At 67.7% G+C, this 55,522-nt stretch carries 44 protein-coding genes, 2 pseudogenes and 1 riboswitch (1 of these 47 cut by a window edge); of the genes and pseudogenes, 31 read left to right on the forward strand and 15 right to left on the reverse strand.

Annotated features, from left to right (window positions below; genetic code table 11):
- Positions 1–623 carry the 3' portion of a PhnD/SsuA/transferrin family substrate-binding protein gene (locus Q0907_RS10780; protein ID WP_299344420.1) on the forward strand. 217 nt of this gene lie to the left of the window's left edge, so the window shows 623 of its 840 coding nt (coding positions 218–840); its start codon lies beyond the left edge, outside the window; its stop codon occupies positions 621–623.
- 36 nt (positions 624–659) lie between these two features.
- Here the strand turns inward: Q0907_RS10780 and Q0907_RS10785 are convergent, their stop codons facing one another.
- The gene (locus tag Q0907_RS10785; RefSeq protein ID WP_299344422.1) at positions 660–2,606 is read right to left on the reverse strand and encodes a S9 family peptidase; all 1,947 of its coding nucleotides are present in this window, start codon (positions 2,604–2,606) and stop codon (positions 660–662) included.
- A gap of 103 nt (positions 2,607–2,709) precedes the next feature.
- Positions 2,710–2,810, forward strand: a riboswitch (TPP riboswitch).
- 126 nt (positions 2,811–2,936) lie between these two features.
- Between Q0907_RS10785 and thiC the strand changes: the two genes are divergently transcribed.
- From thiC to Q0907_RS10805, 4 genes are all read left to right on the forward strand, one after another.
- On the forward strand, positions 2,937–4,823 hold the full coding sequence (thiC, locus tag Q0907_RS10790; RefSeq protein WP_299344425.1) for a phosphomethylpyrimidine synthase ThiC: 1,887 nt from the start codon (positions 2,937–2,939) through the stop codon (positions 4,821–4,823).
- 95 nt (positions 4,824–4,918) lie between these two features.
- Entirely contained in the window at positions 4,919–5,521 is a 603-nt protein-coding gene (locus Q0907_RS10795; RefSeq protein WP_299344427.1) for a DUF4136 domain-containing protein, read from the forward strand.
- Positions 5,518–5,685 (forward strand): hypothetical protein, encoded by a 168-nt coding sequence (locus tag Q0907_RS10800; RefSeq protein WP_296279317.1) that lies wholly within the window; start codon positions 5,518–5,520, stop codon positions 5,683–5,685. The genes Q0907_RS10795 and Q0907_RS10800 overlap by 4 nt, the downstream gene beginning before the upstream one ends.
- A 10-nt stretch (positions 5,686–5,695) precedes the next feature.
- A complete protein-coding gene (locus Q0907_RS10805) occupies positions 5,696–6,388 on the forward strand; it encodes an ion channel (protein ID WP_296279318.1) in 693 nt (230 codons plus the stop codon).
- 96 nt (positions 6,389–6,484) lie between these two features.
- On the opposite strand, the gene ppa is transcribed toward Q0907_RS10805, so the two are convergent.
- Positions 6,485–7,039 (reverse strand): inorganic diphosphatase, encoded by a 555-nt coding sequence (gene ppa / locus Q0907_RS10810; protein WP_093295280.1) that lies wholly within the window; start codon positions 7,037–7,039, stop codon positions 6,485–6,487.
- A 156-nt stretch (positions 7,040–7,195) separates the two neighbouring features.
- Between ppa and Q0907_RS10815 the strand changes: the two genes are divergently transcribed.
- The 3 genes from Q0907_RS10815 to Q0907_RS10825 all read left to right on the forward strand — a co-directional run bounded on the left by Q0907_RS10815 (position 7,196) and on the right by Q0907_RS10825 (position 9,099).
- Entirely contained in the window at positions 7,196–7,981 is a 786-nt protein-coding gene (locus tag Q0907_RS10815) for a lytic transglycosylase domain-containing protein (protein ID WP_299344432.1), read from the forward strand.
- Between the two features lie 115 nt (positions 7,982–8,096).
- Complete coding sequence (locus tag Q0907_RS10820) at positions 8,097–8,603, forward strand: hypothetical protein (protein ID WP_299344434.1); 507 nt, start codon at positions 8,097–8,099, stop codon at positions 8,601–8,603.
- A gap of 49 nt (positions 8,604–8,652) precedes the next feature.
- A complete protein-coding gene (locus tag Q0907_RS10825) occupies positions 8,653–9,099 on the forward strand; it encodes a DUF4920 domain-containing protein (RefSeq protein WP_299344437.1) in 447 nt (148 codons plus the stop codon).
- A gap of 8 nt (positions 9,100–9,107) precedes the next feature.
- On the opposite strand, the gene Q0907_RS10830 is transcribed toward Q0907_RS10825, so the two are convergent.
- Positions 9,108–9,743, reverse strand: coding sequence for an NAD-dependent dehydratase (locus Q0907_RS10830; RefSeq protein WP_299344440.1), 636 nt, complete (start codon positions 9,741–9,743; stop codon positions 9,108–9,110).
- A 152-nt stretch (positions 9,744–9,895) separates the two neighbouring features.
- On the opposite strand from Q0907_RS10830, the gene Q0907_RS10835 reads away from it, so the two are divergent.
- The 6 genes and pseudogenes from Q0907_RS10835 to Q0907_RS10860 all read left to right on the forward strand — a co-directional run bounded on the left by Q0907_RS10835 (position 9,896) and on the right by Q0907_RS10860 (position 12,983).
- Positions 9,896–10,291: a hypothetical protein gene (locus Q0907_RS10835; protein ID WP_299344443.1), complete on the forward strand. Its 396-nt coding sequence runs from the start codon at positions 9,896–9,898 to the stop codon at positions 10,289–10,291.
- Between the two features lie 204 nt (positions 10,292–10,495).
- Complete coding sequence (locus tag Q0907_RS10840; protein ID WP_299344445.1) at positions 10,496–10,867, forward strand: EF-hand domain-containing protein; 372 nt, start codon at positions 10,496–10,498, stop codon at positions 10,865–10,867.
- A gap of 228 nt (positions 10,868–11,095) precedes the next feature.
- Positions 11,096–11,254, forward strand: a pseudogene (locus Q0907_RS10845) (calcium-binding protein); the annotation flags it as partial.
- A 69-nt stretch (positions 11,255–11,323) separates the two neighbouring features.
- Positions 11,324–11,617 carry a hypothetical protein gene (locus tag Q0907_RS10850; RefSeq protein WP_296279335.1) on the forward strand — a complete coding sequence of 98 codons (294 nt, stop codon included), beginning with the start codon at positions 11,324–11,326 and terminating at the stop codon, positions 11,615–11,617.
- Between the two features lie 128 nt (positions 11,618–11,745).
- Positions 11,746–12,468, forward strand: a complete 723-nt coding sequence (locus Q0907_RS10855; protein WP_299344448.1) for an HAD family hydrolase — start codon at positions 11,746–11,748, stop codon at positions 12,466–12,468.
- 44 nt (positions 12,469–12,512) lie between these two features.
- Positions 12,513–12,983: a hypothetical protein gene (locus Q0907_RS10860; protein ID WP_299344451.1), complete on the forward strand. Its 471-nt coding sequence runs from the start codon at positions 12,513–12,515 to the stop codon at positions 12,981–12,983.
- 58 nt (positions 12,984–13,041) lie between these two features.
- Here the strand turns inward: Q0907_RS10860 and Q0907_RS10865 are convergent, their stop codons facing one another.
- The 10 genes and pseudogenes from Q0907_RS10865 to Q0907_RS10910 all read right to left on the reverse strand — a co-directional run bounded on the left by Q0907_RS10865 (position 13,042) and on the right by Q0907_RS10910 (position 23,637).
- Entirely contained in the window at positions 13,042–14,163 is a 1,122-nt protein-coding gene (locus tag Q0907_RS10865) for a cupin domain-containing protein (RefSeq protein ID WP_299344454.1), read from the reverse strand.
- Positions 14,164–14,279: 116 nt separating this feature from the next.
- Positions 14,280–15,038: a 2-dehydro-3-deoxy-D-gluconate 5-dehydrogenase KduD gene (gene kduD / locus Q0907_RS10870; protein WP_299344456.1), complete on the reverse strand. Its 759-nt coding sequence runs from the start codon at positions 15,036–15,038 to the stop codon at positions 14,280–14,282.
- A 116-nt stretch (positions 15,039–15,154) separates the two neighbouring features.
- Positions 15,155–16,003, reverse strand: coding sequence for a 5-dehydro-4-deoxy-D-glucuronate isomerase (kduI, locus tag Q0907_RS10875; protein WP_299344459.1), 849 nt, complete (start codon positions 16,001–16,003; stop codon positions 15,155–15,157).
- Between the two features lie 129 nt (positions 16,004–16,132).
- A complete protein-coding gene (locus Q0907_RS10880; RefSeq protein WP_296279341.1) occupies positions 16,133–17,188 on the reverse strand; it encodes a LacI family DNA-binding transcriptional regulator in 1,056 nt (351 codons plus the stop codon).
- 50 nt (positions 17,189–17,238) lie between these two features.
- Positions 17,239–18,744 (reverse strand): annotated as a pseudogene (locus Q0907_RS10885) (family 43 glycosylhydrolase); the annotation flags it as partial.
- Positions 18,745–18,839: 95 nt separating this feature from the next.
- Entirely contained in the window at positions 18,840–19,976 is a 1,137-nt protein-coding gene (gene pelA / locus Q0907_RS10890) for a pectate lyase (protein ID WP_299344462.1), read from the reverse strand.
- The gene (locus Q0907_RS10895) at positions 19,973–21,256 is read right to left on the reverse strand and encodes a TRAP transporter large permease (protein ID WP_299344465.1); all 1,284 of its coding nucleotides are present in this window, start codon (positions 21,254–21,256) and stop codon (positions 19,973–19,975) included. Before Q0907_RS10895 ends, pelA begins: the two co-directional genes overlap by 4 nt.
- A 3-nt stretch (positions 21,257–21,259) precedes the next feature.
- Positions 21,260–21,778 (reverse strand): TRAP transporter small permease, encoded by a 519-nt coding sequence (locus tag Q0907_RS10900; protein ID WP_296279344.1) that lies wholly within the window; start codon positions 21,776–21,778, stop codon positions 21,260–21,262.
- A gap of 9 nt (positions 21,779–21,787) precedes the next feature.
- Complete coding sequence (locus Q0907_RS10905; protein ID WP_299344468.1) at positions 21,788–22,783, reverse strand: TRAP transporter substrate-binding protein; 996 nt, start codon at positions 22,781–22,783, stop codon at positions 21,788–21,790.
- The gene (locus Q0907_RS10910) at positions 22,780–23,637 is read right to left on the reverse strand and encodes a 2-keto-4-pentenoate hydratase (RefSeq protein ID WP_299344471.1); all 858 of its coding nucleotides are present in this window, start codon (positions 23,635–23,637) and stop codon (positions 22,780–22,782) included. The genes Q0907_RS10905 and Q0907_RS10910 overlap by 4 nt, the downstream gene beginning before the upstream one ends.
- 152 nt (positions 23,638–23,789) lie before the next feature.
- Here Q0907_RS10910 and Q0907_RS10915 point away from each other — a divergent pair, with 152 nt between their 5' ends.
- A complete protein-coding gene (locus tag Q0907_RS10915) occupies positions 23,790–25,139 on the forward strand; it encodes a hypothetical protein (protein WP_299344474.1) in 1,350 nt (449 codons plus the stop codon).
- Between the two features lie 224 nt (positions 25,140–25,363).
- On the opposite strand, the gene Q0907_RS10920 is transcribed toward Q0907_RS10915, so the two are convergent.
- Positions 25,364–28,282, reverse strand: a complete 2,919-nt coding sequence (locus Q0907_RS10920) for a TonB-dependent receptor (protein ID WP_299344477.1) — start codon at positions 28,280–28,282, stop codon at positions 25,364–25,366.
- Between the two features lie 305 nt (positions 28,283–28,587).
- Positions 28,588–31,365, reverse strand: coding sequence for a TonB-dependent receptor (locus tag Q0907_RS10925; protein WP_299344480.1), 2,778 nt, complete (start codon positions 31,363–31,365; stop codon positions 28,588–28,590).
- A 239-nt stretch (positions 31,366–31,604) separates the two neighbouring features.
- Here Q0907_RS10925 and Q0907_RS10930 point away from each other — a divergent pair, with 239 nt between their 5' ends.
- The 16 genes from Q0907_RS10930 to Q0907_RS11005 all read left to right on the forward strand — a co-directional run bounded on the left by Q0907_RS10930 (position 31,605) and on the right by Q0907_RS11005 (position 55,367).
- On the forward strand, positions 31,605–32,621 hold the full coding sequence (locus Q0907_RS10930) for a sugar kinase (RefSeq protein WP_299344483.1): 1,017 nt from the start codon (positions 31,605–31,607) through the stop codon (positions 32,619–32,621).
- A gap of 133 nt (positions 32,622–32,754) precedes the next feature.
- Positions 32,755–33,603: a CoA ester lyase gene (locus Q0907_RS10935; protein WP_299344485.1), complete on the forward strand. Its 849-nt coding sequence runs from the start codon at positions 32,755–32,757 to the stop codon at positions 33,601–33,603.
- Entirely contained in the window at positions 33,600–36,047 is a 2,448-nt protein-coding gene (locus tag Q0907_RS10940; protein ID WP_299344488.1) for a sodium:solute symporter, read from the forward strand. Before Q0907_RS10935 ends, Q0907_RS10940 begins: the two co-directional genes overlap by 4 nt.
- A gap of 71 nt (positions 36,048–36,118) precedes the next feature.
- The gene (locus Q0907_RS10945) at positions 36,119–36,994 is read left to right on the forward strand and encodes a LysR family transcriptional regulator (protein ID WP_299344490.1); all 876 of its coding nucleotides are present in this window, start codon (positions 36,119–36,121) and stop codon (positions 36,992–36,994) included.
- Between the two features lie 229 nt (positions 36,995–37,223).
- A complete protein-coding gene (locus Q0907_RS10950; protein WP_299344492.1) occupies positions 37,224–39,455 on the forward strand; it encodes a TonB-dependent receptor in 2,232 nt (743 codons plus the stop codon).
- Positions 39,456–39,544: 89 nt separating this feature from the next.
- Complete coding sequence (locus Q0907_RS10955; RefSeq protein WP_299344494.1) at positions 39,545–40,753, forward strand: serine hydrolase domain-containing protein; 1,209 nt, start codon at positions 39,545–39,547, stop codon at positions 40,751–40,753.
- Positions 40,750–41,700 (forward strand): ribokinase, encoded by a 951-nt coding sequence (locus Q0907_RS10960; protein WP_299344497.1) that lies wholly within the window; start codon positions 40,750–40,752, stop codon positions 41,698–41,700. Before Q0907_RS10955 ends, Q0907_RS10960 begins: the two co-directional genes overlap by 4 nt.
- Positions 41,701–41,727: 27 nt before the next feature.
- Positions 41,728–43,914 carry an SUMF1/EgtB/PvdO family nonheme iron enzyme gene (locus Q0907_RS10965; protein WP_299344499.1) on the forward strand — a complete coding sequence of 729 codons (2,187 nt, stop codon included), beginning with the start codon at positions 41,728–41,730 and terminating at the stop codon, positions 43,912–43,914.
- Positions 43,914–46,718 carry a ThuA domain-containing protein gene (locus Q0907_RS10970; protein WP_299344502.1) on the forward strand — a complete coding sequence of 935 codons (2,805 nt, stop codon included), beginning with the start codon at positions 43,914–43,916 and terminating at the stop codon, positions 46,716–46,718. Before Q0907_RS10965 ends, Q0907_RS10970 begins: the two co-directional genes overlap by 1 nt.
- Positions 46,715–48,541, forward strand: a complete 1,827-nt coding sequence (locus tag Q0907_RS10975; RefSeq protein ID WP_299344505.1) for a beta-L-arabinofuranosidase domain-containing protein — start codon at positions 46,715–46,717, stop codon at positions 48,539–48,541. Before Q0907_RS10970 ends, Q0907_RS10975 begins: the two co-directional genes overlap by 4 nt.
- A 121-nt stretch (positions 48,542–48,662) precedes the next feature.
- On the forward strand, positions 48,663–49,850 hold the full coding sequence (locus tag Q0907_RS10980; protein ID WP_299344508.1) for a CoA transferase: 1,188 nt from the start codon (positions 48,663–48,665) through the stop codon (positions 49,848–49,850).
- Between the two features lie 120 nt (positions 49,851–49,970).
- Positions 49,971–50,693, forward strand: a complete 723-nt coding sequence (locus tag Q0907_RS10985; protein WP_299344511.1) for a TorF family putative porin — start codon at positions 49,971–49,973, stop codon at positions 50,691–50,693.
- Between the two features lie 120 nt (positions 50,694–50,813).
- Complete coding sequence (kdpA, locus tag Q0907_RS10990) at positions 50,814–52,523, forward strand: potassium-transporting ATPase subunit KdpA (RefSeq protein ID WP_299344514.1); 1,710 nt, start codon at positions 50,814–50,816, stop codon at positions 52,521–52,523.
- 10 nt (positions 52,524–52,533) lie between these two features.
- Entirely contained in the window at positions 52,534–54,594 is a 2,061-nt protein-coding gene (gene kdpB, locus Q0907_RS10995) for a potassium-transporting ATPase subunit KdpB (protein WP_299344516.1), read from the forward strand.
- Between the two features lie 9 nt (positions 54,595–54,603).
- Positions 54,604–55,206, forward strand: a complete 603-nt coding sequence (gene kdpC / locus Q0907_RS11000) for a potassium-transporting ATPase subunit KdpC (RefSeq protein WP_299344519.1) — start codon at positions 54,604–54,606, stop codon at positions 55,204–55,206.
- 5 nt (positions 55,207–55,211) lie between these two features.
- Positions 55,212–55,367, forward strand: a complete 156-nt coding sequence (locus Q0907_RS11005; protein WP_299344521.1) for a hypothetical protein — start codon at positions 55,212–55,214, stop codon at positions 55,365–55,367.
- The last annotated feature ends 155 nt before the right edge of the window (positions 55,368–55,522 follow it).

Below are 55,522 nucleotides of genomic sequence, written 5' to 3' on the forward strand. Positions count from 1 at the left end.
CACTGCGGCGTGGTGAGGTCGACGTGGCCGTCCCCAACCTGCATGGGTACCTGCAGGCGCGGCGCGCTAGCGAAACGCTGACGACCCTGCCCGTGCCGCAGGTGCCGGCGCTGCAGGCGGACCGCTACCGCGCCGTGCTGATCGCTCGGCAGGGACTCGAAGCGCCGGGCGAACTGGAGCGGCAGGCGAAGACTCTGCGACTGATACTCGTCGGCCGCGATTCGGCCTCCGGTGGTTTCGTGCCGGTGCGCGAACTGCGCCGCCGCGGTCTGGAGCCTGCAAAAGCCTTCGGTCATCTTGCCTACGCCGGTTCCCATGCGGCCGCCTTGGAGGCCGTGGCGACGGGAGGGGCAGACGTCGCTGGACTCGCAGCCGATGTCTACGACGCCGACCGGCCAGCCGGTGTGGTCGAGCTGTGGCGATCGCAGCCCATTCCGCCCGGCCCGCTGCTGTGCCGCCCCGCGGCCGACGTGTCGTGCCAGCAGTTCGCGGCGTGGTTGCTCGAGGCCCACGAGGCCGCCCCGGCAGTGATGGCCGCGCTGCGGGCGGGTGGCCGGAGTTCGGCGATGCGCAGCGATTCACGGTGCCGGATCGGCAGCCCACTGATGGATTGGAACTGCTGAGCCAACCCTAGGTACGGCTCGCGAGCCTTCCACGGATCATGGTGCGGCCGCTCCGATGTGCTGCGCCAGGAATGCCTCGAGTTTTTGATAGAAGGCGATGTTGTTGTCGTCGCTGTAGAAGCCGTGCCCTTCCTTGGGCACCGCCATCCACTGCGGGGCATTGCCGGCCTTCTCCAAGGCTGCCTTCATGGCCTTGGCTTGTGCGAACGGCGTGCGTTCGTCGAGTTCGCCATGGGCCAGCAGCACCGGAATGCGGATCTGCGAGGCGAGCGTGATGGGGGAGTGGGTGCGCAAAAGATCCGGATCGGATCCGATCACGCGATCGAGGTAGTTGCGGCCCCACCGGGTATCCCCGATATCGCCCTTGCTCAGCACCATCTTCAGGTCGTATGCGCCCGAGACACTGGCCGCGCACTTGAAAAGTTCCGGCGCCTTGGCCGCCGTCATCATGGCCGAGTACGCGCCAAAGCTGGCGCCGTAGACGCAGATGCGCGAGGCGTCCGCGAACCCCTGGCCTACCGCCCAGCGCACGCCGTCGAGCAGGTCGTCCTGCATGCGCGTTCCCCAGTGTCGATAACCTGCGTGTTCGAAGCGGTAGCCCCTCCCCCCGGAGCCGCGGAAGTTCACCTGCAGGACCAGGTAACCGCGGCTGGCCAGAAATTGTGCGTCGGTGTCGAACGTCCATCCGTCGCTGACGCCGTGCGGTCCTCCATGCGGCAGCAGCACCATGGGCAGACCCCGAGGATCCTCGACACCCGCCGGCAGGGTCAGGAATCCCGCCAACTCCAGGCCATCGCTGGCCTTGAAGCGGATCGCGCGACGCTCGCCCATCTGTTCGGCCTGCAAGCCCTCGCGGCTCAGCAGCAGCGAGGTGACGCGGCGCTCGCCACGTTCGAAGAGGTACCAGACCCCCGGATTACGATCGCTGTAGACGTAGGCGAGCGTCTTGTCGCCGTCGCTGCTGTGGTTGATGTAGCTCACCAACTGACCCGGAAAGCTCCCGGCCAATGCCTGGTGGAACTGCGCTTCCAGGGAGTCCGGATTCAGGTAGACGGTGCGCGGTGTCCCGGCGCCAATGACGGCGGCAAAGGGCTGGAACGGCGGGGGTGTCCATTCGATATCCAGGATGCTGGCGAACGCATCCCGGGCCAACACCTGTCGATTCCCACCATCGAGGTCGGCCTTGACCAGCATGGTCGGACCGCCGTCCGCGCTGAGCAACGCGTAGGCTTGTCGGCCATCCGGCGTGAGGCTGACCGGCACGAACTCACCCCCCATGCGCTCAGGAGGGACTGGCTGCCAGTTCTGGCCCTGCGCATCGGCGAGATAGAGCAGGTAGTTGTCGTGGTCGTCCGTGCCGTGCGCGTAGCGAGGGACACCGTTGTCGTCGAGGGTGAAGGACAGATCGCGGACCGGGATGTCGGCGACCCTGCGTGCGGTCCCCTTCTCGGTATCGACGTCGTACAGCTGCGAGCGTCGCGTACTCATAGAGAGTCTGCGCAGATAGAAGCGGCCGTTGGGCTGAGCCGGCAGGCCTTCGATGGCGCCGAAGCCAGGTTCCAGGCCGGTGAGGCGCAGGCTGCGCTGGTAGCCGAAGATGTAGTCCTGGTTCTTGCCGTCCGCGTCGGTGGCGATGATTTCGCCGGTGGGAAGCGGCGCTTCGCGGCTGCCGTACTTGCGACCCTTGGCAATGATCAGTCGGCGCTCGCTGACCCAGCGCACCTGGGTGGGCAGTTCGAACCGCGGCAAGTTCAGCGTCGCTGTCAGACTGAAGTCCGAGAGCCGGTAGATGCGCAACGCATACCGGCCCTCACCCAGTTCCGCCGAGACGGCCAGATGCTTGCCATCCGGTGACAGTTGGGGCGAGTGCATCGCGTTGCTGGTGGCGAACGCTGCGACGGGTACCCGCGTCTCAGTGGCGGCCGCCGTTACGGTGCACAGCCACGCCCACGCCGCCAACGCGGCCAGTCCGCCCCTGATCATTGCCACTCCGTGTAGGCACGTTCCCCTTCCGGCAGCGTAACCGCGGGCTCCGCCGTCGCCAAGTGCGGTGGCATGACAGCGCGCGGAAATACGGGTTTAATAGCCAGAGAAGCGGGGGTATCGCCGGCCGGGCCGGTGATTGAGACAGACCCTTCGAACCTGATCCGGTTGAGACCGGCGTAGGGAAGCTTCGCAGGCTGCGCCGCGTTGCCGCGTCGCCCTTCGTGGGCCCGCCATCCGTCCGCCGCCGCGCCGCCGCTTCGTCCCGTGATGCGAATCCCTCGCAAGAGCCCGCACATCCACGTGCGGGGATTCAAAAGGACGATGCCGATGAACGCCATTCCCAAGCCCGCCGCCGACCTGCTCCAGCAGACCGGGCAACTTTCCGAATCCGTTACCCGTCCCATTCCCGGGTCCCGGAAGATCTTCGTCGCGGGCTCGCGGCCGGACCTGCAGGTCCCCATGCGGGAGATCGCGCTGACGCAGACGCCGACCATTTTCGGCGGCGAGGACAATCCGCCGGTCACCGTCTACGACACCTCGGGTCCGTACACCGATCCGGCCGCGACCATCGATCTGGCGGCGGGACTGCCTGCGCTGCGTGCGAAGTGGATCGAGGAGCGCGGCGATACCGAGCAGCTGCCGGCGCTCAGCTCGGAGTTCGGCCGCTCGCGCGAAACCAACGCCAAGCTCGACGGCGTGCGCTTCCCCGGGCGCATCCTGCCGCGCCGTGCCAAGGCAGGCGCCAACGTCAGCCAGATGCATTACGCCCGCCGCGGCATCGTCACGCCCGAGATGGAGTACGTCGCCATCCGCGAGAACCAGCGGCTGGACGCGGTGCGCGACGCGATGCTGCTGAAGCAGCATCCCGGCGAGTCCTTCGGCGCCAGCATCCAGGCGTTCATCACGCCCGAATTCGTCCGCGACGAGATCGCGCGCGGACGCGCGATCCTGCCGAACAACATCAACCATCCGGAAAGCGAGCCGATGATCATCGGCCGCAACTTCCTGACCAAGATCAACGCCAACATCGGCAACTCCGCGGTGTCCTCGGGCATAGCCGAGGAAGTGGAGAAACTGGTGTGGTCGATCCGCTGGGGCGGCGACACGGTGATGGACCTGTCCACCGGCAAGCACATCCACGAGACGCGCGAATGGATCATCCGCAACTCGCCGGTGCCGATCGGCACGGTGCCGATCTACCAGGCGCTGGAGAAGGTCGACGGCCGTGCCGAAGCCCTGACCTGGGAGATCTTCCGCGACACGCTGATCGAGCAGGCCGAGCAGGGCGTGGACTACTTCACCATCCACGCCGGCGTGCTGCTGCGCCACGTCCCGCTGACCGCCAAGCGCGTTACCGGCATCGTCTCGCGCGGTGGCTCGATCATGGCCAAGTGGTGCCTGGCGCACCACAAGGAAAATTTCCTCTACACGCACTTCGAAGACATCTGCGAGATCATGAAGGCCTACGACGTGGCCTTCTCGCTGGGTGACGGCCTGCGCCCCGGCTGCATCGCCGACGCCAACGACGCCGCGCAGTTCGGCGAGCTGGAAGCACTGGGTGAGCTGACCAAGATCGCGTGGAAGCACGACGTGCAGTGCATGATCGAAGGCCCCGGCCACGTGCCGATGCAGCTGATCAAGGAGAACATGGACAAGCAGCTGCGCGAGTGCGGCGAGGCGCCGTTCTACACGCTGGGCCCGCTGACCACCGACATCGCGCCGGGCTACGACCACATCACCAGCGCGATCGGCGCGGCGATGATCGGCTGGTACGGCACGGCGATGCTCTGCTACGTCACGCCGAAGGAGCACCTGGGCCTGCCGAATCGCGAAGACGTGCGCGACGGCATCATGGCCTACAAGATCGCCGCGCATGCGGCCGATCTGGCCAAGGGCCATCCGGGTGCGCAGGTGCGCGACAACGCCTTGAGCAAGGCCCGATTCGAGTTCCGCTGGGAAGACCAGTTCCACCTGGGCCTGGATCCGGAGAAGGCGAAGGAGTTCCACGACGAAACCCTGCCCAAGGATGCGCACAAGCTGGCGCACTTCTGCTCGATGTGCGGACCGCACTTCTGCAGCATGAAGATCACCCAGGACGTGCGCGACTATGCGGCCGAGCATGGCGTGGAGGAGCAGGCGGCGCTGGAAGCCGGCATGGCGGAGAAGTCGGCGGAATTCCTGGCGCAGGGCGCCCAGGTGTATCGTCAGGGCTGAGCCGGCAGCGCAGGGTGCATCCGCACCCGGGCCGAACGCGTAGTGTTCACGGGACGCCCGCCATCATGGCGGCGTCCCCCGCCAGGAGAACGATCATGATCCGATTCGCCCGCCATGCCGGCCGCTGGATGATCGCCGCCGGCGTCCTGTTGCTCGCCGCGTGCGCCACGGGCCCGCGGATCACCAGCGACGTCGATCCGTCCGCCAACTTCGGCCAGTACCGCACCTTTGCCTTCTATTCGCCGCTGGCGATCGAGAGCCAGGGCTACGCCACGCTGACCAGCGGGCGCACCAAGGATGCCGCCCGCGCCCAGATGGAAGCGCGCGGCTACGTGTACGACGAAACCTCGCCCGACCTGTGGGTGAACCTCAACGCCTACATGCAGGAAAAGACCGGCGTCGTCAGCACGCCGGAAGTCGACTACGACTATTACTACAGCTACCGCGCGCGTCGTTACGTAGCGGTGCCGTACTGGCGCGACCGTACCGATGTCTACAAGTACACCGAAGGCACCTTGAACGTCGATCTGGTGGACGCGAAGCAGAACCGACTGGTCTGGACCGGCGTGGCCGTCGGACGCGTCGGGCGCACTAAGCCGGAAGAGCGCGGCGCGAAGATCGACGCCGCCATCACGGAAATCTTCCTGCGCTATCCCTATCGCGCCGGGTCCGGCGCGCCGGCGGCGGTGTCGAAGTGAAAGCGGGTGGCAGCGGCATCGCCAAGGCCGGCATCGGCTTCGGCACGGCCCTGGCGATCACCATTTCCTGGAGCGCGAACAAGTCGCTGCTGTGGGCCATCGTCCACGGCCTGCTGTCGTGGATCTACGTGATCTACTACGCGCTGGTCCATCACTTCAAATGAGGCGCGCGGCGTGACGACCCCCTGGAGCTGGCTGCGCTGGCTGGTACGCGCGCGTCGTCATCCGTGCGCGTTCCTGCTGATCGTCCAGCTGGCCGGCATCCTGCTGTACCCGGTGATGGAAGACACGCAGGCGGGCCGTGCCCTGTTCGGTGCATTCGGCATCCTGGTGCTCGCTTTGGCGCTGTGGGTGGTCAATCGCAGTGCGGCGGTCAACTGGTTGGCCTGGTCGCTGGCGGTACCTGCGGTGTTGCTGTCGGTCTCGTCCGCGTTGCTCGACCAGCCATCGCTCGGCATCTATGCGCACCTTCTGGAAAGCGCACTGTACTTCTACACGGCCGGCAGTCTGATCGCGTACATGCTGCAGGACCACTCGGTCACCAGCGACGAGCTTTTCGCCGCCGGCGCCACGTTCACGCTGCTGGCGTGGGCCTTCGCGTTCGCCTTCTCGGTCTGCCAGCAGTGGTACCCGGGCAGCTTCACCGCCGCCGTCGATCCCACCTCGGCGCGCAGCTGGATGGAACTGCTGTTCCTGAGCTTCAGCCTGCTTTCCGGGGTCGGCCTGAGCGACGTGGTGCCGATCCTGCCGCAGGCCCGCGCGCTGGTGATGCTGGAGCAATTCGCGGGGGTGATGTACATCGCCGTGGTGGTGTCGCGGCTCATCGGGCTGACCATCCTGAAGGCGCCCGCACGCAGGGCAGAGTGAACCGCCCTACGTTCGCGACGCTACACTCCCTGAAAGAAGAAGGCCGCCCCGGGGGCGGCCTTCCAGTTTTCATGCGCGGGTCCGTTCGCGCGGCGCTCAGAACTTGTGCTTCTCGTCTTCCGGCTGGGCGGCTTGGCGGGCGATCGCGTCGACCAGCACGGCCTTGGCTTCGGCGGCGTTGCCCCAGCCGTCCAGCTTGACCCACTTGCCTTTCTCCAGATCCTTGTAGTGCTCGAAGAAGTGGCCGATGCGCTCCAGCCAGTGCGGACTGACCTGGTCGATGTCGCTGATGTGGCTGTAGCCGGCGAACACCTTGTCCACCGGCACGGCCAGCAGCTTCTCGTCGCTGCCGGCTTCGTCGCTCATGCGCAGGACGCCGACCGGACGGCAGCGGATCACCGAGCCGGGGATCAGCGGCAGCGGCAGCACGACCAGCACATCGGCCGGGTCGCCGTCGCCACACAGGGTGTGCGGGACGTAGCCGTAGTTGCAGGGATAGCGCATGGGGGTGGAGAGGATGCGGTCGACGAAGATCGCGCCGCTGGCCTTGTCCACTTCGTACTTCACCGGCTCGGCGTCCTTCGGGATCTCGATGATGACGTTGATTTCGTCCGGGGGGTTCTTGCCGGCGGTGACCAGATCCAGGCCCATTGCGTGCTCCGAAGGGGGTGCGGTGAGTGAGGGCCGGCATTTTACGCGCTTGGCTGCTGCGGCGCAGCAGGGAGGGTGCCGGGTCTGGCCGACCATCGGCGTCACGTGCGTGATTCAGGCTGTCCTTCAGCTTTCCGGCCCTAGAATCCGCCGCCCATGCCCTTCCTGCGCTCCTCCGCCGGCGTACTGCTGACGGTACTGGCCCTGGCCAGTGCCGGCGCCGAGGCGCGCACGGTGTATCGCTGCGTGCAGGGCGGGACGGTCAGCCTGGCCACGGCGCCGGAGCCCGGCTCGAAGTGCACGGCCAAGGAAATTGACGACAACGCCGTCAGCACGCCGAACCTGTGGGGCTCGATGGGTGTGTTCAGCGGCACGCTGTACGAGCGCGACCAGGACGGCCAGAAGGTCTATTCCACCCGCAACCTGCCGGGCTCAACGCCGTACCTGAAGTTCACCGTGCAGACGCCGCCCGGCGAGCCCGCGCACCCGGGACTGGGCAAGGTGGGCAAGCCCCGGCTGGACCGCTACCCGTCCGAGTTCAAGGCCGCCGCGCGGCAGACCGGCGTCGATGATGCGTGGCTGCGCGCGGTGGCCCACGCCGAGAGCGACTTCGATGCGAATGCGCTCTCGCCGAAGGGTGCCATGGGGGTGATGCAGCTGATGCCGGAGGTGGCGAAGGAATACGGCGTCGCCGATCCGTATTCCTCCGCGGAATCGATAAATGCCGGCGCGCGACACCTGCGCGCGCTGATGCGCCGCTACAAGGGCGACCTGACGCTGGTGGCCGCCGCCTACAACGCGGGTATCGGTACGGTCTCGCGGTACGGAGGCGTCCCCCCGTATGCGGAGACGCAGGAGTACGTGTCCAAGGTGACCGCCCTGTACGAACTGTACCTGCGCGCGCTGGGCCGCAAAGCGGCGCCGGAGCGTCCGGCGCTGTAGCGCGCCCGTCGTGCGGAGATTCGGTCTTCGCCGCTGGATCTTCACCCGGTGTGCGCGCGCACGCGCCTAGCGTGTCGCCCGGGCCCGGTCGTTCCGCGCCGGGCAGGAGAACGCCATGAAGCATCGTCGCGTATTCAGTGCACCGTCCGTTGCGGTGGCCGAAGCGGCCCTTCGCCGCGCCGTCGACGCCGGCATCCATCCTGACCACGCTGCGCTCGTGGGTCGCTCCGACATCGAAGTCCAGCACGTGCCCGACCGCGAGAAGGAAGCCGCGCCCACCGATTTCAAGGCGGCCGCCCTGCGGGGACTGGTGGGAGGCGGCGTGCTCGGCCTGCTGCTGGGGGGCGCGGCCATGCTCGTCCCCGCCGTCGGTATCCACCCTGCCGGCGTGGCCGTGTGCGTCGTGATCGGCGGCTGTGTCGGCATGTGGGCCGCCTCGCTTGCCGGATCGGCGGTGCCCAGCGAAGTCCGTCGCGACTACGAGGCGCAGATCGACGCGGGCCAGGTACTGCTGGTGATCGACGACCCCGACGAGGCGACGCTGGACCGCGCTGCCGCCGCTGTCCTGGCCATCGCCGGCCTGCATCCCCTGCAGGTGCTGCCGCACGGCCTGCTGCAGTAGCGTGCGGCCACGACGTATCATCGCGTCGACACGGGCGGAGGACAGGCACATGCGTCGTTGGGCGATCGCGGGACTGTGGATGGTGGCAGGGACGGCCATGGCGTCGGGTGTGCCGCAGTGGGAAAAGTTCGGTGCCGACCTCCCCGCCGGCCCGGTCGTGCCGCTCGCCGCTGCCCTGGCCGACCCCGGTTCGCATGCCGGGCAGGCCAAGGTGTTCAGTGGGCGCGTGGTCGACGTCTGCCAGAAGAAGGGGTGCTGGGTGATGCTGGAAGACGAAGGGCAGGGCGCGCGCGTGCTGCTGGGCGACCACGACTTCTATGTGCCCAAGGATGTCCGCGGCCAGGCGCAGGTGCATGGCGTGCTGTCCCGAGTGGAATTGTCGCCGGATGCGCAGCGGCATACCGCGCAGGAAACGTCCGGGGCCGCGGTACCGGCGGTGGAGTACCGCATCCTCGCCGATGGCGTGCAGGTGCTGGCCGATGATCCCGGCGCCTGACGGCGGCGTCAGGCGAGGAGTTCCTCGGAACGAATGACCCGGGTGCCCGGCGACGCCTCCAGCGCCGCGCCCAGCAAGGCGTCGGCGACGCGGCTGGCGGGCACGACGCGATAACGAGCCGGCAGCACGCCATCCAGTGCGCCCATGACGCGCAGCGCCAGGCGCTCACCGCCGCGATGCTGCCTGCGCTCGCCACCCAGCAAGCCGGGGCGTAGCAGTGTCAGCGAGGTGAAACCGATACCGGCGAGCGCCTCTTCCACCTCGCCCTTGGTGCGCGAATAGAAAATGCGCGAACGCGCGTCCGCGCCCATCGCCGATACCAAGGCGAATGCCATCGCCCCGTGGGCATGCGCATGGCGTGCGATCGCCAGCGGATAGTCGTGGTCCACCCGCCGGAATGCCTCCTGCGAACCGGCATCGCGAATCGTCGTGCCCAGCGCGCATGCCACTGCGTCCACGCGCCACCAGTCCGCATCGGCGGGCAGTGCGTCGAAGTCCACGACCGGGTTCACCAGTTTCGGATGCGGAGGGAGCGGTCGGCGCGTCGGCGCGACGACCTGCTCCACGCGAGCCGAGGCCAGTGCACGCTGCAGCGCGGCCTCACCGACGAGGCCGGTCGCCCCGGCCAGCAAGATGCGTGTCATGGAAGATACCCGGCGGCTGGAAAGCCGCCATCTTGCCAGCCGTGCCCTGGCGATGCCCGGGCTTCGGTTACGCTTCCCCGGCGGGCGCCGCCCGCATATCGGGAATCCTCCATGCGTGCCGTCGTACTGCCTGCCATCCCCGGTCGCCCCGGATGAACCTGCCGCTCCACTACGGCGTCCTGGGCGCAGTCGAAGCGGGGGCGATCGCGCTGCTCATCGGCGTGCTGTGCTTCCTGTTCTGGAATGCGCTCTGTGCCCGCCTGCACGGGTCGATGGGTCATGCGATCGGCTGGTCGTGCCTGTCGGCCGTGGTGATCGGCGCAGGCGTGGACGTCTGGAACATGTTCTACCTCGGCATCGCGCGGCTCGAGTCGCCGCTGTATGCGCGCATTGCGCTGCAGGGCATCCACGATCCGGACGGGCTCGGCACGCGCGTGGTACTGGAAATCGCGGGTGCGCTAACGGGTGTCGTGCTGGGTTGGCATTGGTTCAGCAAGAAAATCGAAAGCGCGAGCGCGCAGGCTGCCGACGAAAAAACGGATGCGTAACGCCAAACAGGGTGCCGCATCACGGATTGGATGCCGCCCTGACATCGCGCTCACGTGTGCCTAACACCGGTTTAGTCGAAGCCGCCGCCGGCGTGGTTAAGCACGCGTGCACGTTCATTTCGCGACGCAAATTTCGTTCAGAACAACGGCGGCAAGGTGGGGCCGTGCGCAATCGGACGCACTCCCACAGAACGGAGCACTGACATGACGAATAACAACCGCAAGCCGCTGATCGCCCTGGTCGCCCTGAGCGCCGCGCTGGCCATGCCGCTGGCATTCGCGCAGGAAAAGACCGACGACGCCGCACAGGCGCAGCAGACCGAGCAGAGCTCAGAGCAGGCCGCGGGTTCGGCGACCACCCCGACCCAGAGCACCGAGGCGGGCGCCACGCAGGCCAAGCAGGGTTGGGCTGACGTCGACACCAATGGCGACGGCAACATCAGCAAGGAAGAAGCTGGCGCGAATCCGGGCCTGAGCCAGGTGTTCGACCAGGCCGACGCCAACACGGATGGCTCGCTGACCGCCGACGAGTACAAGGCGTTCGTGAGCAAGAACTACGGCGACCAGCAGAAGTAAGTCATCGCAACAGCCGGTAATGCCGCGCAGCGCACCGGCGCAACCTCATCGAGGGGCGGCCTTCGGGCCGCCCCTCGCTTTTCCGGAGCCACGTTCCGCAAGGAGGAAAGCATGAAATCGACTGCAGGCGTCGCCGGGGTGGCGATGGCGTTGACACTTCTGTTGTCTGCCGCTCCGTCGGTGCACGCACAGGACGCGTCGGACCGTGCCGACAAGACTCCGACGCAGGCCGCTTCGACCCCTGCGCCCGCACCCCGACCCTTTGACGAACTCGACCAGAATGCCGACGGCGCCATCAGCAAGGACGAGGCTGCGGTCGATCCACCGCTCGCCCAGGCCTTCGGCACCCTCGACAAGGATGCGGATGGCCGTTTGAGCCCCGACGAATACGCGATACATGCCCAAGGCACGCCCTGAGGCACCCCTCTCCCAGAACCACCGCATGGAGGAAACGCCATGAAACTGAATTCCCCGCGACGATTGACCCTGGGTCTCGGCTTGGCACTGGCCAGCGCCGGCCTGATGACCGCCTGTGGTCCCAAACCGGAAGACACGCCGCCGCCCAGTGCTCCCGAGCCCGTGGAGACGGCGCCGCCGACGGACAACATGACGCCGCCCGCGCCGGCGCCGACCGACCCCGCTACTCCGCCGACCGATCCGACCCTGCCGCCCCCCGCCAATCCGAACGCGCCGGAAACCACCCCGCCGCCGGCCGATGGCACTGCTCCGCCCGCGACGTCCGGCGGCTGAGTGCGGCATCCGCCAGTACTTCATCGATGACACGACGGCCGCCTCCTGCAGGCGGCCGTTTTCATGGGCTTGCGCGGCGCGACTGCTATCCTTCGCGGCCTTCGTGGAAGGTGAAGGACGGGCAGACGATGGCAAGCATCCGCTGGGTCGGTTTCGATGGTGACGACACGCTGTGGAGGAGCGAGGACTACTACCGGCAGGCCGAAGCCGATTTCGAAGCGATCCTCGGACATTACGTCGACCTGGCCGATGCCGGCATGCACCGGCAATTGCTGGAGGTCGAGCGCCGCAACCTGAAGATTTTCGGCTACGGCGTAAAGGGCATGACGCTGTCGATGCTGGAGACCGCCATCCAGGTCACAGGAGAACGCATCAGCGCGCGCGACCTGCATCGCGTCATCGAGATCGGACGCGCCACGCTGCAGCACCCGGTGGACCTCCTGCCGGGCATCCGCGACGCGGTCGAGCGGATCGCGGCCGACCACGAGATCGTCCTGATCACCAAGGGCGACCTGTTCCACCAGGAAGCCAAGATCGCGCAGTCGGGCCTGGCCGACCTGTTCCACCGCATCGAGGTGGTCTCGGAGAAGGACGAAGCGACCTACGCGCGCGTCCTCCGCGAACTCGATGTCATGCCGTCCGGCTTCGCGATGGTCGGCAATTCGCTGCGATCGGACATCGAACCGGTCCTGGGCCTCGGGGGGTGGGGCATCCACATGCCCTACCACGTCACCTGGGCGCTGGAGGCCGAGCATGGGGTCGCTGCGGACGCGCCGCGCCTGCACGTGGTGGAGGATGCCAGCGGGCTGGCGGCGGCCGTGGCCCGGATCGAAGCGACGCCGGAGGCATGATCCGGCGGGTGGCCAGCCGTAGGGTGGGGCACAATGGTGTGGTGATGAAACGCATGCTGCTGACCCCGGTTCTGCTGTGCTCGCTCGCATGGGCATCCGTCGCGCCGACGGTCGCGCAGGATGCGGCGCCCGACGCTTACACGCCTGCCAGTGGCGATGCGTCGGTCGACCGTCACCTGGCAGACATCAACGAGTACGCCAGCCGCTATCCGGCAGCGTTCGCGGACGAGATGGCGCGCTACTACGCTGTCCCGCGCGCCTATGTCGAAGCGATGCAACAACAGCCCGATTGGACAGCCGGGGACATCTTCATGGCCTGCGCGCTGGCGCAGATCGTGGGGCAACCCTGTCGTGCCGTCGTGCGCGAGTGGTCGCGCGACCATGAAGGCGGCTGGCAGGCCGTCGCGGCCCGCCTGCAGGCAGAACCCGGCAGCGCGCCGTATCGCCGGTTGCGCAGCGCCCTGGATGCGTCCTACCGCCGCTGGGACCGTCCGGCGCCCGCGAGCGAGAAGTGAGTGGAGAGAAGTGAGGCGTGAGCGGGAGCCCGCCTTTACCCGCGCCTCATTTCTCTCCTCACTCCTGCTTCTTCCCGTACATGATCAGAAGCACCAGGTCTTCCCCGCCGTCCTGGCGGATCGCGTGGGTGCTGCCAGGTCGGGTCAGCATCGCGTCGCCGGCCTCCACTGCCCGCGCGACGCCATCCAGCTCGTACACGCCGCGCCCGCTGAGCACGTAATAGATCTCGTCCTTGTGGTGCTGGTGCAGGCCGATGCCGGCACCCTTGTGCAGCACGCGCCTGCGGAACTCGAAGCCGAGCGCGGGCGCGTCGCGGAAGAAGGGATACGCCGTGGTGGTTCCCGCGCCGCCGTGCGGTCCCGGCTGCTCCACGGCGATGTCGCGCGCGCGCACGATGAGCGACGGGTTCGGCTGCGCCTTGCGGTCGGCCAGCGCGGTCGCGGGTGCGCCGCAATCCGTATCGCGGGTCACGTGCGCAGCGAGCGCGGGATCGACCTGCTTCCAGCCTCCCACCACCAGGCACGCCACCATCACCGCGCCGCGCTGCTGGAAGTGGGTGTCGTCCTGCTGGTCCTGCGCCGGCACGTGCATGAAGTAGGCCTTGCTCGCTTCGTCGCCGGCCGCTCGAAGCCAGTCCATGCTCAGGGTGGTCAGGTCGATCAGGCCGATGCGCTCCCGCTGCGCCAGGTCGCGCACGGCCTGTGCGTACAGGCCATGCGTATCGAGCAGTTGGCCGCGATCGAATTTCCTGCGCGCCACCGGCGTCACCAGGATGGGCGTGGCGCCTTTCGCACGCGCGAGGTCGACGTAGCGCATCAGCCACTCCGGGAACGCGCGCTGCGGCTCGTTGTAGCGGGTGGGGTCTTCGATCTTCTCGTCGTTGTGGCCGAACTGGATCAGCAGCACGTCGCCCTTGCGCACGTCCTTCGCCATGCCGTCGAACCAGCCTTCGGCGATGAAGCTGCGCGCGCTGCGCCCGCTCTGCGCATGGTTGCGCACGACGAATGCCTTCGGGTCGAGGAAGCCCTGCAACTGCTGTCCCCACCCCTCGCGCGGTGCGCGTTCCGGGCCATAGGCGCTGGCCGTGGAGTCGCCTGCGATGAAGACCTGGCGTGGGGATGCGGCGTGCCCGGGTGCGCAGCAAAGGAAGATCGTCAGGATGACAAGTCGACGCAACATCGATGTTCTCCTCGCGCCGTCCCTTGTGGGAGCGACGTCAGTCGCGATGACGCATCGGGATGCCTGCTTCGCGACTGGCGACGCTCCCACAGGATCCCTTGCAGATGCGCGCTGCGTCAGCGCGCCAGCCAACCGCCATCGACGGGGATGACCGCGCCGTTGACGTAGTCCGATGCACGCGAGGACAGGAACACCGCCGCGCCCCCCAGGTCGGAGGGTTCGCCCCAACGCCCGGCCGGGATGCGGTCGAGGATCGCCTTGTTGCGGTCTTCGTCCGCACGCAGCTGCGCGGTGTTGTCGGTGGCCATGTAACCTGGCGCGATGGCGTTGATGTTGATGCCCTTGGCGCCCCACTCGTTGGCGAGCAGGCGTGTGATGCCGGCGATGCCCGACTTGCTGGCCGTGTACGACGGCACGCGGATGCCGCCCTGGAACGACAGCATCGAGGCGATGTTGATGATCTTGCCGCTGCCCTGTGCGATGAAGTGGCGACCGGCGGCCTGCGACATGAAGAACGCGGACTTGATGTTGACGTTCATCACGTCGTCCCAGTCCTTCTCGCTGAAGTCCACCGCGTCGGCGCGGCGGATCAGGCCAGCGTTGTTGACGAGGATATCGAGGCCGCCGAGGCCCTCGACGGTTTCCCTCACCAGGCGTTCCACCGGATCGATGCTGATCAGGTTCGCCTCCAGGTTGAGGAAACGACGGCCCAGGGCGCGCACCTTCTCGCCGGTCTCGGCGGCTTCGACGATGCCGGCAGCGGCGATGTCGGCACCGGCTTCGGCCAATGCCACGGCGATGCCCTGGCCCAGGCCGGTGTTGGCGCCGGTGACCAGCGCGATCTTGCCTTCGAGACTGAACGGATTGCTTGCCATCGTGGATTCCCTCGGTGTGGTGCGCTTCTGGTAGAGCGGAGCTTGCTCCGCTGCGCTTGATGCATCGGCTTCGGATGGTGGTTCAGCCGAGCAAGCTCGGCTCTACGGGACGCCCGTCACTTCAGCTGGCAGATGTCCAGCACGTGCATGTCGGTGTAGTCCAGGTTCTCGCCGCCCATCGCCCAGATGAAGGCGTAGTTGCTGGTGCCCGACCCCATGTGGATCGACCACGGCGGCGACACGACGGCCTCGTCGTTCTGCACGACGATGTGGCGCTGCGCGTCCGGTTCGCCCATGAAGTGGTAGACGCGGTCGTTGTCGGCCAGGTCGAAGTAGAAATAGACCTCGCTGCGGCGGTCGTGCAGGTGCGGCGGCATGGTGTTCCACACGCTGCCGGTCTTCAGCACGGTCAGGCCCAGCAGCAGCTGCGACGACTGGCAGGTCGCCGGCACGATGAACTGGTAGATCGTGCGCTCGTTGCTCGTCTCCAGCGCTCCGCGCTCGAGCGCGACGGCATCCTTGATCGAGAGCTGCTTGGTCTCGAAGCGCGCATGCGCCGGCGTCGAGGTCAGGTAGAACTTGGCGGGGTTCGACGCGTCGTCGGATTCGAACGCCACGTCCGTGCAGCCCATGGCCACGTACAGGCCATCCTTCGGGCCCAGCGCGTAGGTGGTGCCGTCGACGGTGACCTTGCCGGCGCCCCCACCAACGTTGATGACGCCCAGCTCGCGGCGCTCAAGGAACGGCTTGCCGGCCGCCGACGCGGGCTCGGTCTGGCGCGGCAGGTCGACCTTCTGCGACACCGGTGCAGCGCCACCGATCACGAAGCGCTCGTTGTGCGAGTAGTTCAGCTGCACCGTGTCGGCGACGAACAGGTTGCCGATCAGGTAGCGGTCGCGCAGCTGGTCGTTGCTCGCGCCGTCCATCATGTCCGGGTGGGTGGCGTGGTAGGTCTTGCAGAACATGGGCGGAACTCCGTGGATGCGGACGCGTGTGGAACAGGGCGTCGGGTAGGTCGTGGGCCGATTCTACGGGCTTTGGTAACCGGTGTCATTTTGCGGTGCGGCAGGGGTGTCGCAGCCGCACCGGGCGGATTATTCGGGGGGCTGGGACGAGTCCCGGATGATCAGGTGCGGGCGGATGCTGGCGGCGGCGAGCACGGGCGTGCCTTCCGGCTGGATCAGCATGGCGGCCGCGGTGCGGCCGGTGTCGCGGGTGTTGCGGCGCACCGAGGTCAGCGAGGGCCACAGGCGCGAGGCCAGCGGGCTGTCGTCGAAGCCGACCACCGACAGCTGGCGCGGGATGCTGATGCCGGCGCGCATGGCGACCTTGTAGACGCCGGCCGCCATTTCGTCGTTGCCGGTGAAGATGGCGGTGGGGCGGTTCTTTCCGGACAGCAGCTTCTCGGCCGCGACCACGCCGGACTCGAACGTGTAGCCGGCCTCGATGATGCGCGACTTCGGCAGATCCAGGCCACGCTTCGCGAGCGCCTGCACGAAGCCATCGGTGCGTTCGATCGAGGAGCGATAGGCACTTGGGCCGGTGATCAGCGCGATGTCGGTATGGCCCAGCGACAACAGGTACTCGGCAGCTTCGGCGGCGCCGTCGCGGTCATGGGTGACCACCATGCGCGACGGCTCGTCCATCGAGACCGAGGCGATGCGCGAATAGCGGCAGCCGATCTCCGCCAGCATGTCCGCCAGCGCTTGGTCTTCAGACGCGCGCGGCACCAGCATCACGCCATGCAGCTTCTGCTGCTGCACGAAGCGTCGCACGCCGTCGATGTAACCCGGGCTGCGGCTGTCGCAGGGGTGCACGACCAGTTCGAAGCCCGAATCGCGCAGCGCGTCCAGCGCGCCGTACTGCATGTTGACGATGTACTGCGCGGTCGGGTTGTCGTAGACCATGCCGATCAGGAACGAGCGCCGGAACGCCAGCCCGCGTGCCATCGGATCCGGCGAGTAGCCGACCTCGCGCATCAGCGCTTCGACCTTTTCGCGCGTGTCCTTACGCACCAGCGGCGAGTGGTTGATGATCCGCGACACGGTTTTCTTGGAGACGCCGGACAGACGCGCGATGTCGTTGATGGTGGCGGCCTTGCCACCGGTGGGCAGGGCGGCGGGGCTTTCGGGCTTCTTGCGCGCGGGCATGGGGCGGTGCGGGTCCGGTCGTCGGTCGAGGGGATTCTAGCGGCTGGGGGTCAGTCCAGCGCGCGATAGCGGAAATTACGGAAACGCACCTTGCCCTGGCCAGCGGCGTACAGCGATGGCTTCAGGGCGAGGAAGCCCCCGGCCACGTTGTGGTGGTAGCCGGAGACCTCCATCTGCACGGGGTACTTGGTCCAGGTCTTGCCGTTCGTGCTGGTATGGAGGGTGAGGACATGGCGGTTGTGGGTGACCCGTAGCCAGAGCTTGCCGCCCTTGGTGCTCGGGGCCAGCTTGCCGGGGCGCTCCAGCCCGTAACGGTGCATCACGAACTGTTCCCCGTTGCTGCCCACGCCGGCGTACAGGCGGTCGTTGTAGAACAGCACCGCGCCACCCTGCGCGCCGGGCTCGACGTCCATCTCTACCTCGAACTGGTAGGCAAGGTCGCCTGCGATGATGCCCAGCGGTGAGCTGTCGCGCGGCGCGGTACCCTTGCCCTCCAGCGTCATCACGCCATCGCCGAAAGTGAGTCGACGGGACTCGTCCGGCGCCGGGTCGTAGAAGGCCCACTGCGGGCCGAGCTTGCCGCTGCGGAAGTCGTCCGACAGCGCCATCGCGTGCGGCGACAGCGCCTGGCCCGCGGGTTTGCGCAGCGGCTGGCTCAAGTCGCCGCCCTTGGCGACGAACCAGCCGTCCTCCGTCCACTCGATCGGATCGAGCAGTGCCTGCCGGCCCAGCGTCCAGAAGTCGTGTTCGTAACCGTGGTAGATCATCCACCACTGGCCCGCGGCATCCTCGACCAGCGTCGCATGGCCGCGCGACCACCAGTACTGGTCGCGCGAGGTCGTGCGCACCACGGGGTTGTTGGGTGCGTTCACCCACGGGCCATGGATCGAGCGCGAACGCGCGACGATCACCATGTGTCCCGTGGGCGGCCCCGCCGTTCCGCCGACGGCCGTGACCATGTAGTACCAGCCGTTGCGGAAGGTGATCTTCGGGCCTTCCTGCGCATAGCCTTCGACATCCCAGGATTCGGGATACCGCCAACCGTCGTAGACATGCTTCACCGCGCCGACGGTGCTCAGACCGTCGTCGGCCAACTGCACATAGTCGCCGCCGCTGAGGAACAGGTAGCGCTTGCCGTCTTCGCCCACCGCGTGGCCGGGGTCGATATGCCCGGGCAGGCCGATGTCGATCGGTTCGCTCCACGGCCCGCGGATGTCGTCGGCCCACACGACGAAGTTGCTGCGCCGGGGTGACTCGGTACCGCCCACGCGCGCGGGAAAGTAGATGTAGTAGCGGCCCTGGTGCTTGACCAGGTCCGGCGCCCAGATCGAGCCGACGTTCTTCGTGATCGCATGGCCGATGGGCTGCCAGTTGATCAGGTCGCGCGAATGCCACACCGGCAGGCCCGGATACGCCGTGAACGACGACAGCGTGAGGTAGTAGTCGTCGCCGTCCTTGAGCACCGAGGGATCGGGTCGATCGCCCGCCAGCACCGGATTGAGGAACGTGCCGTCGCCGAGGTCGGCCTGGCGCTGATGCTCGAGGCCGCGCTTCCAGGCGGGAGGTGTGGTGTCCGCGGCCATTGCCTCGAAAGCGAAACAAAAGGACAGTGCGACGGCGATGAGCCTGATCAACGGCATGCGGAGCTTCCTCAGGGCGTCGCCGGGTGCGACGCCTTCCATTGCGGGTATTCCTTCGACAGCAGCCGCTTCGGCCAGCTGCCGTACCACTCGTAACCGGTGCGACGCTCGCGTGGGATGTCCTCGTAGCGCGCGACGCGTTGGCTGTCACGTGTCGCGAGGACGGCGCTGTTGTCCTTCACGTCGTAGAAGCGCGCCCACAGGCCGGAAGCCGTCGGATCGGCCACCAGCCGGCGGTCCTTCGTACTGCTGTGGTACTGGAACTGCTCGGTGGGCGCCTCGAATGTCTCGATGCGCAACCCCGTGATTTCCACCCGGCGCAGCCACGCGACCGCGCCGTCGACCGCCTTCACCACGTCGGGCGACGGGTCGGGAATCGACATCAGGTAGCGCACCACGCCGACGGTTTCCTGCCCGGTGATCGAAGGCAGTTCGAACTTGCGTCCCTGCGCGGGCGCCAGCGTCTGCGCGTCGTACTGGCCCGCCCAGCCCGCAAGCGCGTCGCCCTGCCTGATCTGCAGCCGGAGCAGGCAGGCGTCGCCCGCGTCGACGGCGGACTGGACGCGGGCGCGCAGCGCGGCATCGACGAAGGCGTAGCGGCGCGTGTCCGACACCACCTTGCGTAGCGTGCCGAGCACACCGGCGGTGACGTCGTCGGCGATGGTGATGTGGGGGTGGTAGGACTGCGTGGCCGGCACCGTGTGCGGCCAGCCCCCGCACGAGGGGATCTGTTGCGCCAGGGTGAACTGCAAGCCCTTCAGGCTGCCGTCGCGATAGCGTACGTCGCCGGTGATCGCGTACGCCGTGGCGAGGTAGTCCACCTGCGTGTAGATGTTGCGGTTATCGAAACTGCCGCCGGATTTGTGTGCCTCCGCATCGAAACGCGCTTTCTCGGCATCGTCCAGGATCCTCGCCGGATCCTGGTTTTCGATCCAGCCGCCGTCCACGCGCTGGTAGCGCAGGATGTTGTCGGCGACCTTCGCAACGTCCTCCGGCAGATAGCGCGGGTACGCATCGCCATGCACGTTGCGCCAGTGGTGGATGGCGTCCTCGAAGCCGACGAGCGAAGGCGCGTCATCCGACGGCGCGGCCATCGCGGACGAGGATGCGATCAGCAACGAGATAGCCAGGGCACGCACCGCGATCATCCCTTCAACGCCCGCGGCAACCATAGCGAGAGCTCGGGGAACAGCGCCACCACCAGCAGCACCGCCAAGCCGGCCAGCCAGAACGGCCAGATCGTGCGCATGCTCTGCGCGATGGTGATCTTGCCGATGGCCGTACCGATGAACAGCACGGATCCCACCGGCGGCGTCACCAGGCCGATGCCGCCCGTCAGCACCAGCACCAGTCCGAAGTGGATCGGATCGATGCCGTACGCGCGTGCGACGGGCAGGAAGATCGGCGTGCAGATGAGGATCATGGGAGCCAGGTCCATGAACGTGCCCAGCACCAGCAGCACCAGCACGATCAGCAGCAGCACGGTGTACTTGCTGTGTGCGATCGACTGCAGCGCATCGACCGCAGCGGCCGGAACCTGCAGATAGGCGAGCAGCCAGCCGAAGACGGCGGCCGTCGCGATCACGAACAGGATCACGCCGGTGGTGCGTGCCGCATGCGTCACCGTGGCGAAGAATTCCTTCATCGACAGCTGACGGTACAGCACGCTGGTGACCAGCAGTGCGTAGACGACCGCGATCGCGGCGCTCTCCACCGCCGTGAAAATGCCGGCGCGGATGCCGAAAAAGATCAGTCCCACCAGGCCGAGACCGGGCAGCGCGGCCACCAGCCGCAGCATCACTGCGCGCATGCCGGGGAAGGGCTCGGTGCCATAGCCGCGCCTGCAGGCGACCGCCCAGCCGGTGAACATCAGCACGACCGTCATCAGCAATGCCGGCACGATGCCCGCGGCGAACAGGTCGGCGATCGACAGGCCACCGCCCGCGGCCGCCGAGAACAGGATGAGGTTGTGCGACGGCGGCACCAGCAGCGCCACCAGGGCGGCGGTGATGCTGACGTTGACGGCGAAATCACGGTCATAGCCCCGCTTGACCATCTGCGGAATCATCGTGCCGCCGACGGCCGATACGTCGGCAATCGCCGAGCCGGATACGCCGCCGAAGAACAGCGACGACAGGATGCTGACCTGGCCGAGGCCACCACGCAGACGTCCCACCAGTGAGGCCGCCAGGCTGATGAGGCGCTCGGAAATGCCGCCGCGAAGCATGATCTCGCCGGCGAAGATGAAAAGCGGAATGGCGATCAGCGATGCGGAGCCCGTGCCCGATGAGATCTGCTGCACCAGCACGATGCTGCGCAGGTCGAGGTAGAGCAGGGTGGCCAGCGACGCAGCGGCCAGCGCGTACGCGACCGGTACGCCGATCAGCAGTAGGATCGCGAAGAGGGAAAACAGCAGGGTGATCGCCATCGGTCAGCGGGCCTCGTCGGTCAGCGGCGCACGCAGCACCAGGAACAGGCGGTACAGGGCGAACACCACCATCAACGTCCCGCCGACCGACAGCGGCAGGTAGCCGATGCTCTGCGGCATCGGCGCGCCGGCGATGCGGATGTCCAGGCCGTCGAACAGCAGCACCGCGCCCCAGTACGCCATCACGCCACCAATGGCCGCGATCACCAGGGGCGAGATGGCATGCAGCACCTTCTTCAGGCGCGGACCGACTGCATCGGCCAACAGGAAGAAACCGAAATGTCGCTGGGTGTGCACGCCAGCCGCGGCTCCCAGGCTCATGGCGGTGGTCAGCAGCAGCACGGTGACCGGTTCGGTCCAGCTGGGCGAATCGTTGATGACGTAACGCGCGATGACCTGCCAGCCTTGCACGACCACCAGCCCCAGCAGGGCGGCGACGGCGATGGCGATGGCAGCATCGGACAGCAGGTCCATGCCGCGCTGTACCGGAGTGGCGGGAAGGAGCGTGGTTTCTTCTGACATCGTCGATCCTCAGGCCAGGTCGCGGATGCGGCGGTAGAGCGTGTCGATCGCCGGATCCCTGCGGTATTCGGAGAGCAGGGGCTGCGATGCCCGTGCGAAAGCGGCCAGGTCCGCGTCGTTGCGCTCGACCCCGGCCGCGAAGACGGCGCCGCGCGCTTCCGCTTCCGATGCGTCCCAAAGCGTGCGCATCACGCCGACGGACTGGCGCGCGGTGTCGATCAGGAGGTCGCGGTCGCGCCGCTGGAGGCTGTCCAGCGTCCGCTGCGAGACCAGCAGCACGTCGGGCGCGTACGAGTGGTTGGTCTGCGACCAGTAGCGCGCGGCTTCGAAATGCCGGCTGGAGTGGAAGCTGCGGATGTTGTTTTCCGCGCCGTCGATCATGCGCGTCTCCAGCCCCGAGAACACTTCGCCCAGCGACAGCGGAGTGGGATTGGCGCCGAACAGGCGCAGCATGCGGATGAAGATGTCGGACACCGGTACGCGGATCTTTAGGCCATGCAGGTCGGCCGGCGCGCGGATGGCATGCTTGGTGTTGTAGAAGCACCGCGCGCCCGAATCGTAGATCGCCAGGCCGACCAGGCCGCGCTGTGCGAAACCGTCCAGCACCGCCTGGCCCACGCCCTCGTCCATCGCCCGCCGCATGTGCGGGACCGAATCGAAGACGTACGGCAAGCAGAGCGCCTGGGTCAACGGGAAGGCATTGTTCAGCGCGCCGGCATACACGCGCGTCATGTCGATGGCGCCGAACCGCGCCATGTCGATGGCTTCGGATTCGCGGCCCAGCTGGCCTGAGTGGTACTGGCGCAGGGTCACCCGGCCACCGGTTTCCCTGGCGAGGGTCTCGCCGATCCAGCGCACGGCCTGGACGGTGGGATAGTCCTTCACGTGCACGTCGGTAGCGGTGAGCACGCGGCGTCCCTCGTCGGCGAATGCCCGGCCGCCTGCCATCGGCAGCGCGGCCGCCACGCCCAGGCCGGCGCCCAGGAAACGACGACGGTTCATCATGCGCGCCAGTCTCCCTCGTCCTTCGCGGTCGCGGCCGTGGCCACGCCGTCGATGCTGCCATGACCGTCGAACGCGATGCACGCCCGCTGGCCCGGCAGGATGTCGTGGATGCCGGTGGCGTTGCCGGTGGCGATCAGGTCGCCGGCTTTCAGCGGGCGGCCGCGGCGCGCCGAACGCGAGAGCGCGAACGCGAAGGCGGCACGCAGCCCGCCGGGCAGCGTGGTCGCGCCCCCCTGTCCGACCTGCCGGCCGTCGATCGAGGTGGTGCACGCCAGCGAGGCATCGCTGCGATGGGCCCAGTCCGGGATCTCGACGCCCATCACCAGGCCATTGTTGTTGCCGAAGTCGGACACGACGACACGCGGACCCAGCTGATTGATCGTCGCCAGCGGACTGCTGGCGACTTCCATGCCGGTGAACAGCGTCGATGGCACGGCGGCGGCCTCTTCAGGCGTCCAGTCGAGCTTGCCCGCTGGCGCATCCGCGTCCAGTCGCAGCACGTACTCGGCTTCGACCGCGCCGAACCCGCCCTCGAACACCTCGAAGACCGATTGACTACCGGTGGTCATCTGCAGCTGTTTGGCGAAGATTGGCCCCAGCAGGCGCTCGTCGCCGGACGCATCGCGGCGCTCGGGCGCGATGAATCCGACCTTCCATCCGACCACCCGGTCCGGCCATTGCGCGATCGCCAGATCCTGTACGCGGTAGGCGGTAACGAGGTCGTCGGGGATATCGCCGGGAAAGCCCGGCAAAGCCCTGCCCTGGCGGCGCGCGCCGACGAAACTGTCCGCGATGGCGGCCAGTGCGGGCGCCGCGGCGCGCGCGTCGGCGAGGGCATTCTGGTCGTTGCTCAAGTGGGTTCTCCCCGCTGCGTTTTGTTGCACTGCCGAGTGACAGTGCAGGTTGATGGCCTGTATATGGTAAACCGGTGTCATTGACAATGTGCACTGCCGCAAAAACCCATCCCGATGCCACGATGCGTCGATCCACTCCTGGGAGGGAGCCAATGCTTCATATCCGTTTCCCCGCGCGGGCCCGCGGACTGACCTGCGGTCTGGCCGCGATGCTGATGCTGCTGGCCGCGCCACCGCTGCTGGCGGCCGACGCCACGAGCGTCGCCTTTCCCGGCGCACAGGGCGCGGCGGCACACACGCCGGGAGGGCGCGGTGGCAGGATCGTCCGTGTCACCACGCTGGCCGCGGACGGCCCCGGCTCGTTCAAGGAAGCGGTGATCGGGAAGGGTCCGCGCATCGTGGTGTTCGAGGTCGGCGGCGTGATCGATCTCGGCATGAAGGAACTGCGCATCGACGAGCCGTTCCTGACCATTGCCGGCCAGACCGCGCCGCACCCCGGCGTGACCCTCATCAAGGGTGGCCTGACCATCGCCGCCCATGACGTGGTGATCCGCCATCTGCGCATCCGGCCGGGCGACGGCGGCAAGCCGAAGCGTTCCGGCGACATCGACGCCATCACCACGGTGCGTGGGGCGCACGACGTGATCGTTGACCATTGTTCGCTGACCTGGGCGACGGACGAGAACCTCAGCGCTTCCAGCACCCGCTTCCACGGCGAGAACGAGGCGGAGTGGATGGCCAACGCGTCGCGCCGCATCACCTACAGCAACAACATCATCGGTGAGGGACTCGCACACGCCACCCATCCGAAGGGCGAGCACTCCAAGGGGTCGCTGATCCACGACCACGTGAACGACGTGCTGATCGTGGGCAACCTGTACGCGCACAACTACGAACGCAGCCCGCTGTTCAAGGGCGGTGCGCGCGGCCAGGTGATCAACAACCTCATCTACAACCCGGGCCAGCGTGCGATCCACTACAACCTGATCGCCGAAGAATGGCTGGGTCATGCGTACTCGAAGGGCGAGATGGTGGTGCGCGGCAACGTCATGCGCGCCGGCAGGTCGACCGAACCGCTGGCTTTCCTGATGATCGGTGGTTCCGGCGACCTCGACCTGTATGCGCAGGACAACCTCATCGTCGACCGCGTGGGCAACACGAGCATCCAGGAGACCGGCAGCTATACCACCGCGCCGGTCAAGCTCAACCGCCTGAAGAGCGCACCGGCGCTGCCGTTCGGCGTCGCGCTGCTGCCATCCGCCAAGGTGCAGGATGCGGTGATCGAAACGGTGGGCGCCACGCCCTGGAACCGCGACCTGATCGACCGTCGCATCGTGGCCGATGTCATCGAGGGGCGCGGCGAGATCATCGACAGCCAGGAGCAGGTGGGCGGCTATCCCCAGTACAAGGAAGCGCGCAAGCCCTTCGTCGAGAGCGAATGGAATCTCGACACGATGGAGCCGGTGTCCGGCCGTTATCCACGCGGAGAGCCGCTGCGCTGAGGCGAACGCTGCCGGCGCAGGCCGGCAACGTTCGGACAGGACCGCCCATCGGCGGGCCTTCTGCTTTCCGGCTGGCATGCATGGCGGGCGTGAGGTCAAGAGAGGATCGTCGGCGGATGCGCGGCCGCGGCACTGGTGCGCTCGCGCGTTCCCGCATGAGCGAGCCCGTGGCGGGGCCGTTGGACCGTGCGGCGGACGTCCTGCGGGATGCCCGCCGGCGGGACTCAGAAGTTGAACCGTGCGCCCACGTAGTACTGCCGGCCCGTGTGGTGGTAGACCGAGGCGCGATCGCCCACGGAATCCACGTACTGGTCGTTGAACTCGTCCGTCAGGTTGAGCCCTTCGAAGGTGAGCGTGAACTGCTTGTTCCACTTGTACGACATCGACACGTCCACGCTGCGCGCGCTGCGCTTGCCTTCCACGTCGTTGTTGTTCTGGCCCGGCACGCGCTGCAGGTAGTCGTCCCGGAACGAGGTCGACACGCGGGCACTGAACGTGTCGTTGTCGTAGTACAGCGTCGCGTTGTACGAATCGGGCGACAGGTTGACCAGGTCGTTGGCGATGTAGGTCACCGGGAACGATCCGGGCACGGCGTAGTCGATGTCCGATTCGACGTGCGTATAGTTGAGTAGCACGCCGAAGTGACGGAAGCCGCCCGGCAGGAAGGTGAACGGCTGCTGGTAGTTCAGTTCGAAGCCTTTCAACGGACCGCCAGGCGTGTTGATCGGCGTGCGCACGTCGAACTGGACGTCCCAGAACGTCGAGGGCACCCATTCCAGCGGCAGGCCGGTATCGCGATAGGCGATGTTCTCGCGCAGCTCCTGGATGTAGGTCTCGATATCCTTGTAGAACAGCGCCAGCGAAAGCACCGAGTCCTCGGCGAAGTACCATTCCGCGCTGAAGTCGTAGGTCTTGGCGCGGAACGGGTCCAGGTACGGATTGCCCACGCGGATGTTCGGCGTGCCGGTCGTGGTGACGCCGGCGCCGGGCGACAGGTTGCCCAGTTGCGGACGCGCCATCACCTTGGCGGCACCGAACCGCAGCACGAGCTCGTCGGTGACGTCCCACGCGACGTTGAACGAGGGCAGCCAGTCCTTGTAGTCGTTGCTGACGGTGACCGGACTACCGCCGCCGACCGACGTATAGCCGCTGGCATCGATGTCCGTGGTGGCATAGCGAAGACCGACGTTGCCGCGCAGCGGACGCCCGGCAAGATCGGTGTTGAAGTCCAGTTGCAGGTAGCTGCCCCAGTCCTCCTCGCCGATGCTACGGTTGTTCCCGCGCGCGTTGCCGTTGGTGATGCTGCTGAGGGTGAAGTCGCCGCCGGGCAGGCCGGTGTTGCAGTTGCAGTAGATGTCGAACAGGCTGGCGATCGCGCCGAGATCCGGAATGAGCCACGCGCTCGGCCCGCGGCCGTCGAGTCCGCGGCCGAAGCCGGTGACCAGGGTGGACAGGTCCGCCAGGGTGGTGCCGGCCGGCAGTGCGGGCACCGACGTCTCGCTCGCGCGGCGGAACTCCCATGTGTCCATCTGGAACTTCTTGTACGACACGCCGCCCCGCAGCGTGAAGGTCTCGTTGATCGCGAAATCCAGATCCAGCTTGCCGGTGTCGAAGGTGTTGTCGACCCCCTGCGGCCGGATGCGGATTTCCGAGCCGGTGGTATTGGCGGCGGGGCTGCTGATCCAGCGCCAGGCCGACGGGCTGGTCACGTCCAGGCTGCCGTACGTGATCACCGGCAGGCGGCTGTTGCCCCGGTAGTCCCAGCTGTAGCCATCGAGGTTCTGGATGTCGAAGGTCACCGTGGTCTGCACGGGATTCCGGAACTCGGAGGTCGAGGTGCCGACCATCGCATTCAGCGTCAGCCGGTCGGTGACGTCCTGTTCCAGGCTCAGGCTGTACTGGCTGAATTCGGTGGAGAGCTCATCGAACCGCGACTCCGACCGGACGTCGACATTGTCGAACACGCCATAGACCAGGTTGCCGCGATCATCGACCTCGGCCTGCAGCACGTGCGTTTCGTACTTGCCGCCCTGCGAGTTCGAGCGGCTGAAGGAGATCGTTTCCAGGAAATCCTCCTGGCGCGTGGCATCCAGCTTCGAGTACAGCGCGTCGAAGCTCAGCAGGGTACGGTCGCTGGGCTTGAACTGCAGCGCGGCCGTGACGCCGAGACGTTCCTGCTCGTGCGTCAGCCGACCATACCGGGGCAGGCGCGGATGAAAGGTGGTGGTCGCGGACGCCAGGCGGTAGGCATCGTTGTTGGCCTGCGTATTGGCCGGGCGTGGATTGCCGGTGGAGCAATTCAGGGCCGTGGTACCGCGCCCGCTGTTGTTGGTGTTGTTCTGCGGAGCGTAGCCGACCGGGCTGCAGAAGCCGTTGGACGAGGCGCCGTTGTCCCAGCGTACCGCGCTGTAGCCTTCCTCCAACAGGTTGCGCTCGCTGTACGCGGCGGAGAGCAGCGCGCCGAACCTACCGTCGGCCCACGTGTTGCTGATCAGCGCGGAGAAGCGCGGATCCCACTGTTTCGACAGGTCGTTGTAGCCCATCTGGGTGGTCACGGTACTGGTGAAACCGTCGTAGTCGAACGGACGCGCGCCGCGCAGGTCGACGGTGGCGCCGAGCGAGCCTTCGTCCACCTGCGCCGATTGCGTCTTGCGTACCGTCAGTTTGCTGAAGAGCTCCGATGCGAACACATTGAAGTCGAAGCCGCGGCCGCGGTTGGCGCCACCCGAGCTGTCGGTGCCGCCGGTGGTCGCCAGCGCCTCCAGTCCGTTGATGCGCACGCGGGTGAAATCCTGGCCCAGGCCGCGCACGGTGATCGAGCGGCCTTCACCGGCGTCGCGGTCGATCGCCACGCCGGGAATGCGCTGCAGCGCTTCGGCGAGGTTGAGATCCGGGAACTTGCCGATGTCTTCGGCGACCACGGCGTCGATCTGTTCGGCGCTGTAGCGTTTTTCCTCCAGCGCCTTCTCCAGGCTGGCGCGGAACGTGCCCACCACCTCGATGCGGTCGAGTTCGGTAGGGGCAGGCGTTGTGGTGGCCGACGTGTCCTGCGACTGCGCGAAGGCAGGCGCGTGCAGGGCGACGGCGATCGAGAACGCGAGTGCGGTAACCGGTGTCTTCCGGCGATTCTGATAGTGGTTCATGACATCCCCCTCCCAAGGGCGGCCCGTGGCGTATCGATAGGTCGCCGGGCTGCGGCGACGTGGAATTCCCCAATCATTCCAGTACGGCGCATGCAGAATGACACCGCTGGTCAAGGACGCTATCAGAGAGTGCGCCGCAACAACAAGTAGTTGATTCGAATGGGAAAATGTCCCGAGACAATGGTGTTGTCAACGGGCGGCCCCCTCATCGGAAGCGCCCGGTCACGGACACAAAAAAGCCCGGCCGGGAGAGGCGGCCGGGCTTCAGGTGCACCCCGTGGGGGAGGTGCGGGACCGTCAATGCATCAGAACTTGTATCGCAGGCCCAGCAGGTACTGGCGGCCGGTTTCGCTGTAGTCCAGCGGGAGCTGGCCACCCGAGTTCGCCACCCACGACTCCTGCGGTTCGTCGGTCAGGTTGATGCCTTCCAGGCTGAGTTCCAGCTTGTCGTTGATCTTCCAGCGCACGGACGCGTCGACCGTGGTGGTGCCGGTCTGCCCGTGCACGTCGAAGCCCGCTTCGGTGGCCGGGACCTGCAGCAGGAAGTCGTCGCGATTCGTCGCCGAGACACGACCGGAGAAGCGTTCGCCTTCGTAGTAGAGCGTCGCGTTCCACGCGTGCTTGGACAGGCCGGTCAGATCGGTCTTGAACGAGTTGGCACCGGTCGACGTCAGGTACTGGATCTGCGAATCGACGTAGGTGTAGTTCAACTGCACGCCGAGATTGCCGAACTTGCCCGGCAGGAAAGTGAAGGGCTGCGTGTAGTTGGCTTCGAAACCGGTCAGTTCGCCGCCGGGGGTGTTGAGCGGAACACTGAAGACGAAGTCGTCGTTGACACCGGCGCCGGTGCCGTCCAACAGGCTGGCGGGCAGGCCGCTCGACGAGTACGGCTGCACGACGCGCGTGGTCTGGATGAAGCTTTCGATGTCCTTGTAGAACAGCCCCAGGCCCAGCATCGCGCCTTCGTTGAAATACCACTCGAAACCGAGATCGACCGTCTTGGCGCGGATGGGATCCAGGTTCGGATTGCCGCCGCTGACGGTGCGCGCACCACCGCTGACGTTGACGGTCACGCCCGGCGTCAGGCTGCCCAGGCCGGGACGCGTCATCACCTTGGCGGCGCCCAGCCGGATCAGGAAGTCAGGCGTGATCTCGGCCACCAGGTTCATCGACGGCAGGGTGTCGCTGTATTCGCGGGAGACCGTCGTGGCGACCGGCGTGCCGCTGGCTGTCGCGATGCCCGTGGAAGACTGCTTGGTACGCACGTAACGCACGCCGACGTTGCCGGACACCGGAATCGCGCCAAGATCGGCGGAGAATTCGCCCATCAGGTAGACACCACGATCTTTCTCCTCGACGCTGCGCGTGTTCACCGCGCGCTCGTTGAGGGTGAACGGCCCGGTATTGCTGTAGATGTCGTAGAAGTCGGCGATGCCCTGGTAGTCGGGGATCACCCACGTGCCCGGCGATCCGCTCACGCCGCTCAGGCTGGCCTGTTCGGTCAGGTCGGCGGGCACGATGCGGGTGCCGTCGGTGAACATCGGCACGCCGGTCAGTGCTTCCGTCGAACGACGCAGTTCGCGCGTGGAGAAGCTGTAGTCCTTGGCCTGCACGCCGCCCTTCAGGCGGAAGCCCGCGCTGATGTTCCAGTTGAAATCCAGCTGGGCGACGTCGAAATCGTTCTCGACGTACTGCGGACGGATGCGGATCTCGGCCAGGGTCCAGCCGTTGGGGTCGGTCGGGCTGATGCCGTAGTCGATCACCGGCTTGTACGGATTGCCGCGATAGTCGTAGCTGTAGTTGTCGACGTTCAACTTGTCCATGATGATGGTCGTCTGGATCGGATTCTCGTGTTCCGATTTCGACGTGCCCAGCTTCCCGGAGATCTTGAAGTTGTCCGTGAACTCGTGCTCGCCTTCCAGTCCCAGCTGCGTGAAGACCGTGTTCCACTCGTCGTGGCGGCTCTCGGAGCGGATGTCCACGTCGTCGAACAGGCCGTAGACCAGTGCGCCGTTCTCGATCGCGCCTTCGCGCACGATGGTCTGCGGCTTGCCGCCCTGCGAGGCGCCGCGGCTGAACGAGATGGCTTCGATGTATTTCTCGTCGCGCACCGCATCGATCTTCGAATACAGCGCATCGAAGGCGAACTGGGTGCGGTCGGTCGGCTTGAACTGCAGCGATGCCGTCACGCCGGTGCGCTTCTGGTCGTGCTCCATCAGCGTGTAGCGGGGAAAGCGCGGATGGTAGGTGTTGGCGGCAAGGGCCGGCGTGTAGGGCGAGGCGGGATTGAAGCCGTTGTTGCTGGTGCCGCCGGCCCAGCGTCCGCTGCCGCTGCCCTCTTCCAGTGCCTGCCGCTCGGAGTAGGCGACCGACAGCAGTGCGCCGAACTTGCCGTCGGCCCAGGTATTGGCGATCAGGCCCGCCAGGCGCGGGTCGGTCGTGCTGCCCATGTCGGCATAGCTGGCCTGGCCGCTGGCGACCAGCGTGAACCCGTCGTAGTCGAACGGGCGCGCGGTGCGCAGGTCGACGGTGGCGCCGAGCGAGCCTTCTTCCACATCCGCCTGTGCGGTCTTGCGCACGATCAGCTGCGAAAACAGGTCGGAGGCGAACACGTTGAAGTCGAAACCGCGTCCGCGGTTGGAGCCGCCGTTCTGGTCGGTGGAACCGACCGTGGTCAATGCCTCCATGCCGTTGATGCGCACGCGGGTGAAGTCGGGGCCCAGGCCGCGTACCGAGATGTTGCGGCCCTCGCCGGCATCGCGGGTGATGACCACGCCGGGGATGCGCTGCAGCGATTCGGCCAGGTTGAGATCCGGGAACTTGCCGATGTCCTCGGCGACGATCGCATCGACCACGCCGGCTTCGCCGCGCTTGATGTCGAGGGCTTTCTCGACGCTGGCGCGATACCCGGTGACGCTGACGGTGTCGAGGGTGTCGACGCTCTCGGCAGGCGCGGACTGACCGGAGTCGGCCGATTGCGCGGTCTCCTGGGCATGCGCCGCCGCACTCATCTGCAACGCCAGGCCGATCGAGACGGCAAGCAAGGTAACCGGTGTCTTCCGGTTCTGGTGACTAACTGGCATGTTCTCCCCTCCTCAAGGGACCATGGCCGCGTGGAGCGACTGTTTTGATGGCAAAAACTGCGGTTTATTCCCTTACGAATCCTGCCAGCTGGTAAAATGACACCGCTGGTCAAAAACAACGCTAACAGAGTGTGCGCTGCAACAACAACTGCCGTCTCCGCGCGTTTTTCCTTGTCCCGTGGACAAGTCGCGGATGACAGGCGAGGCTGGTGCGCCACCATCACGGGAGGAGTGGGGTCATGGGCAAGATCGTCTGTTTCGGGGAGCTGTTGCTGCGACTGGGCGCGCCTGACCGCCAGGCATTGCTGCAGTCGCCGGTGCTCGACGTGCACATCGGTGGCGCGGAGGCGAACGTCGCGGTCTCGCTTGCGCGCTTCGGCCACGACGCGCGCATGGTCGGCCTGGTCGCGGACAACGCACTGGGTGAGGCCGCGCTGGGCGAGCTGCGCCGGCACCGCGTCGACACGCGCGCGGTGCAGCAGGTCGCAGGACGCATGGGCCTGTATTTCCTGACGACGGGTGCGATCCAGCGACCGAGCGAAGTGCTCTACGACCGCGCCGATTCGGCCTTCGCGCGCGCAGGTGGCGGCACGCACGACTGGCCTGCGCTGCTGTCGGGTGTGGACTGGCTGCATGTCTCCGGCGTCACGCCTGCGCTTGGCCAGCAGGCGGCGGACGGCGTCCGCGTGGCGATCGACGCCGCGCGCGCCGCGGGTGTGAACGTGTCGTTCGACGGCAATTTCCGGCCCAAGCTCTGGGACGCGTGGGGCGGCGATGCACCGACGATCCTGCGCGGCCTGATGTCCGGGGCCGACATCCTGTTCGCCAGTCATCGCGACCTGGAGGTCGTCCTCGGCCTGGACTTCCCGCAGGCGACGCCGCAGGAGCGCTTCGCGGCCGGAGCCGCTGCGGCCTTCAAGGCGTTCCCGCACCTCCGGCAGATGGCGGCGACGATCCGCGTGCAACGCAGCGTGGACCATCACGCGCTGTCCGGCATCACGGCCCTGCGCGACGGCAGCCTGCTGACGACGCCGTCCTACGAAGTGACTCCCATCGTGGATCGCATCGGCACCGGCGATGCGTTCGCGGCCGGCGTCCTGCACGGCGGCCTTGCCGGCATGGCGCCCGCCGACGCATTGCACTTCGGCGTGGCGGCGGCATGCCTGAAGCACTCGCTGCCGGGCGACTTCAATCTCGTCGCCGCGAACGACGTACAGGCATTCCTCGGCGAGAACAGCCTGGACGTCAAACGCTGATCGCGTCCGGCCGCAAGGGAATGTTGCGTTGCCGCATTCCCGGACGCAGCAAAAACTATCGTTTGAAGATGCTGGCGCGGGCTTTGCCGGTGGCGCGATTCCAGCAGACTGCGCGCCATGATGAGCGCCGTCCATGCGTAGCAAACTGTTCGTGCCCGGCAGTCGCCCGATGCTGTTCGCCAAGGCGTTGGCCGGCGACGCAGACCTCCTGTCCTTCGACCTCGAGGATGCCGTCGCGGGCGAAGACAAGGCGGCGGCGCGCACGCAGGTCGCTGCCTTCCTGCAGCCGGCACCGCACCGTGCCGCGCGCAAGCAGGTGGTCGTACGGGTGAACGCCTGGAGTTCGTCGGCGTGGGAGGACGACCTGCGCGCGATCCTGCCGCTGGACATCGACCTGCTCAACCTGCCGAAGATCGAGTCGGTGGAACAGCTCCGTCAGGCGATCAGCGAAGTCGAGTCGGTCGAAGCGCGCCTCGGCGTCCGCAGGGCCGTCGGGCTGCTGGTGAACATCGAAACCCCCCGCGCGCTGCGCCATGCGGTCAAGATCGCGCAGGCCCATCCGCGCGTCCGCGGCCTGCAACTGGGGCTTGGCGATCTGTTCGAGCCCCACGGCATCCGCCGCAGCGACCTGCGCAACGTGCACGCCGCGCAGTACGCCCTGCGCATGGCCGCGGCGGAAGCGGGCGCGTTCGCTTACGACGCCGCGTTCCCTGGCCTGGAAGACGAAGCCGGCTTCCGCGCCGAAGCCGACGCGGCGCGCGCACTCGGATTCGCGGGCAAGAGTTGCGTGCATCCGCGCCAAGTGGCGTGGGCCAACGCGGCGTTCGCGCCGTCCGTCGAGGAAGTCGACGCGGCGCGTCGCACGGTTGCCGCCGCAGAGGGGAGTGCGGGTGTCTACGCGGTGGATGGCCGCATGGTGGATGCCCCGTTCCTCGCGCGCGCGCGCGCCGTCCTCGCCGCCGCCGGACGGGAGCGCGCATGACGGTCGTTTCGCGGGTCCGCGGCCGTTTCGGTCGGGCGTCGCTGCACAGGTATCTGGCGATGGTGGGCATTGCCGTGCTGGTCGCATGCGGCGTGTTGCCGGGCCATGCGCACGGCGAAAGCCTCACGCGTCTTTCCGAGGGGTCGCTTCCCGTACCGCCCGCGAGCGCGCGCGCCTTGCACAGCGCCGGTGACGACCTGCTGGCCTTCGGCGACACCGCTGCGTGGCGGTGGGAGAAGACCGGAGCACGCTGGCAGGCGATCGGACTGAAGGGGCCGGCCCCCGTCGATCATTGGCGGAATGCGGCGCCGGGGCGTCTCTACCTGCTGCAATCGGACATCACCGGCTCGCGGATCGCCGGGATCGCAACAGCGACCCTCGTGCGCGGACAGCTGTCCGTGCAGCCATTGCCGCCGTTTCCGCAACCCCTCGAGCAGGTCCAGCTTGCGGCGGATTCCGCGAATGTCTACGCGGCCGGTCGCGACGACGCGGGCACGGCGCGCGTATGGCGGCGCGCGGTCGATGCCTCGGCCGCCACCGCGTGGCAGGCGCTGCCTGCGCTTCCGTCGGGCGCGCCCCTCAACTCGCTTGTCGCGCAACGCGGCGAACTGATCGCCACCACGCGCGGCGCAGGCGAGGATGCCCAGTGGCGCTGGTCGTCCGAAAACGGCTGGCAATCATTGCCGCCCGTTCCCGGTGCGCTTGCCGGCGAAGGCACGGCGCGCGCGCTCGGACAGGCCCACGTGCTGTATCTGCTCAAGCCATTCGCCGGTTCCACCGCCTCGCGGCTCGCGACCTTCCATACCATCACCCGCGCCTGGACCGACATTCCCGGGTCCACGGCCGCGCTCTCGCCCCGTGTCACGGCCTGGGGCGACGGACTGGTCGGCTGGGACGCCGGCGCCAGCGCGCTGCGGACGACCTCGATCACCGGCGGCACCTACCTGCTCAAGTGGCTGGACTGGCTGGTCATCGTCGTGTATCTCGCAGCGATGGTCGGCATCGGCCTGTACTTCTACCTGCAGGAGAAACGCGCATCCACGGCGGATTTCTTCGTCGGCGGCCGCAGCATCCCGTTCTGGGCGGCCGGCGTCAGCCTGTACGCCACCAACACCAGTTCCATCAGTTTCATCGCGATTCCGGCGAAGGCGTTCGAAACGAACTGGCAGTACCTGACCAACAACCTGATCGCGGTCGTCGGCCTGATGTTCGTCGCCATCTGGATCGTGCCGCTGCTGCGCCGCCTCGACCTGATGTCGGTGTTCTCCTACCTGGAGAAGCGTTTCCATCCCGCCATCCGGATGCTCGCCAGCGCCCTGTGCATCGCGATGCAGATCGGCAGCCGCATGAGCGTGATCCTGTTCCTGCCCGCGCTCGCGATCGCCACGATCACCGGCCTGGACGTGGTGTGGAGCATCCTCATCATGGGCGTGTTCACCATCATCTACACCACGCTGGGCGGCATGAAGGCGGTCATCTGGACCGATTTCGTGCAGGTGTTCGTGATGTTCGGCGGCGCGATCTTCGCCATCGGATTCATCATCTACCACCTCAATGGCGGCGTGCCCGAGTTCCTCCAGGTGGCGATGGCGGAGAACAAGACGCAGCTGTTCGATTTCAGTTTCGACCTCACCAAGGCGACCGTCTGGGGCTTCATCTTCCTGGTGGTGTTCGACGTGGTGCTGACGTTCCCGAAGGACCAGGTGCTGATGCAGCGCGTGCTGTCCACGAAGTCCGACAAGGAGGCGGGGCGTTCGATATGGACGTTCGCCGCCATCATGATTCCCGGCGGCTTCTTCTTCTACGCGATCGGCACGGCGCTGTACGTGTACTACCAGTCCCATCCCGAGCGCATGAATCCGCTGCTGCCCATCGACGCGACATTCCCGCTGTTCATCGCGGCAGAACTGCCGATGGGCGTCACCGGCCTGATCATCGCCGGCATCTTCGCCGCCGCCATGTCCACGCTGTCCAGCATCATCAACAGCGTCTCGACGCTGGCCTCCGTGGATTTCTACGAGAAGCTGGCGAAGAACCCGACCCCGAAGAAGAGCGTGCTGTTCGCGGAGATCATGGGCGTGCTGGTGGGCCTGGTGGGCATCGGCATCGCGCTGGTGCTCTCGCGCTACGACATCCACTCCCTGTTCGACGTCTCGATCGAACTGGCAGGTCTGCTGGGGGGCGGCTTCGCCGGGGCGTACACGCTGGGGATGTTCACGCGGCGCGCCAACGCACAGGGCGTTGCCATCGGCATCGCCGGGGCCATCGTGCTGACCCTGCTTATCTGGTCGATGGATCTCGTGCATCCGTACTTCTACCTGGGCATCTCGATCCTGCTGTGCATCGTCATCGGCTACGCGGCCAGCTGGCTGTTCCCGCCACCGGCGCAATCGCTGCAGGGCCTGACGATCCACCGGCAGGATGCCGTGAACACGGCCGGCTGAGCGCATGGGCCATAGGTCCCATCGTCGGCGCGCCACGCCTCGTGTAGCCTGACGGCAGCAGGGGGAGGCGCGTGGATACCCAGTTCCTGAACACGTTCGTGGTGGTGGCCGACCGCGGTTCGATGGCGGCCGCGGCGCGCGTGCTGAACATCACCCCCGCCGCGGTGGCGCAGCAGATCCGCACGCTCGAGCGGGAACTTGGCGCGCCGCTGATCGCACGCGCCGGGCGCACCGTCAGCCTGACCGAAGAGGGCGCGCGTATCCTGCAGCGGGCACGCGACCTGCTCCGCGACGTATCGGACATGCGCAGTGTGGCCAACGACAGCGACGTGTCGGGCGAACTGCGCCTGGGCGCGTGCCCGACCGCGCTGGCCGGCATGCTGCCCGACATCCTGGCGCGCATGGTCGATGCATTCCCGCAGATCAACGTCTATATCCGGCCGGCGTACTCGGCCGAGCTCTATCGCGCGGTGGAGGCGGGCGAACTGGACGCGGCGCTGGTGCTGCAGGCGCCGTACAGCCTGCCCAAGACCTGCGACTGGCAGCTGCTGCGCGAAGAGCCGCTGGTGATGATCGCGCCGGCGCGGATGGCGGGACGCGAACCGCACGACCTGCTGCGCAGCGAACCGCTGATCCGCTACGACCGCAACCAGTGGGGCGGGCGCGTGGCGGACGAGTACCTGCATGCCGCCGGGATCGTGCCGCGCGAGCGGTTCGAACTGAACGGGCTCAACGCCATTGCGGTGATGGTGGACCGCGGCCTGGGCGTGTCGCTGGTACCCGACTGGGCACGTCCGTGGCCGGAGGGGCTGGACCTGGTGCGCATTCCGCTGCCGCTGCCCAGCGAGCCACGCCGGATCGGCATGGTGTGGTCGCGCTCCTCGGTGCGCATCCGCCTGGTCACCGTGCTGCTGCAGGAGAGTCGTGCCGCCACCGGCCATGCCTGAGCCGCGATGTTGCAGTGCACGCTACAAAAACTAGCCTGTGAACATATCGGCGGACGATTCTTCCGTGACCGGTGTCGCCTTACGCTGCCGCCATCGTCGGGTTCACGCGTCTGGGAGGAACGCGGGGCACGCCGGCCGCCAACGCGGTCTTCGCATACACATCTCTAGTCCGGAACGTGCCGCCCGCTGCGCGACCGTGCCGTCCACCGAAGCATTCCGAGAGCACACCATGAAACAGGTACCCGCCGCGTTCGGCGTTTTCCTGCTGGCCGCCGCCGTCAGCGCCAGCGTCAAGGCCCAACAGAACACTCCGCTGCCGCCGCAGGACGCGACGACCGAAGAACGGGCGAAGGATGCCGTCGACCTGGATCAGGTGATCGTGACCGGCGTGCGTGCGCCGAAGTCGATCGACCGCATCCCCGGTGCGGTGTCGCTGGTGTCCAAGGAAGAGGTCAAGCACACGCTTGCGCTGACCGAAGACGCGACGGCGGTGCTGGCACGCACGGTGCCCGGCTATGCGGAATCGTCCCAGGCCATGAGCAATACCGGTGAAACCCTGCGCGGCCGCATCGCGCTGCGCCTGTTCGATGGCGTGCCGCAAGGCTCGCCGTTGCGCGAGGGTGGCCGCAACGCGACGTTCACCGACATGGGCATCGTGGACCGCATCGAGGTCATCAACGGTCCGTCGGCGTCGGAGGGCATCGGTGCCGCGGGTGGCATCATCAACTACATCTCCACGGTGCCGACCAAGGAAGGCAGCGAATTCCGCTTCCTGTCGCGCTATTCCACCCAGTTCAAGGACGACAGCGCCGGCTGGAAACTCGGCCTGAACTATGCGTTCAAGCAGGAGAACCGCGACTTGGTGGTGGGCGTGTCGCGCATCGATCGCGGCATGGCGTACGACGCGGATGGTCGTCGTGTCGGCATGAACACGAGCGGCTCGGTATCGGACTCGGTGGCCCGTAACCTGTTCCTGAAGGGTGGCATCAACTTCGGTGAAGACGGCGTGCAGCGGCTGCAGCTGAGTTACAGCAATTTCAAGATCGAGGGCAACGGCGACTACATCCAGGTCGAGGGCTGCCGCCCCGGCACCTGCCCCAATCCGGTGACCAACACGTCCGAGCGCGGGCAGATCTTCGGCAGCAAGGCGGAGTTCAACGACTTCGAGCAGTTGAATGCGCTGTACACGCACGGAGACTTCCTTGGCGGCAATCTGGTGCTGAATGCGTACTGGGCTGACCAGGCCATGCGTTATCTCCCGGAGAACGGAGACGATCGCCAGTTGGTATGGCCGCTGCCGGTGGGCGCGGAGCGCATCTTCGACCAGTCGGAAATCACCAGCAAGAAGTGGGGTTTCCGTCCGTCGTGGACCCGCTCGTCGCTGTTCGGCGTCGATGGCCTGGAACTCCGCACCGGTGTCGACTATGTCTACGACGAAGCGCAGCAGCGCCTCGCATTGACCAACCGCCTGTGGGTGCCGCCCATGGAATACACCAGCGTCGCGCCCTACGTCCAGCTCAGCTACGACATCGGCCCGGTGACCGTGAGCGGTGGCTTCCGCCGCGAGGACGGTGAGCTGCACGTCGACAGCTACACGACTACGCCCTTCCGCAACAGCGTGTTCGTCGAGGGCGGCGGCGTGGAGTACACCGAGAACCTGGTGAACTTCGGCGCCATCTGGCGTATCGCCGGCGGCTGGTCGGTGTTCGCCTCGTACGGCGAAGGCTTCAGTCTGCCCAACATCGGCATCCCGCTCCGCAACATCAACGTGCCGGGCCAGTCGGTGGACCGGATCCGCGACCTGCAGGCGATCGTCGTCGACAACCGCGAGTACGGTTTCAACTGGCGTGGCGACCGCGGTTCGCTCGGCGGTTCGTACTACGACTCGCGCTCGCCGTTCGGCACGTCGCTGGCGGTCGACCCGGCGACCAACGACTACGTGCTCAACCGCGCCCCTACCCGCATCAAGGGCGTCGAACTGAGCGGCGAATGGCGCTTCAATCCGCAGTGGAAGGTCAACGGTCTGTACTCGCGTATCCGGGGCGAGACCGCGTTCTGGAATGCCGATCTGCTGGGTCGCTATCCCGCAGGCGGGCTCAACAAGCCGATCGGTGTCTCGGACATCAATCCGGACAAGATCGGCGCGTCGGTCAACTGGCGTTTCAACGAACAGGGTGACGTCACCCTCAACGCCACGAAGCTGCTGGATCGCGACCTCACGGGTTCCGATACGCGCGCGTTCGACGGGCAGACCTACTCGTTCCAGGAACACACGCAGGGTTACACGCTGTTCGATCTCAGCGCCAACTACAATTTCGAGAACTATGGTCGCGTGACGCTGGGCATCGAGAACCTGACCAACAAGCAGTACGTGCTCAGCTGGTCGCAGGTGGACTTCTTCAAGAACTACTTCGCCGGTCGCGGTCGCATGTACTCCGTTACCTACGAGTACACGTTCTGATCCACCATCCGCGGATGCCGGTCTTGTCCTTCGCCGCATCCACCCGCGCCGCCCCCTCTCCAGGGCGGCGCGGGCTCTGGATGGTCCTGATGCTCTCGCTCGCCGCCTGCGCGACCGCCACCCCGCCGCCGCTCCCGCGTGCGCCGATGGATACGCTGCTCACACAGGACATCGGCAAAGCCGGCTACCTGGGCGCCGTCGCCGTGGTCGCCGATCACGGCGCCGTGGTCTACCGCGGTGCGTTCGGCCATGCCGACCTTCAAGGCCGGCATCCGCTGCGCGAAGACGCGATCTTCCGTATCTATTCCATGACCAAGCCCGTCACCTCGGTGGCGGCATTGATGCTGGTCGAACAGGGCAGGCTGCACCTCGATGCCCCGGTGGCCACCTATCTGCCCGAATTCGCGGGTCTGCAGCGGGTCGCGGGCGGCAGCGTGGAGGCGCCCGCGCTCGTGCCGGTGCAGCGCCCGCTGACCGTGCGGCACCTGCTCACGCACACCGCCGGTTTTGCCACGGGCGGTGACGACATCCGCGTGGCATCCGCCCTGCTGCAGGCGCAGGCGCCGGAAGAAGCCACGGACCTCGCCGGCTATGCCGACCGCGTCGCACGCGCGCCGCTCGCCACCGAGCCGGGCACGCGTTTCCGCTACGACGGCGTCAACACCGAAGTGCTGGCGCGCGTGATCGAAGTCGCCAGCGGCCAATCGTTCGAGACCTTCATGCGAACGCGCATCTTCGTGCCGCTCGCCCTGCACGACACTGGCTTCGAAGTGCCTGCGGCGCAGCGTGGTCGCATCATGGCGCTGACCACGCGCAATGCCGAAGGCCAGCGCGTCCTGGCCGATACACCGTCCGCACGCGAACCCGGCGTCCGCCTGCGCCCCTACACGAGCGGTGCCGGTGGCCTCTATTCCACCGCCGCCGACTACCTGCGCTTCGCGCGGATGCTGGCCGAAGGCGGCACGCTCGAGGGCGTGCGCCTGCTACGCGAAGACACCGTGGCGATGATGATGTCCGACCAGCTCGCCGGCTTCGATCCTCCGGTGCCCGCACCCGAGCCGGGTGAAGGCTTCGGCCTGGGCGGGTATGTCGTCACCGATCCGGCGATCAGTACGCGTCCCGGATCGCGCGGACAGTTCGGCTGGTCCGGCGCCGCTTCCACGTACTTCACCATCGACCGCGAGCGCGGGCTGGTGATCCTGCTGCTGTCGCAGCACCTGCCCACCGACGGGGCGCCTCCGTTGCCCAAGCTGGCCACGCCGTTCTATCGCGCGGTCTATTCGGCGGTGTCGCCATGAGTCGCGGTCATGGCGGCGTGCTGGTGGCGGGATCGGCCAACCTCGATTTCGTCGTGCGTGCGGCGCATGTGCCGGCGCCGGGCGAGACCGTATTGGGTCGCGAGTTCGCGACGTTTCCGGGCGGCAAGGGCGCCAATCAGGCCGTCGCCAGTGCGCGTGCCGGCGGCGTGCCGACCCGCATGCTGCTCGCGCTCGGCGACGATCCGTACGCGGCGGTACTCGAAGCCGCCCTCGCCGACGCCGACGTGTCCATGCACATCGTGCGCGTGCCGGATACCGCCAGCGGCACCGCCTTCATCTGCCTGTCCGACGACGCGGAGAACGCGATCACCGTCGCACCGGGCGCCAACGCGGGATTGAGGCCGCACCATCTTCCTTCGCTGCGTGGCATCAGCCACCTGCTGCTGCAACTGGAAACACCCTTGGACAGCGTGGCCAGCTACGCCCGGCTTGCCCGTGAGGCCGGCGTGCGGGTGGTGTTGAATGCCGCACCCGCCACCCCGTTGCCCCCGGGCCTGCTGGACAGCGTCGATGTGCTGGTCGTCAACGAAGGCGAACTGGCCACGCTGGCCGGCGAAGGTTCCGTGGCCGCGCAGGCGGCGCGCCTGCCGGTGCCCTGCGTGATCGTGACGCTTGGCGCCCGCGGTTGTTTCGCACGGCGGGGCGGTGAAATCTTCCTGCAGCCCGCGTTCCCGATCGACGCCGTGGATACGACCGCGGCCGGCGACACGTTCTGCGGCGCATTGGCCGCCCGCCTGTCCGAACATGCCGGGCTGGCGGACGCGCTACGCTTCGCCAGTGCGGCCTCCGCGCTCGCCTGCACCCGGCTGGGCGCGCAGACCAGCATCCCGGCGCGCCCGGAAGTCGAAGCCTGGCTCGCCGGGCATGTCGACGCACTCTCGCAGCAGGCCGCCCTGGCGGCTTACTGCGGCCTTTCCCGCGACTGATCCATCGTCACGATCCAAGATCTCCCCATGAGCACGCCCACGTCCCCCGATTCCCACGATGCCGCCGGTCACGACGACGCGCACGTGGTGAAGACCGAATACAAGTTTTCCCACGTCACCACGCAGCGCTACCTGCCTACGCCGGGCAAGGCACCGGGCTGGCCGTTCGCCGACATCGGCCAGTGGAAGATCGATGCCAATGCCTCGGCCGACGATTGGGTCGCCGAACTGAAGGACTGGCGTCGCGAGCACCTCACCCGCATCGGCTACGACGACGCCAACTACCGCCGGCCGGAGCTGCAGTGGGCCCAGCGCAACTTCGTGCATGCGCAAGTGATGGTCGAGGACCGCTACCTCTACGACCCCGTCGCCGGCCGCTACACCGTCGACCGCTACCTCGATGATCTGGAAGCGCGCTTCGGCGGGCTCGACAGCGTGCTGTTGTGGTGCGTGTATCCCAACATCGGCGTGGACGACCGCAACCAGTTCGACCTGGCACGCAGCCTGCCGGGCGGGCTGGAGGCGCTGCGCGGCGCGATCGACGATTTCCACCGCCGCGGCGTGCGCGTGTTCCTCACCACCATGCCGTGGGACAACGGTACCCGCGACGAAGGCGCGCCGGACTGGCAGGCCATCGCGCAGATCGTCAAGGCGGTGGGAGCCGACGGCATCAACGGCGACACCTACAACGGCGTGCCGCGCGCGTTCTTCGACGCCTGCGATGCGCTGGGCCATCCGGTGGTCGTGCAGCCGGAATCCACGATCAGCGCCGAAGAACACCTGATCTGGAACGTGCAGAGCTGGGGCAAGAAGGCGCCGAACGAGGTCGTGCCGCCGGTGGCGAAGTTCAAGTGGCTGGAACCGCGCCACATGATCAACTACGAGAACCGCTGGGGCCGCGACCGCAACCACGACCTGCAGTACATCTTCTTCAATGGCGTGGGCTACAACGCGTGGGAAAACGTGTGGGGGCTGTGGAACCAGCTGACGCCGCGCGATGCCGAATCGCTGCGCCGGATCGCCACGATCTACCGCCGCTTCGCGCCGTTGCTGGTCAGCCTGGACTGGCGCCCGTACGAACGCACGCTGCAGGCCGGCATCTTCGCCAGCCGCTTCCCGGGCGAGGGCCGCACGTTGTGGACGCTGGTCAACCGCCACGAATACGCGATCGCCGGTGAGCAGCTCACCGTGCCGCATGTCGACGGCACGCGCTATGTCGACCTGTGGAACGGCACGGTACTGCAGCCGCGCATCATCGACGGCCACGCGATCCTGGAGACGACCCTGGAAGGCCGTGGCTTCGGCGCGCTGCTGGCGTTGCGGGCGGGCGTGGAGGAAGAAGGCCTGAATGCCTTCCTGGCGCAGATGGCGGTGCACGCGGCGACGCCGCTGGCATCTTTGTCCGCACGATGGACCGCACTGCCGCAGGCCTTGCAGCCGATCGCCGCGACCACGCCGCAGGCCGCTGCACCGGACGGCATGGTGACGATTCCTGGCGGCGAGTTCCTGTTCGCCGTGCAGGGCATCGAGATCGAAGGGCAGGTGTGGGAAGGCGTGGACGTGCAGTTCCCGTGGGAACCGACCGCGCGCCGCCACCATCGCCAGCGCATGCAGGTCGCGGCGTTCCACATCGATCGCCACCTGGTGACGAACGAACAGTTCAAGGCCTTCATCGATGCCACCGGCTATGCGCCACGCGATGCGCTGAATTTCCTCCGCGACTGGCGCGATGGCGCACCGCAGGCGGGCTGGGAGAACAAGCCGGTCACCTGGGTGTCGCTGGAAGATGCGCGCGCCTATGCCGCATGGGCGGGCAAGCGCCTGCCGCACGGCTGGGAATGGCAGTACGCCGCACAGGGAACGGACGGTCGCCTGTATCCGTGGGGCGATGCCTGGCGAGACGATGCCGCGCCACCGGTGTTCCGCGGCCGCGTGCTGCCGCCACCGGCCGATGTCGGTGCGTTTCCCGCCGGCGCCAGTCCGTTCGGCGTGATGGACCTGGTGGGCCATGTCTGGCAGTGGACGGATGAATTCCACGACGAGCACACGCGCGCCGCCATCGTGCGCGGCGGCAGCGACTACGAGCCGCGCACCTCGCACTGGTACTTCCCCCAGGCCAAGCGACTGGACCAGCACGGCAAGCTGCTGCTGATGGCGCCGGGCAAGGACCGATCCGGCCGCATCGGTTTCCGTTGCGTGGTGGATGCGGCGTGATGCCAGGCGGGCGCGCACGCGGGTTGTCGCGCGCCTGTCGTTGGGTGGTCGCGCTGGTGCTCGCCTGCGTGCTGGTGGCCTGCTCCGCCGGAGCGCCGAAGACGGTCGTGCTGATCGGCGGCCCGGCCAGCGAAGGTCCGGGTCGGCATGCGTATGCGGCGGGCATCCGCCACCTGCAGCAGATGCTGGAAGAGAAAGCATCCGGGCGCGTGCGCGTGCAGGCCTATCCCGACGGGTGGCCGGCCGATCCCGCCGCGCTCGCGCAAGCGGACACGGTGGTGCTGTATTTCGATGGCCTGGAGAAGCATCCGCTGCGCGATCCCGCGCATCGCGCGGCGTTCGACGCCGCCATGCAGCGCGGCGCCGGCGTCGTCGCGCTGCACCAGGCCTCGACGGTGCCGCAAGGCGATGATCTCGGTCTCGCGCGTTGGCTGGGCGCGGTGCGCATCGGCATGTTCGATCGCACTACCGAGTGGACGACGCTCGAACCGGCCTCGCACCCCGTCACTGCCGGCATGCAGCCCTTCGCCTACCGCGACGAGTTCTACCCCACCTTCCGTGGCACCGGCGCACGCACCCCGTTGCTGCAGGCCGTGCTGCATCCGCAATTCCGCGACGGCGAACCCGTGATCGAGGACATCGCCGAGCGGACCGACGTGGCCTGGGCACACGAGCGCGCGGATGGCGGGCGCGGCGTCGTCTTCACCGGTGGGCACTACCTCGATGCACTCGGCCAACCCTCCGTGCGCCACGTGCTGCTCAACGCCATCCTGTGGTCGGCGCATGCCGACGTGCGGGATGCGCCTGCAATCCCTGAAACATCCGCGCCCGCGCCGACCGGTGCACCCGGCCAGGTGCGTCGCGCCACCTTCCACGTCGATGCCGCGCGCACCGGCTGGCGCCGCGACGAAAACGTCCTGACACCGGCTACCGTCGGCGCGAAGGATTTCGGCCTGGTATGGGAATCGCCACCGCTCGATGCCGACAACGGCAGCGACGCGCGCCTGTACGCTTCGCCGCTGTATGTCGATCGGCTGGCGATCACGTCGGGTCCGCAGACCGGCGAGCGGCATGACGTCGTCATCGCCGCCAGCAACAACGGCCATGTCTACGCGATCAACGCGGCGCGCCAGGGCGACGTCGCGCCAGGGCGCATCCTGTGGAAGACGCGCTTGGGCGAACCCTGCCGCCTGCAGCCAGCGCCGCTCGATGGCGTGCCCACCGGCATCCTGAGCACGCCGGTGATCGATGCCGCGCAGGGCCGGTTGTACCTGACCCATTGCGACCCGCAGCACCGGTGGCAGGCCTATGCGCTCGAGCTGGGCAGCGGTCGCGTGCTGCCGGGCTGGCCGGTGACGCTCGACGAAGCCACCTTCAACCGCCTCAACAGCAATGCCGGCCCGTCGCCCGTGCCACCGAAGCGCAAGTTCGATTTCCGCGTGCAACGCGGTGCGTTGAATCTCAGTCCCGATGGTTCGCAGCTGTACATCGTGTTCGGCGAATCGGAGACGGGCTGGATCGCCGCGGTGGATACGCGCCATCCGCGCGTCAGCGGTGCGTTCGCTTCCGTCGCCATGCCGCACCGGGGCAGTGGCGGTATCTGGGGTGCGGGCGGTCCTGCCGTCGATGCCGAAGGCCACGTGTATGTGGTCACCGGCAGCGGCTTCGGTGGCTACCAGCCATCCGATGGCGACTGGGCGCAGTCGGTGCTGAAGCTGGCCTCGTCGGACGAGAAGGTTTTCGCGTTGCGCGGCACGTATACGCCGTTCAACTACTGCACCACGGCCGAAAGGGACATCGACCTCGGCTCGGGTGGCGTGGCGCTGTTCCCGGACGCAGCGGGCGAGGGCGGCCGACGGCTGATGACCGTGGGCGGCAAGCAGGGCAACGTCTACCTGCTGGATCGCGACCGTTTGCCGGGTGCGCTCGATCGCCGTGCGCCCTGCAGTACCGATGCCGCAAGCGACCGCTCGCTACTCGCGCCGTCGCCGCAGCGTCGGTTCGGCACGCGCGGGCCGCTCAATGTGTTCGGCCCATATTCGGAAGACGATGCGGCGCTCGACCTGGCGCGCGCCCGTTCGGTGCCCGCGGTGTACCGCGATGCATCGGGCGCCGAGTACGTCGTCGTCACCGGCAACACCAAGCAGGCGCCCGGCTCGCCGGTCAGCATCGCGCCGTCGGTGGTGCGCCTGCGCGTCGACCGCACGTCGCCGGACGCGCCGTTCCTGCGCATCGATCGCGCGCACCCCACGCTGGTGCTCGGCAATCCCGGTTCGCCGGTGGTGACCAGCCGCGGCGCCGACGATGCGCTGGTCTGGATCCTCGACGAGAACGCACCGCGCTCGGCTTCGCTGGCCGGCGGCGATGCGCCAAGGCCGGTGCTCTATGCGCTGGACGCGCGCTCGCTGGAGATCGTGTGGCGCAGTGCGCCGGGCGAACTGTTCACCAGCGGCAAGTACAACGAGCCCGCGTTCGGCGGCGGGCAGGTGTTCGTCGGCACCGACCGCATCCAGGCCTTCGGCCGTGGCGGCAAGCGGGTCACCGATCGCGCGCCGGTCGCCGCCGCAACGCCGGACGTCGCCGTCGATGCGCGGCTGGCCGGCGTGCCGGCGGCAACGTTGTACACGCAGCGCTGCGCTGCCTGCCACGATCATCCGCAAGGCAATATTCCCCCGCGCGCGGTGATCGCCACGCGCCCCCACACCCGCATCGTCGATGCGCTCAGCCGCGGCGTGATGCGACCGCACGCGGCCGGCCTGAGCGCGCAGCAGATCGACGACCTGGCCAGGTACCTGAAGCAATGATCCCGCACCACATCCAGCTGCACGGCGTCCTCGGCGCAGCCCTCGAGGCCAACCTGCGTGGCCGCCTCTCGCACTTCATCACCGCGCCGGACAGTCCCGCGATCGCGCTGTTCTCGCCCGAGCACCGCGCGCGCAACACCGAGGGCGACTGGTACGGCGAGCATGCCGGCAAGTGGCTGTCGGCCGCCGCCCGTGCCTACGGGCGCAGCGGCGATGCGACGCTGGGCGCGCACCTGCGCGCGGTCGCAGACTACCTGCTCTCGGTGCAGGAAGCCGACGGCTACCTGGGTACCTACGCGGAAGAGCGCCGCTTCATCCATCCGCAGCCGCCGAAGCCGCCCAGCTGGGACGGCGCGCCGGCGCTGCGCACCTGGGATATCTGGGTGCATGCCTACCTGATCCTCGGCCTGGTCGATACCGCGCGCGCATTGCACGACCCGCGCTACACGCAGGCCGCCGAACGCATCGCCGACCTCTGCGCGCAGGCGCTGGCCTCCGGCATCGACATCACCACGCTCGGCAACCATCACGGCATGTCGGCCACGGTGCTGATGGATGCCGCGCTGGAGTTGCATGCCGAAACCGCGGAGCCGCGCTTCCTCGCACTCGCCCAGCGCGTGCTGGAGCAGGCGAACGCGCATCCGGCGCTGCGCCTGCTGCCAGCGCTCGAGGCCGGCGCCGATGCGTCCGAGATCGCCACCGGCAAGGCCTACCAGCTGCTCTGGAACCTGGTCGCCCTCGTGAAGCTGTGCCGCGCCACCGGTGATGCCGCCCTGCGCGACACGCTGGAGCGCATCTGGCAGAACATCCGCGAGCACCACCTGACCCTGGGCGGCGGGCCCTGGGGTGGCGTCGCCCATCGCTCGCGCGAGGTGTTCAACGCACGCGGCAGCTTCAGCCCGAATGCCTACGTGGAAACCTGCTCGCTGCTGTCGTGGATCCAGTTCAACCGCGAGCTGCTGCAGCTCACCGGCGAAGCGCGCTTCGCCGAAGAGATCGAGCGCACCGCATACAACGACCTGCTCGGCGCGCAGGCGCCGGATGGCGAGGACTGGTGCTACTACTCGTTCCCGAACGGGCGGCGCGTGCACACCACCTATTGGCGCTGCTGCAAGTCCAGCGGCGCGATGGCGGTGGAGGAACTGCCGTCACTGGCGTATGCCGTGGACGGCGACACCGTCCGCGTGCAGCTCTACGGGCCCGGCGAGGCGCGCCTGGCGCACCCACAGGCCGGGACGGTGGTGCTGCGCCAGCACACCGGATATCCGTTCGACGGCGACGTGTCGCTGGACGTCCATCCCCAGCGCGACGCGACGTTCGACCTGCAGCTGCGCATTCCATCCTGGGCCGAGGGCGCCACGGTGTCGGTCAATGGCGAGCCCGTGGAGGCCGCGGTCGTCCCCGGCGCTTTCCTCGTCCTGCGCCGCCTGTGGCGTTCCGACGACCACGTGCAACTGGCCTTCCCGCTGCGGCCGACGCTGCACCGGCAGGTGCTGCGCAACGTGCAGGAATCGCGCGCGCCGGACGGCTCGGCGGTCCACCAGCAGGTGCTGGACCTGCATTACGTCGGGCTCACGCGCGGCCCGCTGGCCTACGCCACCGACCTGATCGACGGGTTCAAGACCGAAGAGACCGTCCGTCTGCCCGATGGCCCGCAGGATGACTGGCTGCAGGTGCTGCCGGTGACCGACGGCGAGGAGGGCGCGGCTATTTCGCTGCAGCCCGCGAGCCGGCCGCCGCTGCTGTTCTGGCCGTACTACCGCGCCGGTGGGCGGCACGACGGCGCCTGGCGCCTGACCTGGCTGGCGCTGCCGCCGCCATGACCGCCTGCGCGCTCGCAAGAATTTGTGGCAGCAGAAGCTACGGTCGCTGGCTGTATCGCGCCCGCGCCGTGGCACAGACTGGCCATCACTGTTGCGGCGGCGGCTGAAGGAGCCCTCTTCCATGGACAATCCGTCTCCCTTCCGTTCGCGGCTGCGCACGGGTCCCGCCGGTCCGCTGAGCGGAGTGAAGGTGCTCGACCTCAGCGCCTACATCGCCGGCCCGTACGGCTGCACGCTGCTGGCCGACCAGGGCGCCGACGTAATCAAGGTCGAGCCGCCCGATGGCGACAACCTGCGCCAGTACCCGTCCACCCTGGAGCGCGAGAGCCGCGCCTTCCTCGGCGTGAACCGCAGCAAGCAGGGCATCGCGCTCGATCTCAAGCAGCCGGCCGACCACGCCGCGCTGCTGCGCCTGGTACGCGAGGCCGACGTGCTGGTGCACAACTTCCGTCCCACCGTGCCGAAGCGGCTGGGCATCGATTTCGACAGCCTGACGGTGATCAACCCGCGGCTGATCTACTGCGCGGTGACCGGCTACGGCGAGACCGGCCCGATGAAGGACAAGGCCGGTTACGACCAGGTGCTGCAGACCATGACCGGCATGTGCACGCTGCAGGGCAAGCGCGGCGGTGCGCCGGAAATCATCTACGGCTCGGTGGTGGACTACTACGCGGCGGCGCTGCTCGCCGCCGGCGTGTCGTCGGCGCTGTACGAACGCGAACGCAGCGGGCGCGGGCAGTTCGTCGGCGTGTCGTTGTTGCGCAGTGCGCTGACCATGCAGTCGGCCCGGATGATCTGGGCCGAAGGCGAAGCGCTCGACATCGGCCGCGACATGCGCTCCGGCGGCGTCACCGGCATCCATCCGGCGCGCGAGGGCTATCTCTATCTCTCCGCCAACACGCCGCGCTTCTGGAAGGCGCTGTGCCGGCTGACCGGCCTGGACGCCTTGGCCGACGATCCGCGCTACGACAGCGTGCGCAAGCGCGCCGCGCAGGCCGCCGAGATCGTCCCGCAGCTGCACGACGCACTGCAGGCGCGCACCGCGACGGAGTGGGAAGCGCACTTCGGCGACGAAGTGCCCTGTGCCGCGGCGCGACGCGTCGAAGACATGTTCGAGCATCCGCAGGTACTGGCCGAAGACATGGTGGCCGAGATCGCGCATCCGGTCGTCGGCAGCTACCGCGGCGTCACCCGGCCCATCGCGTTCGGGCGTACGCCGGGTCCGGCACCGTTCGCCGCGCCCCTGTTCGACCAGGATGCGGAGCACGTGCTCGGCACGCCGTCACCGCAGGCACGCAACGCGGGCTAAGGCAGGGCGCGCGGCTTTACGCCAAATTTACGGCGGTGGGCGGGAAGCGCATGGCGGCTTTACGCGGGGCAGGACCAGACTTTCGCGGTCGGCGGAACGTCTTCCGCCTGGATCGCATCCATGTCTTTCATCTCCTCCGCTTCGCGCCGGCGCATGCCTGCGTTCGTCGTTTCTTCCGGCGCCGCCGGCCTGCTGCTGGCCATGGCGTCCACCGCGCAGGCCGCGACCTTCAACGGCTCCGGTGCGCTCACCACCGATTACGTCTGGCGCGGCACCACCCAGACGCAGGGCGACCCGGCCGTGCAGGCCGGCTTCAAGGCCACGGCTGACAGCGGCCTGTATGGCGCGGTGTGGGGCTCGAACGTCGAGTTCGCACCGGAAACGAAGGCCAGCAGTGAAATCGACGTCACCCTCGGCTGGGGCGGCACCCTGTCCGACGACTGGGCGCTCGATGTCAACCTGACCCACTACCGCTACCCGTCCACCACCGTCGACCTCAACTGGACCGAGGCCATCGGTACGCTGACCTGGAAGCAGAACTACTGGGCGCAGCTGGGCTACTCCACGGAAGCGCTCGCGACGGATGAAGCGGGCGCCTACGCACAGCTCGGCGCCAGGTTCCCCCTGAGCGAACAGGTGCGCCTGGAAGCCGCCGCCGGCTATTACTGGCTGGACGACGCCTACGACGACAGCTACGCGCATGCGCAGCTGGGTGCGGTGTGGGCGTTCAAGGCGCCGTTCGAACTGCGCGTCACCGCGCACGCCACCGACAACAGCGCGAAGACGCTGTTCCCCGGCCTGGCCGGTTCGCGCGTGGAAGCGGCGCTGCAGGCCGCGTTCTGAGCATCGCCATGGCCACCGACTTCCTCCACCTGTCGTTGTCGCTCGTCGGCATCCTCGCCGGCGCCGGTCTGATGTTCCTGTTGATCACGCGGCGCGCACGCACGCCGATGGATGACTCCCATGACTGAATTCCTTCTCGTTTTCGCGCTCGCGATCGCACTGGGCTGGCCGTTGGGCCGCTACCTCGCCGCGGTGATGCGCGGTGCCCCGATGCGGGGCGACCGGTTGTTCGGCCTGGTCGAACGCCCCCTCTACGCGCTGCTCGGCGTCGACCCTTCGCGCGGCATGGGCTGGAAGGGCTATGCCAAGGCCTTCCTGCTCAGCAACCTGGTGCTGGGCGTGATCGTGTGGCTCGTCCTGATGACCCAGGCCTGGCTGCCGCTCAATCCCAACGGCATCCCCAACATGCGTTGGGACCTGGCGCTGCACACGATGGTGTCGTTCCTCACCAACACAAACCAGCAGCACTACTCCGGCCAGGCGCAGCTGTCGTACCTGACGCATGCCAGCGCGATCGTCGGCCTGCAGGTGATCACGCCGATGATGGGGCTGGCCCTGGTCGCGGCCACCTTGCGCGGCCTGTTCGGCGGGCGTGGGAAGAGCGCTGCAACGACGGACACCACCACGAACGGTGAAGCCGATGTCGGCAACTACTGGGCCGATGTCATCCGTCCGACCGTGCGCTTCCTGCTTCCGCTGTGCCTGGTGTGGTCGCTGGCGCTGACCAGCCAGGGCGTGCCGGCCACGTGGGACGGCGGTCCGGTTGCCACCCCGATCGACGCGAGCGCGGAGATGCCCGAGCAGAAGATTCCCTTGGGCCCGGTCTCGCCGATGGTCGCGGTGAAGCAGCTCGGCACCAACGGCGGCGGTTGGTATGGTCCCAACAGCGCCGTGTCGCTGGAGAACCCCACCCCGTTCTCCAACCTGCTGGAGACGCTGGCCCTCATCCTGATCCCGGTCAGCATCGCCTTCATGGTGAGCGGCTTCACCGGCCGCAGGAAATTCAGCGCGCTCGTGTTCGGCACCATGCTGACCATGTCGGTGATCTCGACCGGTGCGGCCGTGTGGTCGGAGAGCTATTCCGCCACATCGAGCGACATCGCGCTGATGGAAGGCAAGGAAGTGCGCTTCGGTGCCGCACCGTCCGCGTTGTGGGGCGCACTGACCACGCAGACCTCGAACGGCTCGGTCAACGCGATGCACGACTCGCTGGCGCCACTGACCGGCCTGGTGACGATCAGCAACATGCTGGTGAACAGTATCTGGGGCGGCATCGGTTGCGGCCTGCAGCAGTTCCTCGTCTACCTGCTGCTCAGCGTGTTCCTCGCCGGCCTGATGACCGGCCGCACGCCGGAACTGTTCGGGCGCAAGATCGAAGCGCATGAAGTGAAACTGCTCGCCGCGCTGGTGCTGCTGCAGCCGCTCGCGTTGCTGGCCTTCACCGCGATCACGCTGGCGGTGCCCTCGATCACCGGCAACTCCAACCCGTCGTTCCATGGCATCAGCCAGGTGTTCTACGAGTATGTCTCGGCGTTCGCCAACAACGGTTCCGGCTTCGAGGGCCTGGGCGATGCGACGTACTGGTGGAACCTCAGCGCGTCGCTGATGCTGGCGCTCGGCCGTTACCCCGCACTGATCATCCCGCTGGCCATCGCCGGTTCGCTGGCGCGCAAGCGCGCCACGCCCGAAGGCCCCGGCACCCTCCAGGTGGAAACCCCGACCTTCGCGCTCACCCTGATCGCCGTGGTCGTCATCCTGACCCTGCTGCAGTTCATGCCCGTGCTGGTCCTCGGCCCGATCGCCGACCACCTCGCCCTGAGCGCGCTCTGAGAACACCGACATGACTCCTTCCTCCTCACGCTCCGCCGGCCGTGCGCCGGCCCTGCTCGACAGCGCGGGCTTCCGTGCTGCCGTCATCGGCTCCTTCACCAAGCTGGCCCCGCAGCACGCCTTCAAGAACCCGGTCATGGCCGTGGTCTGGCTGGGCACGCTGCTGACCGCCGGCCTCACCTTGGCCGGTACCACCACGGCGGGCATCGGCTGGTCGGTGACCGCGCTGCTGTTCGTCACCGTGCTGTTCGCCAACTTCGCCGAAGCCGTCGCCGAAGCGCGTGGCCGCGGCCAGGCGGCGTCGCTGCGGCGCGCCCGCAAGGACCTCGTCGCACGCCGCATCGACACGCCGCTGGGCGGTGCCGAGCGGCGCATCCCCGCGGCCGACCTGAGGCCCGGTGACTACGTCATCGTGTCCGCCGGCGAACAGATCCCGGCCGACGGCGAGATCGTCAAGGGCCTGGCCACGATCAACGAGTCCGCCGTCACCGGCGAATCCGCCCCGGTGCTGCGCGAAGCCGGCACCGACCGCAGCGGCGTGATCGGCGGCACCAAGGTGCTCTCCGACGAGATCGTGGTGAAGATCACCGCCGAGCCCGGCCACAGTTTCCTGGACCGCATGATCTCGCTGGTCGAAGGCGCCAACCGGCAGAAGACGCCGAACGAGATCGCGCTGGGCCTGCTGCTGCTGACGATGACGCTGACCTTCCTCATCGTCGTGATCACGCTGCCCTTCATCGCGGGCTTCGTGGGTGCGAAGCTCGATCCGCTGCTGCTGGTCGCGCTGCTGGTCTGCCTGATCCCCACCACCATCGGCGGCCTGCTGCCGGCCATCGGCATCGCCGGCATGAACCGCGCGCTGGCGGCCAACGTGCTGGCCAAGTCGGGCAAGGCGGTGGAAGTGGCCGGCGACGTCGACGTGCTGCTGCTGGACAAGACCGGCACCATCACCCACGGCGACCGCCAGGCCACGCTGTTCCATCCGCTGGCCGGCATCGACCGCGAGCAGCTGCGCGACGCCGCCATGCTGTCCTCGCTGGCCGATCCGACGCCGGAAGGCAAGTCGATCGTGAAGCTGGCGCGCGAGCAGGGCGCCACCCCGGCCGATCCCGAGCGTGCGCAGTTCATCGCCTTCACTGCGCAGACCCGCATGTCCGGCGTGGATCTTCCTGACGATGGCCGCGGCCACGTCCGTGTCATCCGCAAGGGTGCGATGGACGCGATCCTGAAGCATGTGCAGGCGCTGGGCGGCAGCGCGCCGGCCGAACTCACCGCGCGCGTCGAGCAGGTCGCCCGCAACGGGGCCACGCCGCTGGTCGTCAGCGACGGCAACCACGTGCTCGGCGTGGTCGAACTCTCCGACGTGGTCAAGCACGGCATCAAGGAAAAGTTCGCCCACATGCGCGCCATGGGCATCCGCACGGTGATGATCACCGGCGACAACCCGTTGACCGCTGCCGCCATCGCCGCCGAAGCCGGCGTGGACGACTACATCGCCGAGGCACGCCCCGAAGACAAGCTGGCGCGCATCCGCCAGGAACAGGCCGGTGGCCGCCTGGTCGCGATGGTCGGCGACGGCACCAACGACGCACCGGCGCTGGCGCAGGCCGACGTGGGCCTGGCGATGAATTCCGGCACGCAGGCGGCGAAAGAGGCGGGCAACATGGTCGATCTCGACTCCGACCCGGCCAAGTTGCTGGAGGTCGTCGAAGTCGGCAAGCAACAGCTGATCACGCGCGGCGCGCTGACCACGTTCTCGCTGGCCAACGACGTGTCGAAGTACTTCGCGATCCTGCCGGCGCTGTTCGCCGCGGCGATCCCTTCGATGGGGGCGCTCAACGTGATGCAGCTGTCCAGCCCGACCAACGCGGTGATCGCGGCGCTGATCTTCAACGCCATCATCATCCCGCTGCTGATCCCGCTGGCCCTGCGCGGCGTGCGCTTCCGCCCGGCCGGCGCCACCGCGCTGCTGCGCCGGAACATGCTGGTCTACGGCGTCGGCGGCGTGCTGCTGCCGTTCGCCGCCATCAAGCTCATCGACCTGTTGCTGGCCGCCGTCACCGGTGCCTGAGGATTTCCCATGAATACTCCTTCCGCTTCTTCCGTCGCCGCCGCGCCCGTATGGCGCCCGGCCCTCGTGCTGGCCGGCGTGGCGTTGCTCGGCTTCGGCCTGCTGTACTCGCTGGCAGGTGCCGGCCTGGGTTCGTTGCTGTTCCCGCACCAGGCCGGCGGCAGCCTGATCGAACGCGACGGCAAGGTGATCGGCTCGTCGCTGGTCGCCCAGCCGTTCACCGACGACCGCTATTTCCAGTCGCGCCCTTCCGCCGCGAAGTACGACGTGATGGCGCTGGCCGGCAGCAACCAGGCGCGCACCAACCCCGACCTGCGTGCGCGCCTTGACGAGGCCCGCACCGCCATCGCCACACGCGAAGGCGTAGCGCCCGACGCGGTGCCCAGCGATCTGGTCACCCAGTCCGGCGGCGGCATCGATCCGCACCTGTCGCCGGCCGCCATCCAGCTCCAGGTCGCCCGTGTCGCCCGCGTCCGCGGCCTGTCGGTCAGCGAGGTCGAGCGCCTGGTCGCCGAGCATACCGAGGCCCCGCAATTCGGTCTGCTGGGCGCTGCGCGCGTCAACGTGCTGGAACTCAACCTCGCCCTCGATGGCGTGCGAAAACCGGAGTAATCCCCATGGATCACGACCGATGTCCCAAAGGTCTGGCAGGCCACCAGCGACGCGTCGGCGCCCGGCGGCGAGCGCTGGTGCTCCGTGCCGCGCTGTTCGCGGCCGCCGCCGGCTACGCCTTGGTCATCGTGGCGCTGGCGCGCAATGTGCCCGCGGGATGATCTTCGTCCTTCGCAGCTCTTGCGGGCAGCAGGCGAATCATCACGCGACGCGGTGCGGTTGTTTCCCTCTCCCCGCCTGCGGGGAGAGGGTGCCGAAGGCGGGTGAGGGGCGACGGCGCCGCGGGGCTGTGTCGTCGCGTGATGCATCGAGCGGT

It is taken from the genome of uncultured Pseudoxanthomonas sp. (assembly GCF_947498795.1).
In the GTDB taxonomy this organism is placed as follows: Bacteria; Pseudomonadota; Gammaproteobacteria; order Xanthomonadales; family Xanthomonadaceae; genus Pseudoxanthomonas_A.

Coding starts and splice junctions, on each gene's coding strand:
- Q0907_RS10785 (WP_299344422.1), bottom strand. CDS start 2,606: ATGATCAGGGGCGGACTGGCCGCGTTGGCGGCGTGGGCGTGGCTGTGC.
- thiC (WP_299344425.1), top strand. CDS start 2,937: ATGAACGCCATTCCCAAGCCCGCCGCCGACCTGCTCCAGCAGACCGGG.
- Q0907_RS10795 (WP_299344427.1), top strand. CDS start 4,919: ATGATCCGATTCGCCCGCCATGCCGGCCGCTGGATGATCGCCGCCGGC.
- ppa (WP_093295280.1), bottom strand. CDS start 7,039: ATGGGCCTGGATCTGGTCACCGCCGGCAAGAACCCCCCGGACGAAATC.
- Q0907_RS10815 (WP_299344432.1), top strand. CDS start 7,196: ATGCCCTTCCTGCGCTCCTCCGCCGGCGTACTGCTGACGGTACTGGCC.
- Q0907_RS10820 (WP_299344434.1), top strand. CDS start 8,097: ATGAAGCATCGTCGCGTATTCAGTGCACCGTCCGTTGCGGTGGCCGAA.
- Q0907_RS10825 (WP_299344437.1), top strand. CDS start 8,653: ATGCGTCGTTGGGCGATCGCGGGACTGTGGATGGTGGCAGGGACGGCC.
- Q0907_RS10830 (WP_299344440.1), bottom strand. CDS start 9,743: ATGACACGCATCTTGCTGGCCGGGGCGACCGGCCTCGTCGGTGAGGCC.
- Q0907_RS10835 (WP_299344443.1), top strand. CDS start 9,896: ATGAACCTGCCGCTCCACTACGGCGTCCTGGGCGCAGTCGAAGCGGGG.
- Q0907_RS10840 (WP_299344445.1), top strand. CDS start 10,496: ATGACGAATAACAACCGCAAGCCGCTGATCGCCCTGGTCGCCCTGAGC.
- Q0907_RS10850 (WP_296279335.1), top strand. CDS start 11,324: ATGAAACTGAATTCCCCGCGACGATTGACCCTGGGTCTCGGCTTGGCA.
- Q0907_RS10855 (WP_299344448.1), top strand. CDS start 11,746: ATGGCAAGCATCCGCTGGGTCGGTTTCGATGGTGACGACACGCTGTGG.
- Q0907_RS10860 (WP_299344451.1), top strand. CDS start 12,513: ATGAAACGCATGCTGCTGACCCCGGTTCTGCTGTGCTCGCTCGCATGG.
- Q0907_RS10865 (WP_299344454.1), bottom strand. CDS start 14,163: ATGTTGCGTCGACTTGTCATCCTGACGATCTTCCTTTGCTGCGCACCC.
- kduD (WP_299344456.1), bottom strand. CDS start 15,038: ATGGCAAGCAATCCGTTCAGTCTCGAAGGCAAGATCGCGCTGGTCACC.
- kduI (WP_299344459.1), bottom strand. CDS start 16,003: ATGTTCTGCAAGACCTACCACGCCACCCACCCGGACATGATGGACGGC.
- Q0907_RS10880 (WP_296279341.1), bottom strand. CDS start 17,188: ATGCCCGCGCGCAAGAAGCCCGAAAGCCCCGCCGCCCTGCCCACCGGT.
- pelA (WP_299344462.1), bottom strand. CDS start 19,976: ATGATCGCGGTGCGTGCCCTGGCTATCTCGTTGCTGATCGCATCCTCG.
- Q0907_RS10895 (WP_299344465.1), bottom strand. CDS start 21,256: ATGGCGATCACCCTGCTGTTTTCCCTCTTCGCGATCCTACTGCTGATC.
- Q0907_RS10900 (WP_296279344.1), bottom strand. CDS start 21,778: ATGTCAGAAGAAACCACGCTCCTTCCCGCCACTCCGGTACAGCGCGGC.
- Q0907_RS10905 (WP_299344468.1), bottom strand. CDS start 22,783: ATGATGAACCGTCGTCGTTTCCTGGGCGCCGGCCTGGGCGTGGCGGCC.
- Q0907_RS10915 (WP_299344474.1), top strand. CDS start 23,790: ATGCTTCATATCCGTTTCCCCGCGCGGGCCCGCGGACTGACCTGCGGT.
- Q0907_RS10920 (WP_299344477.1), bottom strand. CDS start 28,282: ATGAACCACTATCAGAATCGCCGGAAGACACCGGTTACCGCACTCGCG.
- Q0907_RS10925 (WP_299344480.1), bottom strand. CDS start 31,365: ATGCCAGTTAGTCACCAGAACCGGAAGACACCGGTTACCTTGCTTGCC.
- Q0907_RS10930 (WP_299344483.1), top strand. CDS start 31,605: ATGGGCAAGATCGTCTGTTTCGGGGAGCTGTTGCTGCGACTGGGCGCG.
- Q0907_RS10935 (WP_299344485.1), top strand. CDS start 32,755: ATGCGTAGCAAACTGTTCGTGCCCGGCAGTCGCCCGATGCTGTTCGCC.
- Q0907_RS10940 (WP_299344488.1), top strand. CDS start 33,600: ATGACGGTCGTTTCGCGGGTCCGCGGCCGTTTCGGTCGGGCGTCGCTG.
- Q0907_RS10950 (WP_299344492.1), top strand. CDS start 37,224: ATGAAACAGGTACCCGCCGCGTTCGGCGTTTTCCTGCTGGCCGCCGCC.
- Q0907_RS10955 (WP_299344494.1), top strand. CDS start 39,545: ATGCTCTCGCTCGCCGCCTGCGCGACCGCCACCCCGCCGCCGCTCCCG.
- Q0907_RS10960 (WP_299344497.1), top strand. CDS start 40,750: ATGAGTCGCGGTCATGGCGGCGTGCTGGTGGCGGGATCGGCCAACCTC.
- Q0907_RS10965 (WP_299344499.1), top strand. CDS start 41,728: ATGAGCACGCCCACGTCCCCCGATTCCCACGATGCCGCCGGTCACGAC.
- Q0907_RS10970 (WP_299344502.1), top strand. CDS start 43,914: ATGCCAGGCGGGCGCGCACGCGGGTTGTCGCGCGCCTGTCGTTGGGTG.
- Q0907_RS10975 (WP_299344505.1), top strand. CDS start 46,715: ATGATCCCGCACCACATCCAGCTGCACGGCGTCCTCGGCGCAGCCCTC.
- Q0907_RS10980 (WP_299344508.1), top strand. CDS start 48,663: ATGGACAATCCGTCTCCCTTCCGTTCGCGGCTGCGCACGGGTCCCGCC.
- Q0907_RS10985 (WP_299344511.1), top strand. CDS start 49,971: ATGTCTTTCATCTCCTCCGCTTCGCGCCGGCGCATGCCTGCGTTCGTC.
- kdpA (WP_299344514.1), top strand. CDS start 50,814: ATGACTGAATTCCTTCTCGTTTTCGCGCTCGCGATCGCACTGGGCTGG.
- kdpB (WP_299344516.1), top strand. CDS start 52,534: ATGACTCCTTCCTCCTCACGCTCCGCCGGCCGTGCGCCGGCCCTGCTC.
- kdpC (WP_299344519.1), top strand. CDS start 54,604: ATGAATACTCCTTCCGCTTCTTCCGTCGCCGCCGCGCCCGTATGGCGC.
- Q0907_RS11005 (WP_299344521.1), top strand. CDS start 55,212: ATGGATCACGACCGATGTCCCAAAGGTCTGGCAGGCCACCAGCGACGC.